This window comes from Bacillus sp. (in: firmicutes) (assembly GCF_031983925.1).
GTDB lineage: Bacteria > Bacillota > Bacilli > Bacillales > Bacillaceae_G > Bacillus_A > Bacillus_A pacificus.
On the sequence record NZ_DALYZR010000009.1, the window covers coordinates 1 to 57,671 of the forward strand.

The 57,671-nt window shown below is 32.3% G+C and carries 52 protein-coding genes and 7 pseudogenes; 42 read left to right on the forward strand and 17 right to left on the reverse strand.

All coding sequences use genetic code 11. The features are described from left to right. Positions 1–160 precede the first annotated feature (160 nt). Complete coding sequence (locus RTP99_RS21010; RefSeq protein ID WP_001125083.1) at positions 161–1,111, reverse strand: nucleoside hydrolase; 951 nt, start codon at positions 1,109–1,111, stop codon at positions 161–163. A gap of 614 nt (positions 1,112–1,725) precedes the next feature. Between RTP99_RS21010 and RTP99_RS21015 the strand changes: the two genes are divergently transcribed. Both RTP99_RS21015 and RTP99_RS21020 read left to right on the forward strand, forming a co-directional pair. After that, positions 1,726–2,709 carry a hypothetical protein gene (locus tag RTP99_RS21015; RefSeq protein ID WP_000796697.1) on the forward strand — a complete coding sequence of 328 codons (984 nt, stop codon included), beginning with the start codon at positions 1,726–1,728 and terminating at the stop codon, positions 2,707–2,709. 9 nt (positions 2,710–2,718) lie between these two features. Continuing rightward, a complete protein-coding gene (locus RTP99_RS21020; RefSeq protein ID WP_046647685.1) occupies positions 2,719–3,645 on the forward strand; it encodes a hypothetical protein in 927 nt (308 codons plus the stop codon). A 66-nt stretch (positions 3,646–3,711) separates the two neighbouring features. On the opposite strand, the gene RTP99_RS21025 is transcribed toward RTP99_RS21020, so the two are convergent. After that, complete coding sequence (locus RTP99_RS21025; RefSeq protein ID WP_046647683.1) at positions 3,712–4,503, reverse strand: hypothetical protein; 792 nt, start codon at positions 4,501–4,503, stop codon at positions 3,712–3,714. Between the two features lie 295 nt (positions 4,504–4,798). Here RTP99_RS21025 and RTP99_RS21030 point away from each other — a divergent pair, with 295 nt between their 5' ends. The 23 genes and pseudogenes from RTP99_RS21030 (at position 4,799) to RTP99_RS21140 (ending at position 21,651) form a co-directional block, all read left to right on the forward strand. Further along, positions 4,799–5,062 carry a hypothetical protein gene (locus tag RTP99_RS21030; RefSeq protein ID WP_001996246.1) on the forward strand — a complete coding sequence of 88 codons (264 nt, stop codon included), beginning with the start codon at positions 4,799–4,801 and terminating at the stop codon, positions 5,060–5,062. A gap of 439 nt (positions 5,063–5,501) precedes the next feature. Continuing rightward, positions 5,502–5,768 carry a hypothetical protein gene (locus RTP99_RS21035; RefSeq protein WP_001996153.1) on the forward strand — a complete coding sequence of 89 codons (267 nt, stop codon included), beginning with the start codon at positions 5,502–5,504 and terminating at the stop codon, positions 5,766–5,768. 23 nt (positions 5,769–5,791) lie between these two features. After that, on the forward strand, positions 5,792–6,016 hold the full coding sequence (locus RTP99_RS21040; RefSeq protein WP_046647679.1) for a hypothetical protein: 225 nt from the start codon (positions 5,792–5,794) through the stop codon (positions 6,014–6,016). A gap of 260 nt (positions 6,017–6,276) precedes the next feature. Continuing rightward, complete coding sequence (locus RTP99_RS21045; protein ID WP_046647677.1) at positions 6,277–6,561, forward strand: hypothetical protein; 285 nt, start codon at positions 6,277–6,279, stop codon at positions 6,559–6,561. Positions 6,562–6,629: 68 nt separating this feature from the next. Then, positions 6,630–6,881 (forward strand): hypothetical protein, encoded by a 252-nt coding sequence (locus tag RTP99_RS21050; protein ID WP_046647675.1) that lies wholly within the window; start codon positions 6,630–6,632, stop codon positions 6,879–6,881. Positions 6,882–7,211: 330 nt separating this feature from the next. Beyond that, positions 7,212–7,589, forward strand: a complete 378-nt coding sequence (locus RTP99_RS21055) for a hypothetical protein (protein ID WP_046647673.1) — start codon at positions 7,212–7,214, stop codon at positions 7,587–7,589. Between the two features lie 40 nt (positions 7,590–7,629). Next, positions 7,630–7,980: pseudogene (locus RTP99_RS21060) on the forward strand (Rad52/Rad22 family DNA repair protein); the annotation flags it as partial. 767 nt (positions 7,981–8,747) lie between these two features. Then, positions 8,748–10,646, forward strand: a complete 1,899-nt coding sequence (gene ltrA, locus RTP99_RS21065) for a group II intron reverse transcriptase/maturase (protein ID WP_002019929.1) — start codon at positions 8,748–8,750, stop codon at positions 10,644–10,646. A 77-nt stretch (positions 10,647–10,723) separates the two neighbouring features. Beyond that, complete coding sequence (locus tag RTP99_RS21070; RefSeq protein ID WP_046647670.1) at positions 10,724–11,251, forward strand: hypothetical protein; 528 nt, start codon at positions 10,724–10,726, stop codon at positions 11,249–11,251. Positions 11,252–11,331: 80 nt separating this feature from the next. Next, on the forward strand, positions 11,332–12,444 hold the full coding sequence (gene dnaN, locus RTP99_RS21075; RefSeq protein WP_046647669.1) for a DNA polymerase III subunit beta: 1,113 nt from the start codon (positions 11,332–11,334) through the stop codon (positions 12,442–12,444). A 12-nt stretch (positions 12,445–12,456) separates the two neighbouring features. Beyond that, positions 12,457–12,786 (forward strand): hypothetical protein, encoded by a 330-nt coding sequence (locus RTP99_RS21080; RefSeq protein ID WP_000062338.1) that lies wholly within the window; start codon positions 12,457–12,459, stop codon positions 12,784–12,786. Next, a complete protein-coding gene (locus RTP99_RS21085) occupies positions 12,770–13,327 on the forward strand; it encodes a hypothetical protein (RefSeq protein ID WP_312367406.1) in 558 nt (185 codons plus the stop codon). The genes RTP99_RS21080 and RTP99_RS21085 overlap by 17 nt, the downstream gene beginning before the upstream one ends. Beyond that, positions 13,324–14,133: a hypothetical protein gene (locus RTP99_RS21090; RefSeq protein WP_046647668.1), complete on the forward strand. Its 810-nt coding sequence runs from the start codon at positions 13,324–13,326 to the stop codon at positions 14,131–14,133. Before RTP99_RS21085 ends, RTP99_RS21090 begins: the two co-directional genes overlap by 4 nt. A gap of 16 nt (positions 14,134–14,149) precedes the next feature. Beyond that, complete coding sequence (locus tag RTP99_RS21095) at positions 14,150–14,971, forward strand: hypothetical protein (RefSeq protein WP_046647667.1); 822 nt, start codon at positions 14,150–14,152, stop codon at positions 14,969–14,971. Next, positions 14,949–15,593: a hypothetical protein gene (locus RTP99_RS21100; RefSeq protein ID WP_046647665.1), complete on the forward strand. Its 645-nt coding sequence runs from the start codon at positions 14,949–14,951 to the stop codon at positions 15,591–15,593. Before RTP99_RS21095 ends, RTP99_RS21100 begins: the two co-directional genes overlap by 23 nt. Before the next feature lie 48 nt (positions 15,594–15,641). Then, complete coding sequence (locus RTP99_RS21105) at positions 15,642–16,604, forward strand: hypothetical protein (RefSeq protein ID WP_046647663.1); 963 nt, start codon at positions 15,642–15,644, stop codon at positions 16,602–16,604. A 49-nt stretch (positions 16,605–16,653) separates the two neighbouring features. After that, positions 16,654–16,964, forward strand: a pseudogene (locus RTP99_RS21110) (hypothetical protein). 2 nt (positions 16,965–16,966) lie between these two features. Continuing rightward, positions 16,967–17,149 carry a ubiquitin-activating E1 family protein gene (locus tag RTP99_RS21115; RefSeq protein WP_000029266.1) on the forward strand — a complete coding sequence of 61 codons (183 nt, stop codon included), beginning with the start codon at positions 16,967–16,969 and terminating at the stop codon, positions 17,147–17,149. A 631-nt stretch (positions 17,150–17,780) separates the two neighbouring features. Next, the gene (locus RTP99_RS21120; protein WP_308125547.1) at positions 17,781–19,658 is read left to right on the forward strand and encodes a reverse transcriptase domain-containing protein; all 1,878 of its coding nucleotides are present in this window, start codon (positions 17,781–17,783) and stop codon (positions 19,656–19,658) included. A 116-nt stretch (positions 19,659–19,774) separates the two neighbouring features. Continuing rightward, a pseudogene (locus RTP99_RS21125) lies at positions 19,775–20,452 on the forward strand (ubiquitin-activating E1 family protein); the annotation flags it as partial. A 19-nt stretch (positions 20,453–20,471) separates the two neighbouring features. After that, positions 20,472–20,843 (forward strand): hypothetical protein, encoded by a 372-nt coding sequence (locus tag RTP99_RS21130; RefSeq protein ID WP_046647660.1) that lies wholly within the window; start codon positions 20,472–20,474, stop codon positions 20,841–20,843. 21 nt (positions 20,844–20,864) lie between these two features. After that, complete coding sequence (locus RTP99_RS21135; protein ID WP_046647657.1) at positions 20,865–21,251, forward strand: nucleotidyltransferase domain-containing protein; 387 nt, start codon at positions 20,865–20,867, stop codon at positions 21,249–21,251. Next, a complete protein-coding gene (locus RTP99_RS21140; RefSeq protein WP_046647655.1) occupies positions 21,238–21,651 on the forward strand; it encodes a HEPN domain-containing protein in 414 nt (137 codons plus the stop codon). The genes RTP99_RS21135 and RTP99_RS21140 overlap by 14 nt, the downstream gene beginning before the upstream one ends. 284 nt (positions 21,652–21,935) lie before the next feature. Here RTP99_RS21140 and RTP99_RS21145 read toward each other — a convergent pair whose 3' ends face one another. From RTP99_RS21145 to RTP99_RS21155, 3 genes are read right to left on the reverse strand one after another with little or no spacing between them, the layout of a single operon-like run. Further along, entirely contained in the window at positions 21,936–22,511 is a 576-nt protein-coding gene (locus RTP99_RS21145) for a hypothetical protein (RefSeq protein ID WP_046647653.1), read from the reverse strand. Positions 22,512–22,537: 26 nt separating this feature from the next. Then, positions 22,538–23,296 carry an SAR2788 family putative toxin gene (locus RTP99_RS21150; RefSeq protein ID WP_046647651.1) on the reverse strand — a complete coding sequence of 253 codons (759 nt, stop codon included), beginning with the start codon at positions 23,294–23,296 and terminating at the stop codon, positions 22,538–22,540. A gap of 16 nt (positions 23,297–23,312) precedes the next feature. Then, positions 23,313–24,248 (reverse strand): S8 family peptidase, encoded by a 936-nt coding sequence (locus tag RTP99_RS21155; RefSeq protein WP_046647649.1) that lies wholly within the window; start codon positions 24,246–24,248, stop codon positions 23,313–23,315. A gap of 618 nt (positions 24,249–24,866) precedes the next feature. Here RTP99_RS21155 and RTP99_RS21160 point away from each other — a divergent pair. Continuing rightward, a complete protein-coding gene (locus RTP99_RS21160) occupies positions 24,867–24,989 on the forward strand; it encodes a hypothetical protein (RefSeq protein WP_256490000.1) in 123 nt (40 codons plus the stop codon). A gap of 411 nt (positions 24,990–25,400) precedes the next feature. On the opposite strand, the gene RTP99_RS21165 is transcribed toward RTP99_RS21160, so the two are convergent. From RTP99_RS21165 to RTP99_RS21175, 3 genes are all read right to left on the reverse strand, one after another. After that, positions 25,401–26,360, reverse strand: coding sequence for a tyrosine-type recombinase/integrase (locus tag RTP99_RS21165; RefSeq protein WP_046647647.1), 960 nt, complete (start codon positions 26,358–26,360; stop codon positions 25,401–25,403). Between the two features lie 131 nt (positions 26,361–26,491). Next, positions 26,492–26,635: a hypothetical protein gene (locus RTP99_RS21170; protein ID WP_162837644.1), complete on the reverse strand. Its 144-nt coding sequence runs from the start codon at positions 26,633–26,635 to the stop codon at positions 26,492–26,494. Positions 26,636–27,578: 943 nt separating this feature from the next. Next, on the reverse strand, positions 27,579–29,288 hold the full coding sequence (locus RTP99_RS21175) for a hypothetical protein (RefSeq protein WP_046647645.1): 1,710 nt from the start codon (positions 29,286–29,288) through the stop codon (positions 27,579–27,581). Between the two features lie 1,178 nt (positions 29,289–30,466). On the opposite strand from RTP99_RS21175, the gene RTP99_RS21180 reads away from it, so the two are divergent. Beyond that, positions 30,467–32,164, forward strand: a complete 1,698-nt coding sequence (locus tag RTP99_RS21180; protein WP_046647643.1) for a helix-turn-helix domain-containing protein — start codon at positions 30,467–30,469, stop codon at positions 32,162–32,164. A gap of 161 nt (positions 32,165–32,325) precedes the next feature. Here RTP99_RS21180 and RTP99_RS21185 read toward each other — a convergent pair whose 3' ends face one another. Continuing rightward, positions 32,326–32,793, reverse strand: coding sequence for an RsfA family transcriptional regulator (locus RTP99_RS21185; RefSeq protein ID WP_046647641.1), 468 nt, complete (start codon positions 32,791–32,793; stop codon positions 32,326–32,328). Positions 32,794–33,148: 355 nt separating this feature from the next. On the opposite strand from RTP99_RS21185, the gene RTP99_RS21190 reads away from it, so the two are divergent. Continuing rightward, positions 33,149–34,798, forward strand: coding sequence for a S8 family peptidase (locus RTP99_RS21190; RefSeq protein ID WP_046647639.1), 1,650 nt, complete (start codon positions 33,149–33,151; stop codon positions 34,796–34,798). A 131-nt stretch (positions 34,799–34,929) separates the two neighbouring features. Here the strand turns inward: RTP99_RS21190 and RTP99_RS21195 are convergent. Next, positions 34,930–35,469 (reverse strand): annotated as a pseudogene (locus tag RTP99_RS21195) (TetR/AcrR family transcriptional regulator). Positions 35,470–35,646: 177 nt separating this feature from the next. Here RTP99_RS21195 and mntA point away from each other — a divergent pair. The 6 genes from mntA to RTP99_RS21225 all read left to right on the forward strand — a co-directional run bounded on the left by mntA (position 35,647) and on the right by RTP99_RS21225 (position 39,750). Continuing rightward, complete coding sequence (gene mntA, locus RTP99_RS21200; protein ID WP_000577223.1) at positions 35,647–36,054, forward strand: type VII toxin-antitoxin system MntA family adenylyltransferase antitoxin; 408 nt, start codon at positions 35,647–35,649, stop codon at positions 36,052–36,054. Next, positions 36,044–36,457 (forward strand): type VII toxin-antitoxin system HepT family RNase toxin, encoded by a 414-nt coding sequence (gene hepT / locus RTP99_RS21205; protein ID WP_046647635.1) that lies wholly within the window; start codon positions 36,044–36,046, stop codon positions 36,455–36,457. The genes mntA and hepT overlap by 11 nt, the downstream gene beginning before the upstream one ends. Before the next feature lie 431 nt (positions 36,458–36,888). After that, entirely contained in the window at positions 36,889–37,299 is a 411-nt protein-coding gene (locus RTP99_RS21210) for a hypothetical protein (protein ID WP_046648596.1), read from the forward strand. Positions 37,300–37,714: 415 nt separating this feature from the next. Then, positions 37,715–38,350 carry a recombinase family protein gene (locus RTP99_RS21215; RefSeq protein WP_000681164.1) on the forward strand — a complete coding sequence of 212 codons (636 nt, stop codon included), beginning with the start codon at positions 37,715–37,717 and terminating at the stop codon, positions 38,348–38,350. 22 nt (positions 38,351–38,372) lie between these two features. Further along, positions 38,373–38,597, forward strand: a complete 225-nt coding sequence (locus RTP99_RS21220; RefSeq protein ID WP_000683046.1) for a DUF2187 family protein — start codon at positions 38,373–38,375, stop codon at positions 38,595–38,597. Between the two features lie 280 nt (positions 38,598–38,877). After that, complete coding sequence (locus RTP99_RS21225; protein ID WP_046648599.1) at positions 38,878–39,750, forward strand: Rpn family recombination-promoting nuclease/putative transposase; 873 nt, start codon at positions 38,878–38,880, stop codon at positions 39,748–39,750. A 216-nt stretch (positions 39,751–39,966) separates the two neighbouring features. Here the strand turns inward: RTP99_RS21225 and RTP99_RS21230 are convergent. From RTP99_RS21230 to RTP99_RS21245, 4 genes and pseudogenes are all read right to left on the reverse strand, one after another. After that, positions 39,967–40,524, reverse strand: a pseudogene (locus RTP99_RS21230) (methyl-accepting chemotaxis protein); the annotation flags it as partial. A 124-nt stretch (positions 40,525–40,648) separates the two neighbouring features. Further along, positions 40,649–40,927, reverse strand: coding sequence for an ArsR/SmtB family transcription factor (locus RTP99_RS21235; protein WP_046648601.1), 279 nt, complete (start codon positions 40,925–40,927; stop codon positions 40,649–40,651). 1,242 nt (positions 40,928–42,169) lie between these two features. Beyond that, complete coding sequence (locus RTP99_RS21240; protein WP_046648603.1) at positions 42,170–43,228, reverse strand: hypothetical protein; 1,059 nt, start codon at positions 43,226–43,228, stop codon at positions 42,170–42,172. Continuing rightward, positions 43,222–44,631, reverse strand: a complete 1,410-nt coding sequence (locus RTP99_RS21245) for a DUF3696 domain-containing protein (RefSeq protein WP_046648605.1) — start codon at positions 44,629–44,631, stop codon at positions 43,222–43,224. Before RTP99_RS21245 ends, RTP99_RS21240 begins: the two co-directional genes overlap by 7 nt. Positions 44,632–45,510: 879 nt before the next feature. Between RTP99_RS21245 and RTP99_RS21250 the strand changes: the two genes are divergently transcribed. The 3 genes from RTP99_RS21250 to RTP99_RS21260 all read left to right on the forward strand — a co-directional run bounded on the left by RTP99_RS21250 (position 45,511) and on the right by RTP99_RS21260 (position 48,821). Beyond that, a complete protein-coding gene (locus RTP99_RS21250) occupies positions 45,511–46,350 on the forward strand; it encodes an abortive infection system antitoxin AbiGi family protein (protein WP_046648607.1) in 840 nt (279 codons plus the stop codon). A 2-nt stretch (positions 46,351–46,352) separates the two neighbouring features. After that, positions 46,353–47,570: an abortive infection system toxin AbiGii family protein gene (locus RTP99_RS21255; RefSeq protein ID WP_046648609.1), complete on the forward strand. Its 1,218-nt coding sequence runs from the start codon at positions 46,353–46,355 to the stop codon at positions 47,568–47,570. Between the two features lie 726 nt (positions 47,571–48,296). Next, a complete protein-coding gene (locus RTP99_RS21260) occupies positions 48,297–48,821 on the forward strand; it encodes a C40 family peptidase (RefSeq protein ID WP_046648611.1) in 525 nt (174 codons plus the stop codon). A gap of 544 nt (positions 48,822–49,365) precedes the next feature. Here RTP99_RS21260 and RTP99_RS21265 read toward each other — a convergent pair. Both RTP99_RS21265 and RTP99_RS21270 read right to left on the reverse strand, forming a co-directional pair. Continuing rightward, entirely contained in the window at positions 49,366–50,001 is a 636-nt protein-coding gene (locus RTP99_RS21265) for a hypothetical protein (RefSeq protein WP_000724525.1), read from the reverse strand. Between the two features lie 26 nt (positions 50,002–50,027). Further along, positions 50,028–50,840, reverse strand: a complete 813-nt coding sequence (locus RTP99_RS21270) for a papain-like cysteine protease family protein (protein ID WP_046648613.1) — start codon at positions 50,838–50,840, stop codon at positions 50,028–50,030. Positions 50,841–51,420: 580 nt separating this feature from the next. Here RTP99_RS21270 and RTP99_RS21275 point away from each other — a divergent pair. The 4 genes and pseudogenes from RTP99_RS21275 to RTP99_RS21285 all read left to right on the forward strand — a co-directional run bounded on the left by RTP99_RS21275 (position 51,421) and on the right by RTP99_RS21285 (position 54,474). Then, a complete protein-coding gene (locus RTP99_RS21275) occupies positions 51,421–53,091 on the forward strand; it encodes a M4 family metallopeptidase (RefSeq protein WP_000754399.1) in 1,671 nt (556 codons plus the stop codon). Positions 53,092–53,315: 224 nt separating this feature from the next. After that, positions 53,316–53,630: pseudogene (locus RTP99_RS27890) on the forward strand (PAS domain-containing protein); the annotation flags it as partial. A gap of 129 nt (positions 53,631–53,759) precedes the next feature. Beyond that, a complete protein-coding gene (locus RTP99_RS27895; protein WP_372684182.1) occupies positions 53,760–54,056 on the forward strand; it encodes a methyl-accepting chemotaxis protein in 297 nt (98 codons plus the stop codon). A 202-nt stretch (positions 54,057–54,258) separates the two neighbouring features. Then, positions 54,259–54,474 carry an alpha/beta-type small acid-soluble spore protein gene (locus RTP99_RS21285; protein ID WP_001167047.1) on the forward strand — a complete coding sequence of 72 codons (216 nt, stop codon included), beginning with the start codon at positions 54,259–54,261 and terminating at the stop codon, positions 54,472–54,474. Between the two features lie 69 nt (positions 54,475–54,543). Here the strand turns inward: RTP99_RS21285 and RTP99_RS21290 are convergent, their stop codons facing one another. Next, on the reverse strand, positions 54,544–54,963 hold the full coding sequence (locus tag RTP99_RS21290) for a hypothetical protein (RefSeq protein ID WP_000755782.1): 420 nt from the start codon (positions 54,961–54,963) through the stop codon (positions 54,544–54,546). Between the two features lie 949 nt (positions 54,964–55,912). Here RTP99_RS21290 and RTP99_RS21295 point away from each other — a divergent pair. Further along, a pseudogene (locus RTP99_RS21295) lies at positions 55,913–57,163 on the forward strand (lytic polysaccharide monooxygenase); the annotation flags it as partial. Positions 57,164–57,671 lie beyond the last annotated feature (508 nt).

Sequence of the window (57,671 nt, forward strand, 5' to 3'; positions counted from 1 at the left end):
AATCTAGTAGCAGAAGCTACCCTGTGGGAATGCGACTTCTTGTCGCACCATAATTCTCGATATAGGAAGTTCTATTTTAGTAAACTCATAGCAACTACAATACATCCAACTATAAATAATTCTTTTTTAAATATGTATTTTTATCTTTACTTAGGATATGCTATAGTCTTTTCCTTAAAAATGTTTCCATAATATCTCTCTTAAATCTTTCATAATTGAACTGAAAAGCGATATTATGTGTTTTATAACCTGGATTTGTCACAAAACGAAAGTCTGCGATACTTTGACCAAATCCTTCTCCTTGATCGGGAATTACTTTGATGGGCACTTTTGACAGACGAACTGCATCTGGATTCAACAAATACCATATTGTTACAAAATCATGCATAGGGCTTCCTCCTATGCCAGGATTCGATTTAGAGTAGAAATTATAGTAGTAGTCTAACATAGGTTTGATGATGAGTCCTGCAAGGTCTTGTGTATTCCGGTGAAATGCATCAATTTGTTGAACCATTTCAGGTGTAACAATCGCGTGTTGGGTGACGTTTAATGGAATAATTGTCAAATTCTTCGCATGCTGCAGAATTAAGTTTGCTGCATAAGGGTCTGCGTAAAAGTTAGCTTCAGCCACAGCAGTCACGTTTCCGGGGTAAAAAAAGGCTCCACCCATGCAAATGTATTCTTTCACATTCCGCATTGCTTCTAAATTCAAAATAAATGACGTAGCCAATGATGAAAGTCTTCCCAAATTGATAATTGTAAGATCGTCTAAATTTGAGTTTATAATTTTGTAAATATCATTTATGGGATAAATTGGATAAGGGATTTCAGGTGGAATGATAGGTCCTAGTCCTACTTTTCCATGTACTTCAGGAAAATATTGAACCAATATACCTGTTAAAGGTACAGAAGCACCGAGAAATACGGGTATCTCTTTTCTTCCCGAAATATACTTCAAATAGTTAATATTTTTTATAGCATTCTCTCTCGATACATTTCCATAATCCGCTACAATCCCCACAAGTTGGATATCCTTACGAAAAAAGGTGTACAGAATAGCAAACACATCATCAATTCCCAAATCTGTAAACAAGAGAACTTTTTTGGGCATATGTTTTCCTCCAAAAGCCATAAAATTTTATTTTTACTAAGGATGTAATGAATAGGCTTGTACTATATTTGATATATATTTGATATATATTTTATATATTCTTCAATAGTACATTTTGTTCATCTATAACTTTAGATATCTTATATGTGTTTGCATCTAAAAAAGTATTTTTGTTTTGTATATTGTATACAAGTACAGTTAACATAACGCATCATTATTGGTAGAGAGGAAAAAAGCGGGCCCTTACTCTCACAGGGAGTCCGCTTTTTTTTGTTCTATGGATCTATTCAATTTTTTATACATTCCTATCTTGGTGCGGTTTTAGGGTTCTCGTTTGTTACTGAATTACTCGAAAAATTGTATAAAATTATGCATACTCTTAGCGTGTTTTTTCCGAAATACTAGCGGTCCCCCTAGTAAGGCTGCATTCTAGATTTTGATTTAACCTATAGCAAACTTATGATTTTAAAATTATTCTTGCATTTGAGTAGAAATACCATTATATTTGTATTAACAACTATATAAATAAACCATAATTTACGTGAAGGACACACCTTACGTACCATCCCAACGGTACAGGTGTGTCCTTTTTTACGTTCTAGGAGGAAAATATAATGGCAGAAGATAAGACAAACACTCAAACTGTAGAAGAACTTGGAATGGCTTTTGAAGCAGAGAACCTACAAGGTGACACAGTGCTAGAAACAAACTTTAATCAATTTGAGCGAGTACGTGATCATGAACTAGAGGAATTAGCCCGTATGAAACGTGAGCGTACTGTAGGAAAAGGCTTGATTACAGTCGTATCTGAAAAGCTATTCCCAACTAAAAACGGAAAGTCTGAGCGTATACAAGTACTTACAATGCAAATTGGTACTCATACAACAGCATATTGCCCCATTACAGAGGCAGGTATAAATGTTCCTAAAAATCCTCAATGGCTAGTTGGTAGAACCAAGCCTTTAATCATTGAACACTTCCAAAAAACGGAGGAAGGCAACTTTGCTGTTGTATCTATCACTGCAGGAGAATTGGCACTTCAAAAAAGATTATATGAAGAAGTGACAGCGCAAGAGGGCAACAAGGTATACACAGGAACCGTTTCAGGACATATCCCATCTGCACAAACAGTCTTAGTTGAAGTACACGGTGTAACAATAGGTGTACGGTACTCACACTGGTCCTATACATTCGTCCGTCCGGAGGATATTGTCATTGGTGATGTTGTAGAACTTATCATCGATAAAGTAGGGGAAAAGAATGGCCGTTATGAATTTAGAGGAAATAAAAAGAAACTAGAAACAGATCCAATTGAAAAATTGTTAGAACTAAAGAAACGCCGTGACCGATTTGTAGGTAAAATTGTAGGGGTAGACGCTATTGCGGGTATTTTCGTAGAGGTTGCACCAGGAATTCAGTTTAAAGGACTCAAGAGCCGTAATCTTGCCAATCCAACTGTAGAAGATGCGAAAAATCAAACGATTGTTACATGTGAGCTGCTTAATATCGACGCCAAAAATAGAAAAGGTACAGTGCGTATCCTAAATTATCCGCAGGGACAAAGTAAAAAAACTAATTCGTCAATTTTCCAATTTTAATGGATGACTATGCGTACAATAGAGAAACAATTGCCTACTTATGTCCCTTCTATTCCTCATTTATCAAGTGAGGATGTACAGGGACTTAAAATATATCGAATACATGAACTGGATAAAACCTATGTATTCCATTCTTTTGACGAATTGGTTAAGTTTAAGCAGCGTTTAACAGAAGAACAGTATACCGTACTTGCTTTCATTGGTGTTCATACATCTGTTCGATTTAATCATTTATTATATTTATTTAAGGATAAATATTCACGTAAGAAAATAAATGATGCACTTCAAGGATTACTTTACTACCGTCTAATTGAAAAATGGCAAGTGGAGAGTTTTGATATGGAGATCTTTGAAGAAACATATACGTTATCCGACAATGGTTACAAATTTTTAAAATACTGGCAGGGAAATATGTTCTTCTTTGCTCCAGAACGAATTGATAATCACGGTAAATATGTTCACCTACGTTATTGGCACGATATAGATTTAATCTGCCATCTACGTTATGCTCCATCGTTTTTAGGGCATATCATGCATCCATCTATTAGTAAAGGGGTTTTTACCCCTCCTTTAAGTTTTGCAGTGCAAGGCGGAGTAAATCATAAATTTAATTTCGTTGTATACTCCTCCCTATTAACAGATAAAAAGGATCGTTTAAAACGAATTATTGCTCGATGGAAAGATTTCGTAGAGTCAGGAAAAGATGTTATTATGCAAGATTTAGGAAACAATCCTACAGTCTTAGTTATATATGTTTCTACTGAAAACCAAGCAAAGAAAATTAATAATGAACTATTACTCGACCTGCTTCCTGGTAAAGTATTGTTATGTATAGGAGAAACCTTGCACATACAAGGATTGCAACATGCATTTTATGAGCCCCTTGCAGAAGGGGAGATTAAACAATTAAATACAAAGTTATTCATAACAAACTAAGCCACCCCTGCACTCTTAAGGGGTGGCTAGTTTTCTTATATAAGCTTTAGAATTTCGTAATGTAGGCTAAACCTTTTTAAGTAGTTTTTCCATAAATTCATTATGTAACTGTATACCCTCGTCATATAGACTATTAAACTTATCTAGTGTATCTTCTTCTTCCATAGTAGGATCAAAATAAAGTATATCTGTAGCTTCCCATAATTTTGCCCCAGCTTTTCTAAATATTTTTTCTTCTTCTTCTAATTCTTTAGGCGGAATTGCAGTTAACACTTTATCAAGATGCTCCTGGGCTTGTCTCATAAGAGCTTGTACAGATTTTTTATCTTTCGCAAATGGTTTATCATCTTTAAAGCAAGCAAGAAATGCTTTTAATTCCTTAGAGACAATCGATATATATTCTTCTTTAGTAATACGTCTATAATCTCTATTTTTTTCATGAAGTTGGTTTCGTGCATTTTCACCTAATTTTTCCTCGAAGGAATTTGAGTAGTTAGACATTTCATCTAAATCTTTTTCGCTAGTGTTATCAAACATATTGGTTGATTTACTAGTTAATTCTGGCATTTTATTAATTTCATTAATTAACATTTTAGAGTATTTTTTATAGTCTTCATGTGCTTCTTTAAATTCAGAAGGAGCATTTATTTTTTGAATTTTATTAATGAGGGAAATAGCTTTTTCAGCATGTTCTTTTCTCTCATTAAATGATAGAGATTTGTCACTCGCCTTCTCCATCTCTTCACCAGATTCATGTCCTACCTTTGCTATTGCTTCAATATATTCTTCTTTAGATACTGAACACGCTGCTAATACTACAAAACACATAATAGCAGTAATAATTTTGTATAATTTCATAAATCCTCCTATATTTACATAAAATATTATTTTAATTCATTATTTTAACATATACAAATATAAAAAAAACAAACTTCATAATTACCATTTCAAATCGGTTGCAAACAATCTTCTCATTAAAAACAACTTAAGAAAATTAATTATCCTGTATCTGCCCCTATACAAATTACGGATTTTACGAAATAATATTCTTTGACACCTTTATGCAGAAAAACAATATATACAAATATAATCATTCGTGTAAAGGAATATATTTGAAAGGGGTAACACATTGCTACGTATACAACGAGGGTACATGTATGATCCAGATGATAATGAGGTCATTGTAAACGAAATTTTCTACAACGCTGCATCCGAACAAAAGTTAGGAAGCAAAATGGGTGTGTTTGCTGCAGAAAAACTCCCTACTTCCATTTTTAAAAAAGTTCAAGAAAACGAAAGTATGTCTTATATGGAAAGTATGGAAGTAGAAGAACAAACCATTCCAGAAATACTTTGTTATTTAGACCAAAATCAAAAACCAGAAAAACTCTATTTTGAAATGCAGTACATGAAGTAACAACAAGAACTGAAATAAGAGGGGATTTATAAACGTTGAAACAGGGGCATTATTATATAGTACATAAAACAACTATATATAAATTCCCTTCTTATTTTTGTTCCCTTAAAACAATTGAATATGATATAAAAATAGATTAATATATAACTATATTTATTGTTTAATTGATTCCGTTTATTCCCACACCTTTTTTGTGTTGTGGTTGAGTTGTAGAAGCAAGTTGCGTCTTGTTTCATTTGTGAAAGGGCTTCTTTGAGCCGATTAGTGTATATATAGCTTATTTTGCTATGCACATTTTTAATCGACTTAAAGAAGCCCTTTTTGTGTTGTCTTTAAGTTAGGAAATACTTGTATTAGACCATTTAGGCTAAACGAATAATAAGAGTGACTAAAGCACAATTTTAAGGTGCTTTTTTCTATTTGGGGAGGGGAACTATTAATGAAATTTTATAAGGTTAGTTACGGGGAAAATCAAGCTATAGCACTTATTGCAGCCAATAGTCCATATGAAGCAGTAGGATTTTATTTAATGGAAGCGCAAAGTGATTATGGTGAAGTAGAGTACGTTAATATAAAACGATTAGATTTGCATGAGCGAGTAAAGGTAGATTATGGACATATAGCAATCTATGACACCGTAGAAGAAATCTATCATCGTCAAAAGATTGTAAATTTCCCATGTGTTATAGCAAATTTACTACCATAAATTTAATAAAGTAGGTGTATATTATGAATGTTGAAAAAGAATTAAGAGAGATTTTATATTGTAAACAACTTATGAGGGATATGTTCTCTTTGTCAATTGAGAGAATCGAATATTTAGGTAAAGGGACAGTCTATATGTATTTTGCAGTAGTTTCAGAGCATGAACCGAATGTTTTCTATCGTATAGATAAAGATCTTGATACATTCAGGTTTGAAAAAGGCTCCTGGGCCTATGCTATTACACTGTAAAAAAGCTAATTTAGAGAATGTCGAATAATAAAAGCGGTAAGAAATTTCAACCAAATCCAAGGGTTTATCATATCCTACTTTTGTTAAGAATTTCTGAACTCTCCGTTTTTAAGAACATTTCATAAAAGAGACATAGTACAGTAGATATAGAATGGAATGCAACTATAGAAAATATGGGATTTATATATAGGTAAGGAACTTGTTGCAATGCTAAAAGCACAAGGAATTAGAAAATGTAAACCTGAGAGGAGCACTACAATATGATTACAGTTAACCGAGGATATATGTATGATCCAGATGATAATAAGGTCCTAATTACCGAAATTTATTATGAAGCTGCTACAGATACTAAATTAGGAAGTAAAATGGATAGCTTATCTTACTCAGCCATTCCTAATGAGATTAAAGAAAAAATAGAAGCAGCCGCTTCATTATCCTATGTGGAAAGCATTGAGATGTCTCAGCAATTAGCTGTCGTATATCAAAATGAAATTAACATGTATGGAAAACCAGAAAAATTATACTTTGAGTTAACTAGTATATAAGAGGGAAAAAAGACATTGGACGTATTTGTTCAGTGTCTTTTTTATTAATTTATAGAGGAGAATATAAAATGAATAGTGTAACTGAAATAGAAACAAGTCTTTGGACAATTTGTGTAGGGGATATTTTTAGCAATGGTCGTATGCCATACCATCTAAAAGTTGTAAAAATTGAAGTAGAAGATATGATGAAACCAGACGATGCGAAGGTATATAGTATACCTGTTCACCCTAAAAATCATAGAAGACGTATGAAAATAATGGATGTTTCAGAACATGTTTCTTATCGAGCTTGGTATTATAATGAGTTTTGGAGCAAATAATATACTATGGATGAAAGAGTGATACGGTTGTTTCACTCTTTTTTACTTGCATTAAAAATAAAGATAGTTTAATATACAGATATATTTATTATTTAATTGATTCCGTTTATTCCCACACCTTTTTTGTGTTGTGGTTGAGTTGTAGAAGCAAGTTGCGTCTTGTTTCATTTATGAAAGGGCTTCTTTGAGCCGATTAGTGTATTTATAGCTTATTTTGCTATGCACATTTTTAATCGACTTGAAGAAGCCCTTTTTGTGTTGTCTTCAAGTTTGGAGTTATTGTATAGCCAGCACTTTAGGCAATTATTTTATTAATTAGGGGGAAACATCATGAATTTAGCCATGGAAAAATCACAAGGGAAATTACAAAATGATGCTCATTTACATGACATTATTAAAGAAATTAAAGAACTAGCTAATCCTTTATGGATCAGTTCTTTATCAATGTTGCAAGCGCACAATCAAAACTTCAATACGAAAGCTACGACATTTAAGGATATTACCATTTCTGATTTAAGAGATTTGAAAGTAAGTTTAAGTCTCATTTATGCAGCAAGGAATATCAGTTGTAAAAGTATAGAGGATTTGAATAAGCGTCTATCCATTCAGTCAGGAAAAGATATTACTTCCTATGAGGATTGGCTGCTTCATGAAAACAGAGGAATTATATGTGAAATGATTGATGAACTTCGAAAGAAAGAGTGGTAACACCCAGATTCGAAATAACAAGTAATACAGGAGGATTATTATGACGAATATAATGGAAAGTTTACAAGCTGAATTTCCGTTCGAACAATTAGGTTGGAAAATTACACATACATTTGAAAGCCAAGGTCGTTTTTTTGCGTATGTAGCTCCATTTGTTGACGCACGCGCCATTCAGGACCGATTTGATGAAGTCTTTGGTATTGATAAATGGCAAGTGTCTTATGAAAAATGGGGTGAGAAGGCAACGAAATGTACCATATCAGTGTTTTTGAATGAACGTTGGATATCAAAAGAGGATGGAAGTGAAGAATCTGACTACAGTTCTGTAAAAGGTGGCTTTTCGAATAGTTTAAAAAGAGCTGCTGTACTTTGGGGCGTGGGAAGATACCTTGTGTGAACTGTTCTCGCACAAAAAGTTGTGGAAACACACTATATAAAAGCGAGGGAACTATAAAATGTTCTAACTGCATGTTTGACTATCAAGACTCGGAAGTAAGTCTTGCAAGAACATCGTAAACTCTTGAAAAGGTCTAATACTACGGATAGCAATAATAGAGAACCCTATCATTGTTATGAGCCCGTTGAAGGCGGTGAAAATCGAACCTAAATTCCTCAGGGAACATGGTAAGAAAAGTAATCGGGACGCCATAAAATAGCTATGGATAGAATGAATCATAGATTCTGGCGAATCACTGAATGTACGTGTCGATACTATCCGTTCCTTAGAAATATGGAGGAGGTAAAACCATACCTTTTCAGTTGTGGAAATGATAATAAGGTATATCAAATCTGCGGATAGGGACTATACCCTATTCATCTAATGAATCAAATTACGATTAGTTCATTAGTAACTGACGGCATAAAGGTGAGTCCTAAGGCTATATGTAAGGCTAAAACATGTGGAACAGTTGAAGTTGGTGAGAACGTCATACGATGGTTAATTATCGGTTCGTGGATATAAGGTATTACACATACAATACTGAAGTTCCTTAACACCAATGGCAGTAGGGTCATAGTACCAAAGAAGGTTATGTAATATAACTAGAGGGAAGGGCCCAAGTCTAATAATCATGCAAAGGCAAAATTATTCTAGGAATGTGTAACAGTAACCGACTAAACCTTAGAGCAAAATCTCAGCAAAAGAGATGATGCAATTTGGTGCGAAAACTAGAAAATACTCTTGAATCAGAAACAGAATTAAAGAGAACATTAGACAAGCTGTACTCAAAAACAAAAGAGCATATGGAAAAAAAGACGAGAATCAAACACACATCTCTCCTTGAAATTGCGATGTCAAAACCTAATATTGTCACTGCGATACACTCGCTAAAAAGCAATAAAGGCTCCATGACTCCAGGGGTAGACGGAAAAACAATCCAAGACTACCTCAGACTATCCGAAGAAAAACTTATCGAGTTAATTCGTGGTAGACTCACAAATTTCAAGGCGCACCTAATAAAACGTGTGTTTATTCCAAAGGCTAATGGCGGACAACGACCTCTCGGTATTCCAACCATAGAAGACCGGATAATTCAACAAATGATGAAGCAAGTCTTAGAGCCTGTACTCGAAGCACAATTCTTCAAATACAGCTTTGGGTTTCGACCAGAAAGAACTACCTATCATGCGTTGGAAAGAGTAAAAGTCCTTGTTCATAACACTGGGTATCACTGGATCGTAGAAGGTGATATTCGTCAATTCTTCGACAAAGTAAACCATAGGATTCTTATAAAAAAACTATGGAGCATGGGAATCAAAGATAGACGAATATTGTGCCTAATAACGGAATTCCTCAAAGCTGGAATCTTCAAAAATATCATTAGAAATGACAATGGTACACCCCAAGGTGGCATATTAAGCCCCCTCTTAGCAAATGTATACTTACATTCCTTCGACAAATGGGTTGCCAAGCAATTTGAAGAATTTACAACCAGACATGAGTATTCGAAACACGATCATAAATTACGAGGTTTAAAATCTTCTAACCTTAAGCCAGGCTATCTAATCAGATATGCTGATGACTGGGTTCTAGTCACTAATAACAAATCCCATGCTTATAGATGGAAGACTGTTATCAAGAATTTTCTTCAGAAAGAACTTAAACTTGAACTATCCGAAGAGAAAACAAGAATAACCAACATCAGGCATAAGCCAATAGAATTTCTTGGCTTCAAATACAAGGTAGTCTTAAAAGGTGTAAAAGGAAAAAAGAAGAAGGATAAAAAGACAAGATATATCAGCCAAATAACTCCTTCTGATAAGAAGATTAAAAGAAAAGTAAAAGAACTCAGAGCCACACTCACTTCTCTCGGCAAAAGATTAAGCCACGATAAACTGAGTAATGCACAGCTAATCTTAGCCTATAACTCAAAGGTTAGAGGATTAATAAATTATTATTCATATGCCACCGAATCTCCCATAATGGATAGAGAAGGTTATAAGTTAAGAAAAAAGACTTTTAATCTTCTATCTAGGCGTGGTGGGGTCTTACATCCTATCAACAAGTGTATTAACCTTGCGGACAAATACCCTAAACGGACACAAAAGACTTTAGCTATTAAAACCGAAGTTGGCTACATTGGCATTATGCATTTAAACCTAACCAAGATGAACGAAAACCTATATAAACAAAAGGTTCAAAATGAAACTCCATACTCTCCTTCGGGACGTAAATTAATCGAGCGAAGAAAGGGAACAAAGGAGTTCAGTGTCAGACTAGATGAAATTACAAGCCTCTCTCTCCTTGAGAAAGTCAGGAAAAAACTTGTGAATTCACCCCGATACAATTTTGAGTACTTTATGAATAGAGGATATGCGTTCAACAGAGATAGAGGAAAATGTAGAATTACAGGAGTCCCACTTGGGAAGCACAACCTGCATGTTCATCACATTAATCCTAATCTCCCGTTAGAAGAAGTCAATAAGCTGCCAAATCTAGCCTGTGTAGATAAGGAAATTCACAAGGCAATACACAATGAAGTTGATATGAGCAGCATCTTGAATAATAAGGAAATTAATAAACTGAAACGATTCAGGAACAAAATTCATGCTATTTGATTATTAGATGGAGCGCCGTATGAGGTGAAAGTCTCACGTACGGTGTGGACCGGGGGAAAAGCCACTCTTAACAGGTAATGCTGAAGAATTGGCTTACCTATCGGTATTATAATGTAAAACCTATAAAAGTAGAACTTTCTACACGTAGCAATGGTCCAAATAGTATCTATGTTTCTTATCAAAAGAAAGGGTACCATTTCACACCACCTACTATGTTACAACAAAAACATAAACAAGGAAGTTCAAAGAAGGAACCATCGAATGGCCAAGTAAGTCTAGGAGTATTAATTCAAAACATACAAGAGCTTGCAAAACCATTAAGTATTACATCCAAGGAGATTCTACTTGCCTATAATCACAATTATAACGCACAAGCAAGAACCTTTGAGGATACGACGATTGGTGGTTTAGAAGGAATGCTAACTAGTTTACAGTTGATTCACGAAGCGAAGAATATTCGTCCTGGAAATGAGAAACAGCTTAACCGGTGGTTATCAGCTCTTATTCCTGGTGATGTTACGTCCTTTAGAGAATGGTTACTTCATGATCATACAGAAGCCATTCATCAACTTATAGAACAGTTAAAAAAACAACAAAGCGCGTAAACCTTTGTTTTATAGCAGGAAAACGAATGAACAGGATATGAGGTCTGTTCTTTTTTTATTACTTTTTGGAGGGATTTATTATGCAATTTACTATTAACCGTACATTATTTATCGAAAAATTAGAGAAAGCTAGTGCTACTGTAGACGTTAAAAACCCAATGCCTGCATTACAAGGTGTTTTATTGGATTGTAATTCAAAGGGAATGATTCTAATGGGGTCAGACGGTACAGAAACAGTAACATTAGTAACTCGCTTTAACGTAAACAGTGGGGATTGTACTGAACCGGGGAAGGTGCTTTTTGCAGCTGCTCCGGTACTTAAAACAATTAAGAAATTCAAAAGTGAATTCATCGGTCTTGAACATAAAAACAATGAGCTAAAAATCGTAGAAAGTAAGAAGAAACAATTTAGCTTTTGTACCATGGATCACGAAGAATATCCTGAAATTAAAATTGAAGCAGGGGAAGACTGGATTTCACTTTCACAAGAACAATTTGTATCAATGGCCAACGGAACATTACATGCTATTCCTGCAATGGATACACGTAAAATCCTAACAGGTGTGAACTTAAAATCAGTTGATGATAAGTTCTTTAGTATAGCAACTGATGCTCACCGTTTAGCCCGTTTACATTTTGATTGTACAAAGATCACTATCGCAAAAGATGGTGGAGTCGTGTTACCGATTAAGTCTCTTAAAACAGCTCTTAAGCTCTTTAATCGTGAAACAAATTTACAATTAAAGCTAATTAGTGATACACAGCTGTTGATCCGTGGCGAAAGTATTATTTATCAGTCTAGATTATTAGCTGGTACATATCCTGATACGGCACGTATGGTACCCGGCGAATTTAAAAGTGAAATACAACTATCACGTGAAGAATTTAAAAACACGTTGGAGCAGCTTTCAGCATTTTCTTCCTTAATCGTACTTACGTCAGAAGGAAAAGAAAGCATCCATCTTAAACCACAAAATTCTCAAGTAGGTACTGCAAGTGTAGAAATTCCATGTAATCAAGTAGAAGCATTTACATTGGCTTGTAATGTGGAATATCTGCTGCAAGCACTACAAACGATAACTTCTGAAACAATCGCGATAAAAATGATTAGTAATCAGAGACCTATCGTTGTAGTGGGAGCAGAGGATACAACTCACTCTAATCTGCAGTTAATTCTACCGGTTCGCGTGTAAGGGGGCATCCAAATGAGTATGAATCACAGTGACTTCTTTGACTTTTTACAGTCAAAAGAAGTCCTTCCTAATAATCAAGAACTTCGTCAATCCTTTGAATCGATTATAAATGGATTTATTGCAAACGAAATGCCTGATTTAGAAAACATACCATTAGAACATATAGATGAATTTGAAAAGCAATTTGAACAGCTACGTCATTATGTCACGTTTTATAGTGGTAATTCATTTCGTATAAATGGTCCAGATTGTGAATTAAAAGAAATGCTACATTTACATCTTTTCACTGAACAACTAGAAGATGTAGAAAAGCAAGGGCTAGAAGATGAGATATTTATTTAATCAAGGAAATGAGATGAAAGTATACATTCGGATACTACGCATACAAAAATTAATTCGTAAATATAACATCCCATTCTTAATCAATATCAATGATTTTCACAGGGACAAGTTGCATATCACAAGTGAACTATTATTCGAGTCGCTTGCGCGTTTTAACGAGCAAACAAGTATATTTTGTCACTTTGCCTTTGGAACTGAAAAAGACTTGTTAGATGGGACGTTATTTAGCTCAGAAGACATGTATTCGAATTTCGCTTCGGATATTAGTTCTATGGCTGCGGAAGGATGTTACTTCGATACAGCTGGTTACTATTTATGTATAGGATCGGAACATATAACACAATCTGATTTTCAATTCGTGTTACATGAATTTTCGTTTAACACCTATCAAAGTGAAGCGTATCCCAGTCATATTTTGATTGAATTTCTAGAGGATGGTTATGAACAGTACTCATTTGATGAATGGGTACTTTCTTATTATGAAATTATAATCCGTCTTGCGGCAATGATTCGAGAAAAGACGAAGGGGAACCAGGTATGAAATTATTATTTACATACAATCAGCAGAAAGTAAGAAGGTATCTACTTTCGTTAAAAATACAAAAGAATGCTCACTTACTACATGAATTACTTGCAGATAAGAAACATGAAGAAGAAATCTACATATTAGATTGTTTAGAGCACTCAAGAGAAATAGACTTCAGCAAGATTTCGGAACGAGCCATTCAACAAGTAATGGCTGCCGTTTCTTATTTAGAAGAGGACTCCAATTTCCCTATTAATTTAGATTCGAAAACTTTACTTGAAATAATCATGATTGCGGAAAAATCTTTAGATACTGATCTTTCCTGCTTCTATACATCGCAATTGTATCTTATGGAGATATTTATGCGTATGTATAGATTAGGAATTCCCGTAAAAGATTATTACCCCAATTATTTAGAACAAGATAATTTCGAAGAATACGATTGTGAGGATTCATTTAAAAGCTGGGGGGATGACTTAATTCAAGATATGAAATTACATCATGAAGAGGTAGATAGCGACGATAAAGATACTCTAATCATATATTCGAATCTATTTCATATACCCATGGATGAATTAAACCGCATTATCGAGAATGCATGGAGTCCAATTGGTGAAATGTTCTCTAATATCAAGATAGAGGATCAAAGTTTCTTTCATTCAATCCAGAATCAGTTTGATATACGTATGCTTTACCAAGCTGAAGAGGAAAAACTTTACCTTTTCTATGATGATGATACATATTTTCCAGCAATTAAACGAATTGAGATGTTACTTCGTATCTTTGAAGAGATACAGTTAACAAAAAATATAGCAAGTTAGTACAGAGGGCCTAAAAATGAAGAAATTATTTAGCTATGCATCTAATGTAGCGATGTCAAACTACTTACTATCACTTAAGTTAAACAAAACTTATAGCATTGTATGTTGGGAACAAATTAAACAAAGATATCAAGAGGAAATATATATATTAGAAAGCCTTTCTAAAGATATAGAGATAGATTTCAACAAAATCTCTCATGGGGCAATTGGTAAAATCCTAACTTGTGTGGATTTTCTAGATGAAAACCAATCACTAAGGTGGGAGGACATAGAAACAACAGATACGATTGTAATCTTCTTACTTTCCATGAACCTATTAAACATAAATCTATCTAAATTTTATTCATGTCAATTTCATTTCTTACATTACTTTAAAAGGCTGCATGCGCTTTCGATTGATGTAACACAGTATTCTCCATCGTATTTAGAGCGAGAGAATATCTATGAATTAGACCATGAAGAAGGATTTAAAGAATTGGGTACGGACATGATCGAAGATATGGGCTTAGAAGCTTTTCCAATTGATGAAGAAGAGCATGAAAAGCTCTCCACATTATTCGACATACCATTAAAGGAAATACAGGAAGCTGCAGAGGACACATGGGGTGCTATAGCTGAAACGATAGATGGCATATCACCAAAGCATAAAGAAAAAATTTCAATATTACTAGATTGTTATCCAGTAAGGTATTCTTACCAAATTAATGAGGAATCTCTTTATCTCTATTATGGCGAGGAACCATTATACGGGCCATATAAATTTGAAATGTTACTAGATTTATTGGAAGCAATCTATACGCAGGGGGAAACAACAAATGAAGACAGTAGCAATATTTGATGCTTTAGAGCCAAAAGGAATTGTAACCATACAGCAATTTAACAACGAATTATCACGTGGAGAAACTGCCGTTACTTTTAAGGACTTTTATTTAGCTTTAAAAGAAGTTATGGAGCAGGGTACACAAGATAATACTCATTACTCTAGTGGCGTACTCCCAAAAGGTTGTATAAAACACGAGGTGTTATCTAAGAGTGGAGATAAACAAGCTGTTTGGATTGAAGTACCAAAGGCTCAGTGGGATATTCATTTTTTTGAACGACCGTTTCAACAAGTAGGCTTTCCACGTCTATTATTTCGTTATACGGTGTACCAAAAACGAGTTACGAATATCTCTGTCTTTGCTGTAAAAGAAGATATGGAGTTAGAAGAAGGAATGAAATTATATCAATTTCCATATTCTAATGTTCATCCTAGTGGATCTGTATGTACGGGTAGAGTTGTGATACCTGAATTCCGGACTTTAAAAGATTTAGAAACATTTCATGTTTTATTCTTTGCAAGTTCATTCAACCATGACCTTACACATACTCACACGGAACCAGTAGGAGAGTTATTTAAACGATTTGAAAACCAAAGTTTTGATGATTCTATTCTAATAGAATCAGAAATTACTTTTTAATAAATAGCGGGATTATATACAAGAAAACATACTAGGAGGATTTTTAATATGACTAACTTATTCGATTTTTTTGATATGGAAAAACAAGTAGAGGAAACAACAGTACCAGTGAAAAAAGCTGCTTCAGAGCAAGCCACTGCTAAAAAGGAAGAAAAAAAGGAAAAAACAAAAGATAAGACAAAGAGTAGTAAGAAAGTTAAGGCTACAAAATCTACAGATTGTCTAGATAAAATCAATACAACAACGGTTGTTCGTCACGTAGTATTTGGAGATATACCGTTAGTAGATTGGTTTACAGAAGAAGAAATTACACATGGAATCGCTGTTCAAAATGGAGATTCAACAGATGTAAGAAAAATAGAAGCAGAGGACATCCGCGTAAAATTAGAGCATCGTTATCCCTCATTTGTTAAAGGCTTAACTGTCATTAAATTTGATGAGGATACAAATGCACTACTTCCGATTTTAACTGTCGGCGCAAAAGGAGCAAGTACTGTAGAGGGACAATCTATTTCAGATTGTCCTTTTTCTTTTGGTGCTTGGCGTAAGCATTTTTTACCTGGGGATTTTATTCCGAGGATCTTATTAATGGACTTTATCATTATTGCACAGGCCATTTCTCGTAAACGTGATTGCGAATTACATGCTGATATCTATTTCAATACAGAGCGTGGTTATTTTATGGACTTTCCACGCCAGCAGGTAGCAACTGAAATTGTAATCCCTGAAACGAATATAGAGATGCAGTCTATCGCTATGAAAATTATGGAGATACATAGTCATCATCGTTTCTCTGCTGAACCAAGTGATTTAGATGATCAAAGTGAACGGGCTCCTATTCTTTATGCAATTGTTGGCAGAATAGAGGATGTTTTCCCTGAACTACTTGTACGCACTTGTGTAAATGGGGAATTTCATTCTATTAACCCTAACTTTATATTTGCAGGAGAATATGCAACGAAAGGGATAAGCCAAAATTACGATTTAAGTAGGATCACACTTTTAAAATAGATACACAAGGGGGCGTAAAAGAGACATATTTTATGTCTCTTTCTTTATTATGACAACATTAAAAACAATTCACGGCTCAATGTTTACAAAGATAAAGCACTACATGTTAGTTCTTACAAAGAATAAACATGCAATAGAGGAATCGCATGATGACTATAAGCTATTTCAATTTATGTGCAAGTTAGAGATGAATCACATATATAAAGCATTAGAAGGACAGAGGAAGGAGTCATTTATGCTGCACCGATACTATTGATGCATTCATTTGACTTGTATACCGTGCATAGGATTACAAATTTATCGATTCCATTTCTACGAAATTTAGAGAATACACAATCAAAAGAAAATAGGGGGCTATAAAAATGAGTATTGTTATTGATATTGCAGAAGGAAAGAAGATTGTACCACATATTGTATTAGTAGGTGCTGGAGGAAACGGAGGATTAATTTTACAACATATTGCTCAAATGATGAGTATTTTTCAATTGGATGGCGAAATTGTAGTTGCAGATCCAGACACGGTTGAAGAAAAAGTGCGCCCATAAGGGCCTTGTAAACTCTGATTTAGTAAATCAGCGGGTGAAGTGAAACAAGATAACAACCCGACACCGGTAGCCTTATCCGTAATCGAAAGTGAACGGGGAGTGTAGCATGGCTGCAACGGGATAAGTCACTCTAATGTCATGAGTGCGACTGAATTTCTAGGTGTACCGTGGTAAACAAGGTTGAATGCTAAACTGCGTGAAGGATAAATCAAGGGGTCTTATCAACGACCATATCGAAATAGACATTGAAACGATATGTCTCTAGTTCATCTCATCTATTTTTTTTGGAGAGAGGTGTGTTTCACACTAGAGAACCGACTAAAGTACATTAGTAAAGATTGAAAGTCCCAACCGATATTACTACAAACTATTTACAAGGTACTAAATGGGGATTACCTAAGTGGAAGCGCCATTTATGGCTATAGAGGATGATTTCAAGGTGAAAACCAAGAAATGTGGCTCTTGAATATTCCATATGGTAACGGAGCCTTCGTAGTAGTCAGAGATAGGGAAAGCCTATCACACTAACGTATTACAAACTGCGTTAGGTCATGGTTGTGAAATCAAGATGGCGAAGGAAGGCAGTCAATTAGTTCATGATGATAATAAACAGGAAGGAAGCGAGATGCTAATGAGAAATCCAGTTTATGTATTGAACACCTTGTCAAAGAATACTATTAAAGAAAACTATAAGTTCAAAAGATTATATAGAAACCTTTATAATCCGGAATTCTACTATAAAGCTTATCAAGAAATATATGCCAATCCAGGTAATATGACTAGAGGAACCATAAATAACACTGTTGATGGTTTCTCAAAAAATAGAGTATCTAAAATCATCAACAATATTAAAAATGGTAACTATAAACCTACCCCTGTTAAGCGAGTTTATACTGATAAAAAAGGGAGTAAGAAAAAACGTCCTCTTGGGGTACCGACATTTGACGATAAACTTGTCCAATTAGTAATAAAGTACATCTTAGAAGCTATTTATGAACCAAACTTCTCTGAGAACTCACATGGATTCAGAAAAAATAGGGGTTGTCATACTGCTCTGAAACAAATTAAAAAGAGTGGTAGTGGAACTAAATGGTTTATTGAAGGTGATATTCAAGGTTTCTTTGACAATATTGATCACCATATCCTAATTAACCTACTAAGAAAACGTATCAATGACGAAACACTTATCGGGTTAATATGGAAGTTCCTTAGAGCTGGGTACATGGAGGATTGGCAATTCCACAAAACATTCAGCGGAACACCACAAGGAGGTATTCTTAGTCCTCTTCTTGCCAACATATATCTAAACGAACTAGATATATACATGGAAAAATATGCTGAAAGATTCGGAAAAGGTCAACCAAAAGACAGAGAAGTTGATAAAAGATATCAATACTTACACCTCAAAATAAAAAGAGGTCGTAAGAAAGCTGACTTACTAAGAGAACAAGGTAAACTCAATGAAGCTCAAGAATTAATCGAGCAAGTCAACGAATGGGTTAAGGAAAGAGGGAAACGTCCCTACTACAATCCAATATCGGATAAATTCAAGTCTCTAAAATATGTTAGATATGCTGACGACTTCATTATAATGATAATCGGCAGTAAAGATGATGCCAAAGCCATTAAATCTGATATAGCTCAATTTATCAATGAAGAATTGAAATTAACTTTATCAGAAGAAAAGACACTTATCACCCACTCTAGCAAGAAAGCAAAATTTCTTGGATACAACGTCAATATCACTAGAAATGAGCTATTTACCAAATACTCAGTGAAAGGTGCTAAAAGAAGACATCACAATCTAAAAGTAAGACTTGAAATACCCCATGAAGCATGGCGAAATAAATTACTTGCCATGAATGTTTTAGAAATGAAGTATGTGAATGGGAAAGAAATTTGGAAACCAAAGCATAGACCAGAAATGGCACACTTAGATGATCTGGAAATACTACATAATTATGTATTACAGATTAGAGGGATGTACAACTACTACAAATATGCAGTTAATTCAACGGTACTCCAAAAATTCAGTTACGTTCTAGAATACAGCATGTATAAAACATTCGCCAATAAATATAAAAGCTCAATTAGCAAAATCAAGGGGAAATATTGCAAAAACGGTGTATTCGTGGTCAAGTACAAAGATAAAAAAGGCAAACAACACTCTCATTCTTTCTACAGGGAAGGGTTTAGAACGGTTGATATAACTAAGATGAAAACACAAGAAAATAACATCGACAACATGGTAGCCTCAAGAGCTCACATGTCAACAACTAGTCTTATGGATAGATTATCAGCCAACAAATGTGAACATTGTGGTAAAACCGATTCTAACTTAGTAATGCACCATGTTCGAAAAATGAAAGATGTTGAGAAAGGCAAAGCCAAATGGCAAAAATTAATGATTGCCCGTAGACGCAAAACATTAGCCGTGTGTGAGGATTGCCATAATGAAATTCACTATGACATGAGAGTAGAACTTATAGCGAAAAACAGAAAAAAGTAACTTTGACAAGCAATTGATGGAGAGCCGTATACTCTGAGAGGAGTACGTACGGTTCGGTGAGGGGTTTTGAGAAACCTATCATAGCAATATGACAAGGCGCTCGCTTCCTACTCTACAACCTTGGAAATCAACTCTTTATTCGACCTGATGTTGGTAAATACAAAGCACAAGTACTGGCTCGTCGATATAAAGCTGGCTATAACGTTCCTATCTCTTCCTTTACGTCACAGTACATAGAAGACATAGAAACAATGCAGCAGTTGTTTGGTAATAAATATGATTTATTAAAAAAACAACATAAAGACGACTACTTGTATCTGCCAATTGTAATTGGGGCAGTAGATAATATGTTTTCTCGTGAGGTCTTTCATCAATTCTTCCATCAATCGGATAATCTTCTTTACATCGATGTAGGGAATACAGCTGTAACCGTTCCTGATAATTGGAGAGAAGTAAATAAAAGACATTGGACACCTCAACAAATAGCTGATTATAAAAACAGTGGTTATAACGGACAAGCAGTATGTGGAGTTAAATTGAATGGCGAGGTCATTCTTTCACCGCTTGGCGATTTATTTCCGGATGCTTTTACGAAAAAAGAAACGGCTCCAAGTCAATTAAGTTGTTCCGAATTAGCTGCTTCAGAACCACAGCGCGTTATTACCAATAAGTTCGCTGCCATGACTGTTGCCCAATTCGTTAACGAACTCTTTGATGAAGGTACCGTATCGAATCACTATATCATTTTCCAAGCTCAAAAGGCTTTTATGAAAGCTGCACCAATTGAGAAGTAATGATATAGGAGGGGACAAGATGAGAGTGTATCAATTAGATTCCACTCAATTACAACACAGTTTAACACCAACAAACATGTGTAATGGTGTTCTACAATACTACCAATATAAACAGTATACCGTTGTATCTGTACTTGATTTATCAAAGCAAGATTCCGAAATGATACCATTGCTTCTGGCTTGTTTAGCAGGGGCTTTGATTCATTTCAATCCGGATTCTTTTTTAGCGAAGGATGAATCTAGCATTTTATATTGGTGTAGAAAGAACTTTAAAGGATTTCATAGTATCTCTGACGATGGATTTTTACAAGATTTCAAGCAGATATACGAATGTTATCAAGCATTGCAGAACGTTGGGAAACAAGAGAAAAATATAAAAATAAATATGTAATAGCAAGGAGAAGAGGAACACATGTATAATATACTTAAACGTCAATATAATTACTTTATCCGAGGAGTGATTCGGATTAACGAAGAAGTACAAAGGGAATTGGACCTATTGGTGCAAAAGATTCGTGAAACTGTATCTTCTGTCCAAAAAATCATCCTTTTTGGCTCTCATGCATATGGCACACCAAATGAAGACAGTGATTTTGATCTCTGTATTGTTGTGGAAGGTGTCGGAGAAAGAAAAAGAGAAGTCATTAATCGTATCAATTGGGGTATTTATGATGTTATGGAAACACCAGTTGATATTTTAGTGTATGGGCCAGAAGAGTTTCAAGAACGTGCTAACCGTACCGTAACTATGGAACATAAGATTGCACTAGAAGGGAAGGTCCTATATGAGAAATACTGAGGATCTAAAAGAATGGGTATTCATTGCAAAATCTGATTTAGATTCTGCTGGTTACTTAACTCACATGAAACCTTTCCCTACTGCAATTATTTGTTATCATAGTCAACAATGTGTGGAAAAACTTCTAAAAGGATTTCTTGCACTAAATGGTAGAATAGTCCCAAAAACTCATAACCTTTTAATGCTGCACAAATCTTGTTGTAGATTAGATGAGGAGTTCTCATTGATTTTAGAACAATGTGTGCAGCTGAATGGTTATGCTACAGACATTCGTTATCCGTATTTTGAAGCACTTACTGTTCAAGATGGATTAATCGCTATACAACATGCTCAAAAAGTAATGAGTTTTTATATGGAAAAGTTAAACAAGTTGAATATACATGAAATCACAGTTGATTAAAAATAGAGGATATACATAAAAGAGAGTGCCTATTAGATAGGGACTCTCTTTTTCTATCTAATAAAAAAGGAGGAATGCTCCATGGCAGTATGAAATGATACTTTGCTATGGGGATAACAATATAACTCTGAATATTTATTAAGAAATTAAAGAGGAATCACCAAGTAATAAAGTGGCAATGCAATGTTTCAAACATGGAATATAAATTTAACTAGAATCAAAAACATGAGTTTAGTACTGTACTAAACCCATGTTCTAGAAGTTATTTACTTTTTATACTTATTCTATTTAATATTCTCGTAATCAGATACCCAAATGACACTGTCCTTAATTAAATATTCATTAGAAGTTTCATCTTCGTAGGAGGTAACCTTTCGGACCTCTAGTAAATTATTTAATAATAATTCTTTTTCTGTTGCAGATAGAGTATTTATTTCATCTTCTAGCCAAATAGAAACTAAATGATATGCCTGCCAGTTGAGAGCAATGTTATTTAAAAATAACGGCTTTTCCAATTGAGTTTGATATTCGACGAATTTATTTTTATACTCTACTATTTGTTCATCTAAAGCTATAATTAGCTGAGAATCTAATAAATCATTTCCATTTATCTGTAATCTTAAATAAAAGTGATCAAACTTAGATTCGGCGGTCGACTTCCAACTTTGAAAAACTTCAACTAATGCACAAATCACTTTCTTTTTATACCAAATTGGTAAATCCTGTGTATCTAGATAATTAAAAGTTTTTACATAATCAAAATGGTTAACCTCTAAAAATTTATTATCAAATTGACTATTCTCTACTTTCCATTCATTCAGCTTTCTTACTCTTCTTTTCCAACCTCTAATTTTTTTCAAGAAATAATACACCTCTGTTCAAACTATTATATTTTTATAGATCTACCTTTAACAGGACCTTTTATCATGTCACCAGTAAGTGGATCCATACTTCCTAGATGCTTACCTTTACTATCATAAACCTCAATGTCGTTATGAGTATGATCCCATTCATAGTATTTCTTTTTTGAACCTTTACCACTAGTTTTTGTTTTTCCTTTATGTGATGATAGACCTTTCCACACTGGACTATTTGATTTTGTTAGTTGCTTAGAAACTTGTCTTAAAGCAGTTTTTCCCCATTTTTTTATAGCAGCTTGGATACCTGCTCTGGCTACTAAAGCTAATACCACTGGAACGGCTGGTATTACAGAAGCTTGAAGTTTTGTTGTATCATACTCATATATTTTACCAGTTTTTTGATCTCTAAAGTTGGCGATGAATACTTCTTCATTTGATTCAATGACTTCAACATCAAAATTTACTTTTATTTCTTCTCCATTTTCATCAATAAAGTTTCCATTAACCTGAATATCACCTGTTTCTTTATCTAAAGAAACATCCGTTGATGCGGTAAAATCTTCAGCATTTACTGCACTTTCTACTATAATTTCTGCACTATTATCTGTAACAACCTCAACGTTCAACCCTTCTGAAACGCTACTATCAACTTGTTGTTCTACATTTTGATCAATTAGGTCTGTTTCTTGTGTTGCAGCATTAGCTTCATGAACAATAATCCCTAAATTAGGAATTAAAGTAATAAATAAAGTCAATATCATTATTTTTATTAATAATTTTTGCATCTTTAGTCACTCCTAGTCATTTTTGTATTAAACCATAGCCAAATTCATTATCATAACCCGTACTTCCTAGATCTATTGAACGCTCAATTAAAATTTTTTTAATTTGGTCCAAGTTAAGCGTATTATCGCCCTCAGCTAATAATGCAGCTATAACACCAGTTGCAAATGCAGTTGCAAACGATGTTCCACTATATGTGGAATACCCTCCATCTTGATTAGTTGACAATATATCAACTCCAGGAGCTGCAAAATCTATTTTTCCTTTGGCAGATGAGCTAGCACGTTTAAATTCTTTATTTACTGATGATATAGATATAACATTTTCATACTTAGCGGGATAGTCTACACCCAATCCATAAGTATTACCGGCAGCAGCTACTACAATAATTCCAGAATCTACTGCTTCATCTATTGCTTTTTTTAATTCAGGACTTTCAGATTGTAACCCAAAGCTAATGTTTAATATATTAACTCGTTGTTCTATACACCAACGTATACCTTTAATAAGATGGTCAACATCGCCTTTACCTTGCTTATCAAGGACTTTGACGTCATAGAGTTGAATGTTTGGCATTACACCTAAAATTCCCAAATTATTATTTTCAGCAGCTATGATTCCAGCAATAGCAGTTCCATGGCCAGTTTCATCAATAATAGGATTATTTAAATTAATAGTATTGAATTCTTTTACAACTTTACCTTTTAAATCTTCATGTTCTTTATATATACCATTATCCAAAATAGCAACCTTGATTTTATTTTGAATACCAGTAAATCTATCTTCTATTACAGCCTTTCTTCCCCAAGTTACAGATTGTTCTTCTTTTTTGTAGGGAATGTTAGATTTTGTTTTTGATAACGTAGACTCACTATAAAAAACAAAATAAAAAAGTGAACTACACAAAACTAGTACTGTTAGTATAATAATTAAAATCTTTTTAACCTTATTCACCTCTTTTCTACATGTTTTCAAGGTATGTATTGTAATTAATACTATTTAATCCAAATATAAAGATATCATTCGCGAAAACGCTTTATAAGTCTGCAAATTATTTCTTTTTTATGTTAATATTTACATATGGTAATTGCGATAATTAACGTGGTTTACTATACATGATATTAATGGTGAAGAAGATTTATTTGTCATAATGTCAATGAACGAAAAGCCCGAAATCTTTTTGTTATAAATAGATGTCACTGTAAAAAATGCATTAAAAAACATCTTGAACCAAATTAATTGAACTCGGCAGTTTTTTAGTACCAAGATATATTCATTTTTAACGAATTCCAACTAGAATTCTCCTTCCTCTAAGCGCAACGTAGGTGGGGATAAATTACAAAATCAGCAAAAACTTGATAAAAAGATATGACATTTCCTGAAGAGGTTCCTTCACTAAGGTAATTCTTAATATAATGAGGTTGGATTTAATACGTATGAAAATTTTCTTTAGGTACAACTACATGAATCCGAGGGAGTTTGGGGTGTTCTAAAATCATTTCTACAAATTGAGATGTTATCTGTCTTTGAATTAGAGTAATACTTAAAAGTAAAAGCGAAGAGGAGATTATAATGGAATTTAAGGAACTTATGAAGTACATAGAAGAAAATAAAGAAGAGTACTTCGAGGAATTAATGAAGACCAATGAAAATCTAATTAAAGAAATAGATCTAAAAATAGAGGAGGAAAAGTAAACTGACAAAAAAACAGCAAAGTAAATCAAATGAGTGATTTAGCAATACGGCTTAAAGACTTAGGAGTTAGCAGATGGAGAGTTCTAAAACTAAACTTTAAGTGCTCATTATTACGAAGGAATTGGTTATATAATACATAGTGATGAGAATCATAAATCTTTACTATTACGATTAATTGGTGCAAGATCTGTTACTGTATCTAAAGTTACAATTTACAAAATGCACAATTAATATACCTGTATACGAAATAATTAAACTCCCTCTATTATGATTTAAAGCAGAGGGAGTTTATTGTTTAATAATAAATTCAATTGAGCCAATTAAGATATGAATTAAGGTGAAATATCACCAATAAATCCCTCAGCACGATTAATTGATATAAATATTTTATATCAAATTTCCTTATATGACTTATAAATTCAAATATTGAAAATATCTTTTTAACGATATTTTAGTCTTAAAACCAATTCTAGCAATTAATTCACTTTCAGAAAGTCCTTGCTTAATAAGGCGAAGAATAAATGTGTTCCTCAGCTGCTGTGCAGAAATACGCCTATCTAATTCTGCTCGTTTCACTTCAAGTCGAATCATCTTTTGTATAGCAACCTCAGACAAAGCCTTTGGTGCATCATTTTCGTAAACCCATCGATAAGTACCTCGATTAAAATCAAATGCCACAAATAGGGGATTATCTGTGTGCTGTCGAGGTCTTACAGGTTCAGGGATAGTCGAATAATATTTGTAAAGCTGTTTTGTATCTTCGACTGTTAAGAAGATGGATCTAGTAACTCCGTTTTCTCCTGGAACAATTATAGTGTTCCTAGCAAACTGTATATGGCTCATATTAAGCGATACAAGCTCTTGCAAAGACAAACCATAGTTTATTATTAAATTAATTATACAAGCATTTCTATTCATGATTAGAGGGCGATATTTAGCTTGTCTCTCTGTTAATCCCTTAGTTGATAGAACAGTTTGTTTTAAAAGTGCTTCTTCCAATACAGTAATAAAATCATTGTCATTTAGTGATTGATCCGGAATTAAAGAGAGATGAATATAATCTAATGGACTAACTATACCTAAAAACATGTGTAACTTCTTTAAAACCACCCATATCCTGTGCCTTGTTTTAAGAGAATATTCTCGTTTGTTTTCTAACACGGAGAAATAAGCTTGATAATCATCTACGGATATTTCATTCCATGATTTGATATGTAAAAGCAACTCATTTTCATTCAACCATCTATAAAAATCTTTAATATCGTATGCATAGCGTTGGATTGTAGAATGTTTTCGGCCTTTTTCACTTAAATATGTAGAGAAAGCTTCTAAAGTTTTCTCTAAGTTAATTGTTTCATTCAATATAATCACCTAATTTCATTGGATATATTATAACAGAAAATAAGTGAAAGACCTGCTACCGCCCTTTGCTACGCACGGTTGCTGGCATATCCCAAAAGCAAACGGACAAACAACCCTTTGTTTTTGGGATATGTTGTTTATTAATTATAAATCCAAATAAATAGGGCTATCATAATACTCCAAAAGGGCACTACAAAAACTAATCCCCAAAGAATACCTTTAAAAAATCCAATCTCATTATAAGTATTCTTTTCTATGTAATTCATATCTTTTAGTACAGCCATGTTTAATCCTCCCAATATAAATTGTTTAGTAAAATGAAAAAAGGACAAACCTAGTCCTGGTAGGGATACGTAGGTTTGTCCTTTTGTATGAGGGTAATGATCTGTTTAATTACCATTATTATAACGTAATTTACAAATATTTTCAATTAAGTCGGACATCTTATTAACAAACATACTAGCTGTATTAAAAATCTATTATAAATATATATCTTATATATTAAAAAGAAATAAAGATAAAACTTTTATAGGTTATTTAAAATAGAGGTTAGACTTACTGCTGCAAGGGGAAAGTTGATATAAAAACATAAAAAATCATAAATTATAGAAAAAGTATCCGTAGATTCAAGGATTATTAGACTTTTAATTCTACAAAAAAGCAGAAAGAAAATACTATATTTCTACATGAAATCGGAAAGAATTTGATACCAATCGCATTATATATATTCAATCTTGTAAATAGAAGTTGTTTTACTTATTTTGGTAATCAAGTTGGTATTAATCTTCTAATTATCCACATTTCATTCAGGTTAGGCAGCTATTTGTTAACATTACTCAGTATTTACACATAACTCACATTATTATTGATGATTTTTATTAGATAAAATGAGCGACAGTAGTATTATCAGGGGTATTGAGGAAATATTATCCACATTGGATCATATTTATCCTCATATCCACTATTATTATTATTTTCCTTTTGATTTTTTGTAGGTATTATGAGATAGGTTTTAATACATTAGAAGAACACACTCTAGTATTATGTGGAGAGTTATGTATTGATAGAACCAAATTTGTATAGAAGTGCATAAAAAAAGACTCCATTTTACATGAAGTTCTTTCGATTTGGTATTTATAAATAGAGTAGTAGGAAGGTATTACTAATTAAAGAAACACGAATAGCCCTCCACTTTTGTTTTTTTCAAAAATAGAGAGCTAGTTGTTATTATTTTATTTCCATTGCAGTTAGTACCTGATCTGGAGCTGTTATTGTTACACCAGCACGTACTAAACGTTCGAAGGTACGCATAAACTCTAGTAAATTAAACTGCTTTGGTAGCTCAATCACACGAAGTTTTTCTTGTGGTAGCTTATCAATGGCTTCGATAAACCATTCACGTACATCACTTGGGATCGTGCGTTCTTTATGACCACGAACTTTTAATTTTTCTCGCATTTCAATTTCTAAAGCGATATATGCATGAAGATTCACACCTTGATCATATGCATATTTTCTAAATAACGTTTCTTCCGGGTATTTTAAATAATTACGGTGATAAGATTCTTCCGTCACAGGTACCGCAAACTTCTGCTTCAGTAGTGCATGCACATTCTTAAACATCTTCTTAATGTTGTGTAGAGAGTACATAGAATAATATAAACCGAAATTAAAGACAGCTTGCTCACGGTCACTATTTCTCTCTTTTGGTATATGTTGCGCAATAAGAGGGTAGATACCTTCTTTCGCTGCAGCATCAAGGATTTGATATTGAGATGTTTGATGTAATAGTTTTTTCAATGTATATACAATTTTCGTTGGATATCCTTCTTTTCGATCAATTATGTCACGAAGTCCGCGAATTACACTGCGGATTTGGCGATGACAAGTATGCTTTAATACATGAATGAATTTATTCATGTCTGCAGACAGTTCACCGATATTCATCTCTTGTAGAACTGCTTCTATAAATTTCGCTTTACGAGCATAGGTAGCTTTTGGTGTAAATGGATCCCTGTGTTGCTCTTCTCCAGATTCTTTTTTACATAAAAAATCCGAATGAATAGATAAATATAAGGTTGTATATCGTTTTGTATGCTTTACACCTTTTTGCATTTTGCAAATTTTGAATAGGGGATTCCCCGTACATGGTAATGCAGTTGTTAATTCTTCGATAACCGCACGGATCTGATGCGGATATTTTTTATGTAAGAAACGATACATCCCACCGAAGTGAGTTTTGTTGCCTCTTTCGTCCTGCTTGTCCAAAGAACGCTTTAATGTTGTTTCTGTATGTTGTTGCATGGCGATATCTAAGAATAGTTTCTTAGCCGCTACAGATAGCTTAAAGAAAGCCTTTGTAAATACAACAGGACTAATATATACGTATGGATTTGCTTTTCCTGTTTCCTCATTCATAAAATGAGTCAGCTTGATAGTATATCGGCCATCTACTCCGTTTTCAATGGAGATAATGTTATGTAAGTTTAATTTCTTTAATGCAATATAGAATTGAGAGTGTTGGATATAAGCAAATTCTTCTTTGTATTGCTTGTAATCTTCCCACATCATATGTATTGTTACATTTGGAATAACACCATTAGTAAAGCATTTCTTATGTAGATATAAGAAAACTTCGAGATCAGCATTCGTAATGCCGTATAATTTATGTTTTCTTCCTGTTTTTCCTGCAAGTGCAGACATTGCGCGACGTGAAAAAGATGGTTTGGCTTTTTCGACAAAGCCTTCTACGTCAGCAATACGTTCTTCGTATGTCATGTGCTGCAGAATATCTTCTAAATATGTATCTTTATAGCTGTAGTACTTCTCCTCAAATGTTTCCACAAATTTTTGCCAAGCTTTTAATGTTACTAACACAGCATTGGTTGTTTCCCCATTTAAGCTACGTTGATTACGTATCACAAATGATTTTCCCATCTTTTTCACCTCCGTTCTACAAATTCAGAAAGATATGCCAAATTACTATAAAATATTCCAATTTTGATTATAGCAAAACGAATTTTGTAAAAATGTGCTCCTTTAAGAAGAAAAATAGCAACTTGCAACAGCTTATGAAGCTAGTCGTATCAAGGGTTAAGAGAATTTCTTAATTTTTTTTTGTGTTAAGGATACCGCAAACGTGTTGCAAGTTGATTATATGTATATGAATAAGCAGAAAAAGTATCTAACCCCTTGATATATAAGGGATTAGAGTGAAAATGATAGGGGAGTTAGGGAAAGGATACCGCAAACGTGTTGCAAGTTGGTTAGCAGGATCATTAATAATGAATTGCAAGGATTACCCTTGATATAAAAGGGTTTTTTGGCACTTATAGATTGAAAATAGGGAAAGGATACCGCAAACAGTGTTGCATCTTGTGTAAAGAATAAGGGCATGAATACCGCAAACGTGTTGCAAGTTGGATGATATGTATATAAGTAAGTGGAAAAGTACCTAAACCCTTGGTATATAAGGGATTAGAGTGAAAATGGTAGGGAAGTTAGGGAAAGGATACCGCAAACATGTTGCATTTTATGTATGTAACTTACTCAAAATATAAGAAAAATAGCTTAAAAATTTTAAAATTACTAGGTTGAAAAATAAATTATACTGTTGCAAGTTGAGAGAAATAGGGAAAGGATACTGCAAACGTGTTGCAAGTTGATGAGTTAAGGAAAGCGAAGCGCAAAAGAAATGCAAGTAAAGAAGAAATAGGGAAGAGAAAAGGCAACCATGTTGCAAATTGAGGACTAAGGGAAAGCAAAGCGCAAAAAAATGTAAGTAAAGAAGAATAGGTAAAAGAAAGAGCAACCATGTTGCAAATTGAGGACTAAGGGAAAGCAAAGCGCAAAAAAATGTAAGTAAAGAAGAATAGGTAAAAGAAAGAGCAACCATGTTGCAAATTGAGGACTAAGGGAAAGCAAAGCGCAAAAGGAATGCAAGTAGAGAAGAAATAGGAAGAGAAAGAGCAACCATGTTGCAAGATGACGAGTTAGGGGAAGAAAGACGCAAAACCTTGTAAATATCTGTTACAATAAATTAAATATAATAGTAGTAAGGAATTTTATGATGAAAACTACTTTGTTATGATCCATGGTTTAGGGAGGGATATAAAGTGGATAATTTATTACAAATGTTTCGAGATGCATTGTTAATCTCTGAGCCAATTTATAAAACAAATGAGCTAGTATGGAATAAGTGGAATGCATACTTTAAAGATGTTGAAAACAATAATAATAAAGTATTAACCTCATCTCATGCATCTCCATCATTTACTGCATTAGTGTCTTGGCTAGAAAAAAAGCAAGAATCCGGTATTACATTAGTACAAATTTATGCGAAAATTGATTCCTATAAGGAAGAAATATATAAAGAAATCGAAGGATTTATAGAAAAAGAATTTCAAGATGTAGCACCTTCAAGTTCCATAGTAGTAGAAAATGATCAAAATATAGATAAGACAAGCATAGTAAACTATGAGGATTATTATGAGGTAAATAACTCTGCTGTTTATTATAAGCTAAGAGATGGGATTGCAAAAAATCAATTTGAAGAAGATGAGTTAAGTAAGGTTTTACAATATCCTATTGAAACTAAATCTTCTAATGGTGTAGCTCAGCTTTCTTCACACAAAGATGAAGATTTAAGACTTACAAATATAGAAGAAGCTGCTCGGTGGAATACCCTTGTCGATGATGTAATGAGTAATATGGATGATTTAACGGCAGATTGTTTAGATGCAATTACAATACAATGGATAAACGAAGCAAAATCTCCAGACGAATTCATTGATTTTTCTTATGAGCAAGTTTTAGAAATGTGTAACATTCCAAAAACAGTAGTCAAAAATAAAGAATACTATAGAGCGGAAGATAAAATTAAAATAGCAAAGAGAATTGCGGCTTTAGCAAGCATTTTTATCTATTTAAATGATGATAATGAGGTAGTAGTATTAAATGACCGTGATGATGATGGAGAACGTTTAGAATTAAAACGTGAAGTAATCAAAAGGTTATTTGTATTAGATTCAGTTGTATTGTGGAGACATAGTGTTACTAATGAATACATGGGCATTGAGTCTTGTCGTATTAAGCCAGGCAGCTTTTTAACCAATTACTTATACGGATCAAATAATACAACAGCGTTATTATCTAAAAAAGCACTTGAATACAATAGTTATAGACACAAATATCATAAAAGGTTAATTCGATACTTAACATGGCAATGGAGAATTAGACAAATGTATTCATCATTGAAAAAGCCATATTCTATAGGTGGGGACAAAGGGCTGCTAGCAGTAATGGATATCCCAAAAGATTGGAAGCCGAATCGCATTAGAGAACAGTTGGAAAATGTTCTAATGGATTTAGAAAATGAAAAAGTAATCTCTCATTGGGAGTATAGTGATCCACTTGATGAACAACAAATTGGGAAACGTAATTGGTTTAAAAACTATTACGCTAATTTAGGAATAACGATTTTACCGCCTGAGGAAATGCTGCAATCAATGGATAGGGTAATCGGAAAGAAATGTATAGAAGAACTTCAAGAACAATTACCTGAAGTAACAGTTGTTAAAGAAGTAAAGAAGACTGTAGAATCAGTCGAACAAATAGAGAAGAAGATCCGTGAACAAATACTGAAAGTACACAATGAAAAAAAAGTAAGTATTCGTGAAATAGCAGATGAAATTAGTATTTCTCCGTCTACATTATCTAGATTTTGCAATTATAAAACAAAACGTTTATCTAAAAAAGCATTAGAAAAGCTAACGAAATGGTGCGAAAGACAAGAAATATTAGAAAAGATGTAACATAGACTAAACATTTCTTTTAATAATAGTCCAATTAAAAATACACATACATTATGTATGTGTATTTTACTTATTATCAATTGCAAGAGGCCAAATTTCTTTTATTAAAAGTAATTTTGGAGGGCGAAGGTCCTACTGGAAAATCAAAATAGTTATGCGGTTTAATCCACTACAATTAAACTTCTTGTCTTATCGATATGGTTCAGTAACATATGATACTCTTCTTCATACATAGTTAAACGTTGTAGAAGGGATTGATTCTCAGCTTCTAAAGCTTCAATTTGATTTTGTAAAATTGTCAATTCATTTACATCTTTATAATTTTGTAGAAAGAGAATAATGTCATCTAATGTAATAGACAAAGAGTTTGTTTCTTTTTCTGATTGGGAGAGAGGAATGTTGTTTCCCGCTTTACGGTGTTGTTTGGCTTGTTGTATTTCGTCTTGGTATTGTTTTCTCACATATGAATTCCAACGAAATCCACAAGCTGCGGGTGTTCTAGCTAGTAGTTTTGCTACTTCTTTGAATGCAGCTAATTGTGTTCCACCGTTACGAATATACTGAAGTACTGTTGATGCGAGAAGTAAATCGTTATCATTAGTCCAAGAATCTTGTCTTGAAATTACCACGTTTTAACCCCCCATATATGTTTTATATTACATATATGCAGTTACTTAAAATGATAGAAGCTCAATCTCTCTTACAATAATTAAGGGTAAGTTTATAGAAGTATCTATGATTTTCAATGCAAAATTACATATAAGGTTGACTATTCACCAAACCTGTAACTATAATAGTTACAGGTTTGTAACTAAATTAATAGATTGGATTGACATGAGTTAGTTCTATGAATGATGTATAAACAAATATTTAAGAATGAATGGAGTTGAAAATATAGACCTACATATAAAATATATTTCTAGAAAGAAATTAGGTAATATACATTTTTTTATAATTATATATTAATAAAAAGAGGTGTGCGTTTTGAAAATTTTTAAGGGAATTCTAGTTTCTTCAATTGCATTAACAGCATTTAATGGAGTAGGTGGTATACTTCCAAGTGAAAAATCAGAAGTTGCCTACGCAGCTACTTACAATTATTCAAATAAGCAATTGAATTCTACTGTACATAAGCAAGCTACTAAACAATTAATTTTAAAATTTAAAAATGAAGCGAATTTACCATATCAGGATGGAATAGAAAAATTCATTAAAGAAGAAAAACAAGATCCTGAATTCATTGGAATTTTAGCTGAATATCCAAATGTAACTATAAATCGACTTTTTAATTCTTTAAATCCTAAAGAAATTAAAAATCTAGGTAAAGAAATAAAAGATTCTGATCATATTTCTTCTAATTTGCTAAACTACTATATTGTAGAAACTCAAGATGGTATTGATGTACAAGCGTTACTTACAAAAATTGAGAAATCATCTCTTGTTGAAACGGCGTATTTACAGGAAGAAGAGGCGTCACCAGAAGAGCGTTTACCAAATTTATCTGTTAACCCATATGATGAGCCTAGACTTACAAGACAAGGTTATCTTGAACCAGCACCATTAGGAATTAATGCACCTTATGCCTGGAGCATAAAAGGTGGGGATGGAAAAGGGACTACATTCGTAGATATGGAGTATGGGTGGTTATTTAGTCATGAGGATTTAGTGAATCAAAAGATTGAATTGATATCTGGACAAAATAAAAGCGAGCACCATGATCATGGTACTTCAGTCTTAGGAATTGTTTCGGCAGAGGATAATAACATAGGCGGAATTGGAATCGCACCCAAAGCTAAGGTAAAGGTTGTATCTCAAATTAGGGATAACGGAAATTATAATACAGCTGATGCTATTTTAAGTGCGGTTAACAATATGCAAGCTGGAGATATTCTTTTACTAGAGGCACAAGCAACTTACGATGGATATGGAGATAAGAACTATCTTCCTGTAGAAGTAAAACCGGATATATTTGATGCAATTCGTCTGGGAGCAAATAAAGGAATTATTATTATTGAAGCAGGTGCAAACGGCGGAAACGATTTAGATCAATTCAGAGACCGTAACGGTAAACAAGTTTTAAATCGTAATAGTCCTGATTTTAAAGATTCAGGGGCAATTATGGTTGGAGCAGCTTCTGCAAGAGTTCCTCATAAGCGTTCATATTTCTCTAATTATGGTAGTAGAGTGGATGTGTATGGATGGGGGAATGCAGTAGATACAACAGATGCTAAACCAAGTGAATTTACAACAAATCTATATACTTCTAGCTTTAGTGGAACATCTAGCGCATCACCTATTATTGCTGGTGCTGCTGCATCAATTCAAGGAATTGCAAAAAATAATCAGGGAAAAGTATATACACCAAGCCAGCTTAGGGATATTTTAAGTGACCCTAGTACTGGGACGAAATCTAACGATCCAATCTCTGATAAAATTGGTGTTTTACCTGACTTAAAAGCCATTTTATCTAAACTTGGTTTTTCACCAAACTTAGGTAATGATTCCTCCATTGTATTTCCTGATGAACCAGAGATAAATAAAGGGAATAAGGGAAATGAAGGATCTACTATTACATTCCCAAAAGAAGATTCCACTAATAGTGAAGGGGACTCTACCTTTATTTTCCCAGAATAATGGTAGAAAGAACTTCTTAGTATAAAGGATTCTTATATAACTAGTTATTTATAATAATAGTGAGAAAGGCTCTTATGCGTAGTAGCATAAGAGTCTTTTTGTTTTAAAATATACAAGTAGTTTAGGAAGAGTTAATTGGCATATGAATTAAGAAGATGTCTTACTTGTTCTATAAAATAATGGTGGTGTATATTATTTTTGTTACTTGACTAGCCATAATAGCCCCTTCTATGAAAGAAGCAAGTGACATAACATCTATATCATCTTTCATTTCTTATTTTTCGACTCCTTCTTTAATAAGAGATTCCATTAGTACTACTGTATTATCATATCCTTTTGCACCTGCAGCATGTAATTCAGGGAAAACATCTGTACTTTCAATTGCAACATTAAGTAAAGGATACCCACCAGCTATTAGCTATTGGGGGATTGTTGACCGTATCTTGGTATACAAGGAAGATAGCGATGATTTTATCTATAACATTTTCTTTATTTTCTATAGCCACATAAAAATGTTTCCATATGATTTCTCCACCTTTATCAAGTGCAGCCAATGCAATTTCTTCTTTGCTTTTAAATCGGCGATAAATAGCGCCTTTAGGCAGAGAAGCAGTGTCCATGATATCTTGAAGGGATGTGCGGAAAATTCCTTGCGTATTGAATAGATACAAAACTACAACATACCTACCCCTGAACTATAATAATTTAGGTCAGAAATAAACTTCTAATTTTGTGAGGAGTTAAGTACTAAAAAGGCTTAATTTTATTTAAGTATTTGTGGTAGTTTAAAGGACTTATCATTGGTTATGATATAATAAAATTCAAGTATACTAAGGGGGATTAATGAGATGATTTTTCAAAGTATGATAACAGCTATTATAGAAAAATTACAAGAGACGGTGAATCCCTATTGGATAATTGTGTTTGGATCAACGGCTGAGAACAGGGAACGAGAAGATAGTGATATTGATATAGCTTATTTAAGTGACACAACTTTAGGGAACTATGAACGTTTTTTATTAGCACAGGAGTTAGCTAACATTGTTCATAGAGATGTTGATTTAGTTGATTTATCCGAAGCTTCTACAGTTTTTCAAGCTCAGATTATACATACAGGAAAGACAATATTTTGTTCAGATGAAAAACGTAAGGTCATTTTTGAAATGAAAACCTTAAAAATGTATTCAAAATTGAACGAAGAAAGACAGATAGTATTTGATGATATAAAGAAAAGAGGTTCTATATATGAAGAATGAGGTTATTTTAAATAAAATTTCTACAATAGAGCGTTGTATAAAAAGAATCCAAGATGTATATGGAAATAACCCTGAAAATTTAGAGGACTTTACAAAACAAGATTCAATAATATTGAACATACAAAGAGCTTGTGAAGCGAGTATTGATTTAGCAATGCATATTGTTGCAGGGAAAAAATTAGGACTACCCCAATCTAGTCGAGAGGCTTTTGATTTATTGGTTACAGCAGGATTACTTAGCGTTGATCTAGCAAATAAGTTAAAAGCAATGGTTGGATTTCGTAATATTGCTGTTCATGATTATCAAAGTGTAAATTTAGATATTGTTCGTCAAATTATTGAAAAACATTTAACTGATTTTAAACTATTTACGAAAGAAGTAATGGGGATATTGGAATTTTAGGCAAAAGAACAGAATAATAGGACTGAGAAAGAAAGTAATTCTATGATTCCCGAACCAGCTATTGAAACAATTACTTAATTTCGTAAGAAGAAACTTTCGTAAGAAGAAACGCAGTCATAAGATGAATTTGTTTATGTTGTAGCGAGGCTTTGCATGAGATGTGTGTAGTTAATAGTAGGAACAATATCCACATACAATTTTATCAACAAATAAGTAAATATTTTTAAAACTAATTTTTATACATATAATGTATACCAAAAACAAAAAAGTTTCCTCACGGAAACTTTTTTGTTTTTGGTAAATTTATAGCGATTAATTAATATACAGTTTTTGAAAAAAATGATGAATCATGTCAAATCATCTTCATTTACACGAACATGAACGTAGTATAAAAATGAAGCATATCCAAAATAATTAAAGGGGCTGGAAAAATGATTAAAAAACTTATTATTGGTTCTATTGCTTTAGGCACAACAATAGGAGTGAGCAAACCTACATTTGCTGCTACAATACATTCTCCATCACAGTTTAAAGAAATTCAAAATGTTCATGTGCAATCCCTACACTCCCCACGGCAGTATTTAGGGCAAACTTCAAGGGAACTTCAAATTAAAAGTAAGGATCCAAAAGTACTAGCTTTTGAACTAGCAAAAGAAGCGCCATTTTATGAAGAAGAATTAGTAGACATATGTTCGGTAATTTTAGATGCAAATGTAGACGTTATATATTGGACAAGTAAGGAATGGGTTAGATTTGAAGAAGGAAATTATGAATTTAAACATGAAATTAAAATTTTTAGAGATAAAGAACGTCAGCAATTAATTACTGCACTAGAATCTTAGAACTTTTACAAAAAAGAAGCTATTTTTAGTATGCTATTCTACCCTCATAGTAGATAGGAAAAAGAAAACACATTAACCTATTTATTGTCGAAAATAAATTGCGATTATAATAGCAATTGTATTCCCAAAAGCAATGTGTCAAATGGATTTTAACATACCTGTAACGGTATTGTTATCAATAAAGTATGCACGGAATTACAAATGGTTGTTTAGAATATTAGAAAAAGTTTAACTGATAAAACCCATTGATCTCAGTATGTCTACATGAGATCAACGGGTTTTTATTATTATGTATTCGAAGATATGGAAAGTATTTTGTGTGTCTATAAAGTTTGGTTTTGAATTTTACGGATGTCTGTATATTACATAAACATTTACAGATGTTTTTGTTATAATTATTTATGAGGTGTATGAAATGAAACACAAAACATTTGGATATGTACGAGTTTCCAGTAAAGATCAAAATGAGGAACGACAAATTCGAAATATGAAAGATTTAGGAATAGAAGATCGAGATATTTTTATCGATAAACAATCTAGTAGAAATATGCAACGCGAAAATTATCAAATGTTAAAACGTCTTGCTCGTACAGGTGATACCATTGTATTTGATTCTTTAACTAGACTAGGAAGAAGCATGAATGATGTCCTCGAGGAATTCAGATACTATGAAAAGCATGAGATTAATTTACAATTTATAAAAGAACCATTCATTAATGTAAATTACACAGGTAAGAGTACAAATGATGTTATTCAAAGTGCTATTCAGAAAGCAACGCTTACCATTTTATCTGCTTTTGCAGAAAAAGAACGGCATGATATTAAACAGCGACAAGCGGAGGGTATTGCTCTAGCTAAAAGGCAAGGTAAACGGTTAGGACGTCCTCCAGTAGAAATTACAGCCGAATTTATTGAAGCCTATAAAGAATGGAAGTCTGGTGGTATTACAGCAGTAGGAGTCATGAAGAAATATGGTATCAAACGTTCTTCGTTTTACAAACTTGCTAAGCAGTATGAAGAAACAAAACATAAAAATCTACTGAATGATTAATGATAATTTAGGAGGTTATTATATGAAACATACAGCAAAAGTAAAAATTGGTGATTGCGTTCAATTTTCTTATCGTAAGAATCCTTCCTTGCAATTAACTGGATATGTGGTAAGAGTTTTAACGAATACCATTGTTGTAGAGGTTTCAGATATGATGGAAGAGGAGTTAATTGATGCTAGACAGGTAGTAAAGCATGGGCGTTATCATAAGATAGCCCGTAAACAAGTAAAAAGTAAAGTTTCATGAAAAACACTCTTAAAGAAATCTAGAAGCAACTTTTCAAATGTCATATACTGTCTTGAATACATTTATGTATTGGCATTTTTGTTCGTATTTTGTATACTAAACGTGAGTTTTCCTTACGTAGGCAATCTTTCAATTTCTATGAAAGCCAACTAATCTGTTAATTATGTATGGTAGCAAATAAGCTCTTATGTCCACAGATATAAGAGCTTATTTGCATATGTATCACTCTTTTATGTACAATGAAAGAAAAACATCATATGAGATGGGGAGAGGAAAACCCATGTCCAACAAACAATTAGTGAATTTACGCATTGATTTTGCTTTTAAACAATTATTTGGCACAAGTGGAAATGAAGATATTCTCATTGCTTTTTTAAATGCGATGTTACAAGAATCTTTAGAATCACCCATTGTTTCGTTACAACTAGAAGATCCACACTTGCACCGAGAACATGAAGAGGATAAATTATCGATTTTAGATATTTCCGCTACATTAGATACAGGAACAAAGGTAAATGTAGAAATACAGCTGAATAACAATCATGACATGATTAAGAGAAGTTTGTATTACTGGGGAAGGCTATATACATCCCAACTACAAAAGGGAATGCCATATAGTTCTCTTCACAAAACCATTACGATTAATTTATTAAACTTTGTAATGTTTCCAGAATATGAAGCATTTCATACAACAGGAATCTTATGGAATCGGCAACAACAAAAGAAGTTAAGTGATGATATTGAAGTTCATATTGTGGAGATTCCAAAACTCATGCAACAGTGGCGGAATGAACAAGTTAATCCCTGGGAAGATTCTTTTGTTCGTTGGTTGTTATTACTTCCAGCGAATGAGGATGAACAATTAACTCAAACATTGGAGGATATTGCGATGAACCAAGACCCTATTTTACAAAAAGCGATGAATAAATGGGAACGTATGAGTCAAGATTCTTCTTTCCGACAAGCGTATGAAGCAAGGGAGAAAGCGTTGATGGATGAAGCCGCAAAGTTTGCTTATGCAGAACAAAAAGGGATTGAAAAAGGGAAAATGCAACTTATTCGTGGTATGCATAAAAACGGAATGCCAATAGAAGATATTGCAAAGTTTACAAATTTACGTATAGAAGAAATACGAAATATTTTACAAGCCTAAATAATTAAAAGTAACAACTACAAATACTTGTAGGTATTATTTTTTAGTGACCGCCACCAGGAAGTATAGTTAATGTTTGAAAAGATTTGAACTACTCCTACTTTCACTTCGTTTTACAAAAAAGAAGGGCCAAGGTTGAAAATAGATAAATCATAATAAAAAACTACAGGTCTGTAATTGATTAAGAACCTGTAGTTTTTTTATGTTTATCCTATTTTATTTTCCATTTTTTTGCGTTTCAATAATAAATTTTGAAACTAATTCTGATAATGCTTCTACTTTTTCTTTTATGTTGTTAGATTGATTTGATACTTCCTCAATTGATGCCGCTTGTGATTGGATTGACTGTACAGTTTGAGTGGTTTCTTTAGCTATTTGTGTTGCAGTTTCAGAAACACTTGATATAGAAGCATTAACTTCTTCTGTACCAGCAGACATTTCTTCTGTTGCTGCAGATACCTCTTGAATTTGGCTAGTGATTTTATTAATAGCCACCATAATAGATGAGAATGCTTGATCTGCTTGATAAGCAGCTTCTTTTCCTTCTGTAGCCTTTTGTTGACCTTTTTGCATGACATTCACCGTATCTTTTGTATCTGTTTGAATCAATTGTATTAAATGATTAATTTCATTTGCGGATTCTTTCGACTTCTCTGCTAAATTCCTTACTTCGGCTGCAACTACTGCAAACCCTTTTCCATTTTCTCCAGCACGCGCAGCTTCAATAGCAGCGTTTAATGCGAGAAGATTGGTTTGTTTGGCAATGTTAGTGATAGGTTCTTCCAGTTAATTTTTCATTAGAGAAGATTTGAATAATTGTACCTACTTTTATTGTATTTCCCACAAATTTCTCCTCCGCACTTAAATATGATAATTACTATTTTGTTGATTATTATAATCATTTGATTTTTTGTCCTAATAGCACCTCTATAAGGGTATTTATTCTTTTATCTTGCACACTATAATAAGTTTCGTATCCCTTTCTATTGCTAGCTAGTATTTTTTGTGATTTCATTACGGCTAGATGTTGAGATGTGGTAGACTGTGGCCTTTCTAAAAAGTCTGCTATTTGATTTACATTGCATGGACCTCTTTTAGTAAGTTCTATTATTATTTTGATTCTTATTGAATGTGATATTGCCTTTAAAAGGGTAGCGTTTTCTTTGTAAATAGACATTTAAATTTTTCTCCCTAACGTGTATTTCTATTGCTGTTTAAATAAAAAATATAAAACTATATATAATGATTAATAACTTTATAAAAATATATTATAGAATGTTAACATTTTTATAAGTGAAATTGTGCTTGCCCTTTATCAAGTAGAGGATGAAAAAGCGTTGGTATTGTAAAGTAAGAGCGAATTTTAATAATTACTTCAAGGTATTTACTGATTCCTTTTCTATAAATAAAGAGAGGTCTTAAACCTTAAAGAACTTTTAATTTAACACCTATAAAATATGGTTATAAAACAAAATCCAACTATAAGGATAATGGATATTGTAATAAATTGATTGTAGTATCTTTGCAATTATTGTATTTATTTGAGGGGAATAGTCTTTTTTGTTTTCTTATGTAAATTACGTGAATCACCAACGGTTTATTTGGTAAACATGGGATGAAATATAGCTGTTTGATTGCAATTTCATCCTGGAATTGAAGTTTCTTAATGGATTAGACGATTGCTTTCAAAGATGAAAAGCCCATGTCAATGAAGGTATTGAAGAAATATATTTCTTATCATCTTGAGGAGAATGTTGCAGAAACATTTTATAAATTTGCTCTCATTGAATTTTAAACATACAGGTAGAAAAACAAATAAAAGGGTTACTTTATAAAGGTGCTCAACAAAAATAAACGTTTATAAAATTATTTATATCACCTTTATAAATTTGATATTTCAATGTTTCATGAATATGGACCCATCGTTTGTAAAGGTATACCTTTACAAACGTAGGGGTGTAATAAAATTTCGTGGGATTTAATTTATAATTTAATTAGAATGAAAGAACAAAAGTATCCTTTATAAAAGAGATGAGCAAATTGATCTATTATAAAAGTTCATTAGTTTTAGATAAATTAAGATTCAATTGTTTGAAAAAGGTTTTGTAAGTAGTTGGTTTATTTGGCAGGATTATTAGATATCAAATCAATTATATATTTTATGACTAAAAATAAATTTTTAACTAATTTTTCAAGTTAATATTTTAATAGGTTTCGTTTTGGAAATATTTCAATGGTATTTTCTTTATATAATGGAATAGGGGACGAGAGGAATACCAAAATAATTTTTACTACTACTGAAAAAGAACTTGTAGCAATTTATACAAGTTCTTTTTGGTGTTCAGATTTAGTATGAATAATCAGTTTACATAACTATATATCAGAAATTTATATAGTGATTGATATATAAAGAGTAAATTTAGGCAAATTGAATAATTTTTTTGGTTAGTTCTTTTAATTCATTCTTATCATCTCTAGATAGTAATTCTGCTGGGCTTTTTACGTAGTGAAAAGCTTTCCAAACCTGCTCGCCAAATCCATCTACAATACTACTTTTACCTGAAACGGTTGCTGCTACCTCTTCAGTTCCTTGTATATTGAGATCACACCAAATTGGTAATTTACAATTTCGAAGCGTTAACCCCTTTTTCATGTCAAAATAATCTTTACATTGATCAGGAAAGGAAAAATAAACATGTTCTAAAATACGATTTTCTTGCTCAAGATATTCCTCTAAAGCTTTATCAGGTAAGTAATTTTCCATTTCTCGCTTATTTAGGATATGTAATATATAACCATGACTTTCACAAATACGTTTAATTTTATTAATGTATCTTTCTTTTGATGGGGTGTTATATGTACTAGGAGGAGAAATAATATCACTATCTATTATACAAATGGTCCTATGTTTTCCATTTATACTTTGGGCAACTTTTGATAAATCACTTCCCCCACCATGTACAAACTCAATCCATAATTTATTCGATCTGCTTTCTCCTAAAAGTTCTAAACATTTCTCTATAAAAAGTCTATCGGATTCTACATTTTCTAAAACTATTTTTAATGGTTGTCCTAGAAAATCCCATACAGTATCTATAGTTATTAACTCATATCTAATCCCATTTAAAATAACAGTATACCTATGACCATTTAAATATTTAAACACTTGTACTCCTGAAATTGTACCAATTTGGCTTTCAATAAGAGTATTTAATTCTTCTACACTTGAATATACCTGAACTATTGTCTTATCTTCATGTTGTTTTGATTTATAAAGAGTATTTTGTACTACCTGTTTTGTTATATAGTCTCTATAGCTTTCTAAAGCAGTTGTTTCGAAAAGTGTTAAATCGTCTTTATCATCAATAAACCATTCATGCTTTCCTGATTCAAAGTAACAAAAAAGGAACTTTATAATTTGTTTTACTCTTTCATCACCTATTTTTGACATTAATTCATTTGGAAGGTTTATCACCATGGTATTTTGCTGCCTCCCTGTTTCTCATGTAAAGAACTCCTAAGTTTTAAGACTTCATTGTAATCTTCTTCAAAAAATCCCTCTGGCCAGTTAGATATATTTCCAAATTCATCGATTTTCAATTTTCTTATTATATTATGATTTTTGCTTTTTAATTTTTCTGTATAATAAATTGCAACTTCTTCAGGATTAATTTTTCCTTCTACTATATATCTTCTCAATCTTATAATCATATGTTCACTGTGTGTCTCAACTAAAAATTTGTTTTTAAAACCATAATTTTCCCTAGTTCCTTCAATAAATAGGTCAATTAGGCAAGCTTGAGCAGAGGGATGTAAATGTAATTCTGGTTGTTCTATTATATGTAATTTTGCTAAACTACGCTTGGCATCATAGGATGTTTTAGACTGGTGTAAAAAAGTTTGTACAACAATAGGAATTAATTGAGATAGGCCGTGTCCAACATCGATTAAATTGTTTTTTTGACCAGTTATTTCATCCGTTACCATCAGCCGAAATAAATCAGTTCTGCCGCCATATTCACTTCCTATTAAATCTTCGACATCTATTCTATGGTTTAAATTTTTACTCAGCCAATTTGATACCTGATTAATTAATTGCTTTCCTTTCCTTATATCCTGTCCAAGGATGGCAGGAGCAAACTCTCCGTCATGTCCAACATAGTTAACAGCATTTTCTCTATATCTATAAGAACGTTCAGGGGTTTTTCTAAATGGACCAATATAAAAAATATTACTTGCATAAAAGTTTAGATATCGTATTAATTCCATAAACAAATAGCGGAAAGCCATAACTTGTTCATCGTCATCATCTTTAACATCTAAAGGTAATATTTTGAAATCTGGAATGAATTTATCAAATACAAACTTTTCTGCTTTGATTTTAAAGCTAGTTTGAATTATTCCTTTCACTTCATAAGACTCTGAATCTCCTATTAAATTTAAAGAGAATACTTCACCATGGTTTATATCTATATCGGAAAGGATAAATTTTTTGATTTTTAATACTCCGTATTCGTCCTGTAAAATACAAACATTAAGTTTAAATTTTTCTAAACCAGAAAAAAACCTTAAAAACCTGTTGCGTACATATGGAGAAAAACGATTAAGTTCTTTACGATCAATAATTAATTCAAACTCTATGGATTCATTTCGGTCATGCTCAAATACCACATCTTCAAAGTTTCCATAATCTATTGTTTTTCCATATAATAACAAAGGTGCCATAGAGTCATCTAGAAATGTTTGTTTTAGTACTAATGGAAACCGCATAATACTACTTTTTCCAGAGCTATTTTGTCCTATTATAAATGTTAAAGGTTTTAGTTCTATTTCCTCACTATCAATAAAACCCTTTATACGTTTTAATCTGAAACGTTCCATTCAAAGTTCCCCCTTATACATTGATTAGAAAAAGACTAGTAGTAAATTCATTCCAATTATATCTTAAACAGACCTTAATTTTATACAATTTTTCAATATGTAATTTATAAAATTAATATATACGAGAATTTAATTCATTTTTGTTTTGAGGAGGAATCAATTTCTTGATTTGATGGTGGTGTAAATGCAACCCTTAATTGAATTTTTAAAATAGCCAAAGCCCCCATTACTCATATACGATAAAGTATCTATGAAAGTAGGTGCTTTTTTCTTTGTTATATAGAAATTATACATTAATTCATATTTGGAATACTTTAAAAAGAAAAGGTGATGACGGAAGTAGAGACGGTTTGATATCCTCATGATTAATAGTTACGTTTAACTATATGTACATTACAAATATAAATATTATTCTTAAATATAGATAAATATCTTTCTGCAAGACTGCAACATTCTTCTTTACTTACCCATGTATACATTTTTACGTATTTATTATGGTATCAAAGTTGATTTAAAACGGTTTATATAAAATCAATAAATGAGATTTTTAGAGGAAGGGCAGATCTTTATTTATTGATTCACATAATTTTCAAACATTAAAACTCTAGACGTTAATATTTGTTATATAATGGAATCAATATGGTTTCCCCGTTATGAATAATGAGATAATTTATGTGTTCCGTGTATTCGTTTTAAAGCAAAAAGAACTTGTAGTGATTTCTACAAGTTCTTTTTGTTTTTCTTATTGTATTAGAAAAAAGCCCTTTAAATATAGCAGAAACAATAATAAAGTATTTATTTCTTGTTTGCTATGTAAAATGATAATAAGTGGGTTTAATATTAAAGATGAAATATTTTATAGAAATGAGATGAAGTCGAATGAGTGAAACAAGTATACATATTGAACTTGAACAAAAACCTGAAACCAAGGAGGAGACTTCTTATATTAGGCCATTACAAAGTGCAAATGTTTTGTTTAAGTTTATGAATAGAATAGAATTTCTTAAAGATATTTTATTGAAAAAGGCTATTTTACCTCGATATTACGAAGAAAAAATAGGTTACTTGGAAATTGAAGAATTGGAAAAAATTGCATTTCCTATGAGCTGTTTTTGCGATATTCATTTAAACAAACTTGTACCACATATGGTGAATTACGGTTCGTATGGGATTGGTTTGAGTAAAGAGTGGGGTATAAGACAGGGAATTCAGCCAATCCATTATATTAATAAACACTCAAATTTACGTAAAGATTTTAGTATTATTCTTAGTAAAGCCATTAATGATTCACCAGAAAAAAGTGATGAAAACAATGATTATAATAATTATTTGTTACATGATTTATTGTATATGAAGCCTCTTGATGGAGAAATGCCAACAAATAATCACCGAGAAATAGCTATAAGGAATTTTCATGATGAAAAAGAATGGAGATATATACCTAATATTGAGCAGGTAGAAACAGAATTACCTTTAATTATTAGTCAAGAGCAGATGAACCCAAAAAGTTATTTTACTTATTCACAAGCTATTGCCCAATGTCCTGATTTATGGTTGAATTTTGAATTTGAGCACATTAAACATATTATTGTTAGCAAAGAGAGCGAGAGAAGTGAACTTATAGAGTTTGTCGTCCAAAACAATATTGGTGAAACTTACGAGCAATACATATTATTCTCTAAAATAATTGTTTTTGATGAATTAAGAGAGGACTGGTAAAAATGTTTGCTAATTTTAACAAAGCTTTATTAAACAATAATCAAAAGGATACAAAAATACCGAAAGAAGTATTGGGTTCATTAAACGAGAAACTTCCTAATGACTTAGTTTATGTTGAAATAGAAGATAGGAAAGGTGTAGTTGCACTAACATCAAATAGTTCATCTATGGAATTTGGTGGACTTAGTTTCGATTTAAACAATGATGTATTTGCAGAGTTCAAACCTTCAAATGTTAAAGAAGTTTTGGAGTTTCTATATAGAACTCAGCGTAAATATACAATTAGTAAAGACGCTAATGAGTATATAACTATAAATGGTAATAAGTTTAAAATAGATGAAGTAATTAAAGATCCTTTCAAAGAAAATGAAATAGGGAAATATGACATAACTATTTATCCGCAACCTTTTCCAGAGCCATTTAAGCTGTCTTTTGAAGGAAAAGGAGTAAAGAAAGATATTACTTTCAAAAGACAACCTTTTGCTGATATGCACAAAGTACTATTTAAAAATATTGATAATGAAACTTTCAGTATTTCTTATGTTTTAGATGAGAGAGAGAAACATCTAAAATTCAATTTTAGTCTAAATCTTGAAAATACAAAAACAGTTGAGGAAACAGTTGAAGCACTAAAATTATATTATGCATTCGTTTCAGGTGATATTAAACTTAATGGGTCTGAACTTAATGAATATGCGATTAAAGAAACAGAGAAAACCTCTGTTTTGGAGACGATAAAGTTTTGGGAAAAAGTTTTGGAGTTACAAAGGAGATTGAGGGTTACTTTTATCCCTAAGTCAAAACTTGAAATAGAAGATATAGTATTGATTGAAAAGTTGTACCGGACTTTAATTGAAGAAAAACCCTATAAAGAATATATAAATATCAGTGAATTAACTTTGACAGGTACTAATGATGTTGAGAAGTTATTAGGGCAGAGTGGTTTATCTATGTCATTTCATCAACATGATAATGTTAAAGTATTTGGGGTTAATTTAGACTTGTATAGCATTATCTGTTACTTTGATTTTAAAGTGACTGATATAAAATCTTCGGAAATAAATAAAGCTGATGTTAGTAAAAGTATTTTGGTGGTTGAACCAGTAGAAGGAAGAAAAACTTATCAATCATCTATTCATTTTTCTACTGAGCAAGAGCTTAAAGATTATGAATTGAATAATACCGAATTACAATATGCTGAAGAAATAATAATCAATTAAATTATAAAAAAATTTTATTAAAAAAAAGCATCATTGGGAGATAAACAATAGTAATTGTAACTTCTTTAACAACCAGGTACGATTATACAATAACACTACAGAAACGACTATATTGTTTTATATTTAAGTATAATGAAGAGTTCACATCAAAAATTAAATGAATTTAGTATAGCCCCGTTTTAAAAATCAGAACGGGGTTATACGTGCTTTAGATTTTTAAGATAATCGGATTCATTTTCCAAGTAACATTTCTGGTACGCTATTAAAAGGTACACCTTTTAGAACGTATTTAATATTTGTAAATTGAAAAATGAGTTTTACAAAACATACAAAATGTTAAACTCATAAGAACCAGCGATATCATATAATTTTCTTTGGTATTAATGGTTTTTTTCGCTATAAAATGAAAAGAATAAGATTATCAGCTTTACAAAATAAGTTTATAGTTAAGGTAAGTTTTATATAAAATAATTCTCTTTATTTCTCAATTGATATTAGAATATTCGCATTATGTATTTTTTGTACTTTTATTGCATAAATCATTAATCTAATCTCATAATGTATTGAAAAAACAAAGACATTAAAATTAAATATTAATAAAAATACAAAACGTAAAAAATATGTAGAATACTGTCTAATTTATTATATTTTCTCCTCTTTATATAACAATTAATCTATTAGGTGATAAGAATAAAATCTTACAATAGATTATAGGGGGAGAAATTTATGAAGAAAATTTTAGTTGGTGCAATAACAATAGGAGTTATACTAGGATCTGGTAGTAGTTTTGCTGCTGCAGATGAACTTGATAGCATTTCTAAAAATGAAAATACAATTCAATCAATATCTGCTTCAACCACAAAATCAATAACTACGAATCAATTTAATAAAATTTATGCAGCCATGAAAAAATATGAAGGCACACCATATAAATATGGTGGGAATAGTCCTAAAACTGGATTTGATTGTTCGGGGTTAATGCAATGGGGATATGGGACACAAGGGATTAAATTGCCACGTACAGCACAAGATCAATATAATAAAACTACACGTATCGCTAGAAGTGCTCTCCAACCAGGAGATTTAGTTTTCTTTAAAGGAACAGTTTCAGGCAAGTCAGGTATCACTCACGTTGGTATGTATATTGGCAACAACAAGTTTTATAATGCTAGTAATTCTGGAGTTGGTGAAGCTAGTTTAAATAGTTCTTATTGGAGTAAATATATTGCAGGATACGGTCGAGTTAAATAAAAATATAAGATTTAATAAAAAGAACTGAAGTTCATTTTGACTTCAGTTCTTTTTGATAATCATTTGCTTTAAACTATCAATCTTCAATAATTTATTAAATTTTTCATCTCAGAGTGGAGAAAAATTATAAGACAAGAGAAGCAATAAAATAAAATTGGTGTATCTGTATGAATAGTTCTTTACAAAGGAAAAAAGTTAAAATCGCTTCAATATGCCATATAAGAAAGTAAAAGCTGCTTCACAAAAAAAGCCCTTTCCATTGCTACAAAGCAATAGAAAGGGGGAAGTATGATGAGTGATCGTATTGGTGAAGGGTATAAATAATGATATGCTTTCAAAAATATTTTAGCATGTTCATAAAAGAAATGAAGGAGGAAATTTAACTTGATGAAAACCTATAGAATACTTTGTAAAATTAGTTTTTTGCAGTCTTCTTTAAGGGTTTCGTTTTTTTTATGTCAGCTACTGTTTTAACTACTTTACTAACAGTATTTTAATAAAGAAATTTCTTCCTAAATGAGACCCTGTTGTCCCTTCATCAATCTTATTGTTGAGATAAGAGAATTCTTTCCTTCATTTTTAAAATGATTTCATCAGAATTAATTTTTTTGGCTGATGGAACTCCTAAAATAGCAGAAGCCCCCTCACTGGCATATACTTCTTCTCCATTTTCGTGAGAAACAATAAATAACCCTTGTCCTTCAAATTCAATATATATAATTTTTTTAATTTGTTTTACATTTGTTTGTATAGACCTATAGATTTCATATAAATCTTTACTACGTTTTTCTCCCCCCATACGTATAGGCTCTTGTTCATTTGTAAAAATTAATCCCTCTGGATTGTTTCTATTTAAAATAAACCATAATTTTTCATCTGTGGGCAATAAATATTCAGATAGCTTTTTGGAGTCATTATTTATAATGTTTTGTTGTTGTATTTCATAAACATGGAAAAAAAATGTGGATATTTCTAAAGTTGAATTAGACGTAAAATTATGATTTTGATAAAGTTGCTTGCCGTCTTTTAATAGAGCACTTTTACTATTTTGATAATCTTTTAGTGCTATCTTTTCAGGTGACTCTTTAGAATTATCTGTTGCTTGAGCAATTTTATTCATACTTATTAATGCAATACTTAAAAATACGCCTAAAATTATAGTTCTCGTTATTTTTTTCATAAACTTATTTTCCTCCTTATTTTCATTTAATATCCTCTACTAATACCTTGAACTGTTTCATTCCACCAAAATCTATCGTTATTTTTAAATGATTCAAAGTTATGTTGATAATGATCTCCATACCAAGGATCCATATAGGTAATATAGTTCATATTATTCATACCTTTAAAATAACCATCTAACACAAGAAAATGACCAATATTCCCTCCGTTTTTCCAATTAATTAGTGTAATCATTGGTTTATTGCTATTAATTTGGCTTCTAAACTCATCATAAGAAAGAGTTCCTCTATTAATTGTTGAAGTTAAACCAAAATAAATAAGGCCATTTTGTATTTCTCTAGAAGTAGCTGGATAATTGTATAAGCCTCCCTTTACATATCCTACAAATTGCTGTTGTGTAGTTGGTTGCCCAAAATAGTTTAAAACAGATACTGAAGTACCTGCCCAACACCAATTAGACTGCTGTTGTTTAATGTTAGGAACATTTAGTTTAATAGTTGTTGTAGAATTAGGTGGATTTCCATTTATAAATGCCGAAGCAACATATGCTTTTTTCCCGTTTTTAAAAAAATAAAACCAGCGATTATCTATACTTCCAGTCCAATAATCTTTTAAACCCTCTCCATATTCCCAACCATTGAAGTAAACGGTTTGATTTCCTTGAAGAACATCTATTATATTTCCAGTCGAATCTTTATTATCGCGCACATTTACCCCGATAGGAGCAGTTACACCTGAAAATTCAACTTCTTCGGCAAACACATCATTGACATTAGTAAAATTCCACAGAGATAAAATAAATACAACTATAATTAAAATTCTTTGTGCAAGCTTCATCTTCTCACATCCTCATATGATATGTTGAAAAAACTATTAAAACGAAAAATTAAGTTACTTAACTTTTTAAAATTTCAAGTACACACTACTTTTTTATAACCCATGATGTAACGCCCCTTTCATTTTATTTCTATACTATTTTAATTTATTCTAATATCCACATAATTCCTCTTGAAATTCTAATATGTAAAAAATATGACACAATTAAAATTTGGTTCTCGAATGCTCCCTAGCTAGCAAATAGGAGCATAAAATGTGAGACAGGTAGTCAAATATGGCTGTTATAAGAAAATAGTAGATAGAAAAGGAATCAATCAATAATAAATCATAAAAATACCCCTAGAGAAATCGCAGGCGTTTTTTATAGATGAAGTCTTCAAAAACATACCTTTAACTCATTTTTTAGAAATCTACCTTCCGTTCATTAGTTCCAATATTCTGAGTTTGTTTTAGAAATAGACACCACTTTATTTATATAAATATGCAATTATTCATATTTATATAAATATTTTAAAAGTAATTGTATATTTAAGTTTGTAATTATACTTTTTATTTGACTTATATTGAAGGGGGAAGATGTATGAAAAAAACTGTTATTACATTACTTGCTGCAGGAACAATGTTAGGTGCGCCTTTTTCAACTGCATTTGCAGAAGAACAAGCATCCCAAAAAGAAGTAATGGATAAAATGGAAGTGCAACAAAAGAATTGGAATGAGGAACAAGGAAGTCCATCATTTCTTTCAGGTGAATTATCTGATAAAAAGGTAGAAACTCAAAAAGCAGTGAAAGAGTTTCTTGAAGAAAATAAAGAACTATTTAAGGTAAATCCACAAACGGATCTGACACTGAAAGAAGTGAAATCGGATGATTTAGGTATGAAACATTATGTTTATACAAGGTCTGTAAATAAGGTGCCTGTTGATGGTGCACAATTCATTGTTCATACAGATAAAGAGGGCAAGGTAAAAACAGTAAATGGAGATGTTCATCCGGCTGCTGCAGAAAGTTTAAAAGGTGATACAGAAGCAAAGATTACAAAAGAAACAGCGCTTTCAAATGCTTGGAAACATATTAAACTTACAAAAAATGATACATTAGTAAAAGTAGATGGAAACACATTAGACCAGGTAAAAGAAAACTTAGATTCTACAAATGAAAAAGCGGACTTAGTTGTATATGAAAAAGACGGAAAGTATTATCTAACGTTTAAAGTGCAACTGCAATTTATTAAACCTTATGGAGCTAACTGGCAAATTTATGTGAATGCAGAAGATGGATCAATCATAGATTCATATAATGCAGTTACAGACGCAGATAGCGCTCAAAAAGGATATGGATATGGAGTATTAGGGGATCGAAAAGAACTGAATACAACATTTGATAGTGTACAGAAAAAATACTATTTAAAAGACACAACAAAGCCTATGAATGGAGGCTATATTGAAACATTTACGGTAAATCATAGTGATGCAGATTATCCAGTTAACTATCGTCTACTGGATAATGATAATGCTTGGATAAATAAAGATCAAGGACCTGCGGTCGATGCTCATTATAATGCTGGAAAAGTCTATGACTACTATAAAAATATTCACAATCGTAACAGTTTTGATGGAAAAGGAAAAACAATTCGCTCTGGTGTAAATTATGGAGTAAATGTAAATAATGCATTTTGGAATGGGCAGCAAATGGTTTATGGAGATGGTGATGGGCGCATATTCTCTCCACTTTCAGGTTCCCTTGATGTTGTTGCGCATGAATTAACTCACGCTGTGACACAGTATTCAGCTGATCTTCGTTATGTAAATCAATCAGGTGCATTAAATGAATCTTTCTCTGATGTATTTGGATATTTTGTTGATCCAACAAATTGGGATTTAGGAGAAGCTGTATATACGCCTGGTATTTCTGGAGATGCACTTCGCAGTTTATCAAATCCTGAAAAATATGGCCAACCTTCTCATATGAGGGATTATCAATACCTTCCTGCAACTGAAGAAGGCGATAACGGTGGGGTACATATTAATAGTGGTATTCCGAATAAGGCTGCATATCTGACAATCAATGCTATTGGTAAAGAGAAAGCAGAAAAGATCTATTATCGCGCGTTAACAACATATTTAACACCAACAAGTGATTTTAAACAAGCTCGTACAGCTTTATTACAATCCGCAGCTGATTATGATGGCTATGGTAGTGCAACCTATAAAGCAGTAGAAAATGCTTGGAATCAAGTGGGCGTAAAGTAAATTAAAATTCGTTTATAATATTTTTATGTTTTTAACATTTAAATCATAAAAGGACCTATGTCTTGTTAATACAAGTAGGTCCTTTTATTGTATTAATTATATTTATTAAATGTTATAATATGTGTAAACGATAAATGGAGGTTATTATGAATCTTTCATCAAGTGTAAGCAATCAGGTACTAGATCAAACAATGATTTTGGTTGGACTGGAATCCAATTTAGCAATGATAGAATTTAATTTAGATACAGAGGTAATTTGGGTAAATGATCATTTTGCACAAGCTTTAGGTTATACAATCAGTGAAATGAAGAACATGGTACATAAACAATTTTGTCCCCATAGTTTTATAAATAGTAGAGAATATAATCAGTTATGGGAGAATTTAAAAAAGGGAATTAAGTTTCAAAAGAAAATTCAAAGAGTTGGTAAAAAAGGCGATTTAACTTGGTTTGAGGCTACCTATATTCCAATTAAAAATGAACAAGGGGTAGTAGATGCTGTACTAAAAATTGCAACGGATATTACAAATCGTGAAAATCAAACAAGAGAAGTTGTTTCACATTTAAAGAATTTATCTATAGATTTAGGAAGTAAAGTCGACATTAATTCTAAGGAAAATATGAAAGCTCTACAATCTTTAAAAGAACAGATTAACTTAGTAAGTGAAATTGCTCAAATGATTAAGGAAATTTCTTCCCAAACTAATATTTTATCTTTAAATGCAGCAATTGAAGCGGCAAGAGTAGGAGAACATGGACGTGGATTTGCAGTAGTAGCAGAAGAGGTAAGAAGATTGGCAAGTAATGTTGATGGTGCAATAAAAAAAATAAATTTAAATGTAGAGAGTATCACAAATGGTGTAACCATTGTTAGGAATGTGACTGAAAAATTACAAAGAGAAGTGATTAATAATCAAATTGAAATTAGTAATACTATGGAAAAGTTCGAAAATATTGTGGGGTGAATATAAGCATAAAGAACTATCTTTTGAAGTTAAGCTATAAATTATACATAAAAAAGAAAGGCATGTCTTACATGCCTTTCAAGTGATTACTATTTTCTAAAGAGGGATGAAAGCTTAGGTATATAATGGCTAAATAATTTTTTTGCATATTTTGTTGGTAATAGAGCATGATATTACCAAATTCAACGGAGGTGTTTAAAAAATGCAAATTCGCGAAAATAATAATTCAAACGAAATTTTAATAGCAGCTGCAGCAAGTGCAATTGAACAAATGAAATATGAAATTGCTCAGGAGTTTGGTGTTACACTTGGACCGGATTCAACAGCAAGAGCAAATGGTTCAGTAGGTGGAGAAATTACAAAACGTTTAGTTCGTATGGCGCAAGAGCAGTTATCTGGTCAATATAAAATTCACTAAAGTTAAAGGTATATCCCATTCAAGGGATATACCTTTTTAATTTGCTTTTAAAGAGGGCTGTTCAATTTTTTATTGTTGGTTTAGTTTAGATACTGCAAATTTAGCTGTGAAATTCATTTTCTTCATGTAAGAAGAATTTACTCCTGCTTGAAATTGAACGGAAATATTACCATCTTTTTGTGCTTTGAAGACGCGACCGTATGGTGAATTAGCATTGTATGTGCCAATTACTTGATTATCTGCATCAAAGACTGTATAAGAAATTGGGAACCCTGAATTTTGTACAAAGACTGTAAGCTCTTCCCCTTTATTAAGATTAAATGATTCTTTTTGAGAAACTTCATAGGAACTCATAGAGTAATATTTTGTAACTTCTTGAATATCTAAATTTGTAGTTGCCGCACTCGCTTTAGGTGCCTCTGCTCCTGGTAAGTTCATACCTGATAGTACTGCAATTCCTAATGCCCCTGCTAAAATAACTTTTTTCATAATGCTAGTTCCTCCTTTAATATACTGTGAGATTTGAAACCGGAGTGAAAATATCACTCCTTGAAACCATTATAGTTACAACGAGAATGATTTTCAATGAGATTTGATATGTAATTCTGCATACATAAGGTGTCGATATAGGGTAATCTATCCGAAGTTTAAAGTATTCTTAAAGAAGGAGAGGACAATTTTTCAAAACTATGAATGAGATGGTGGCTGGTTTTTATATACGTTGGTTCTATAAGTAAATATTTTGTTGTTTTCTATCGTGCATTGTATATAATGTAAATAAACACTCAAATGTTGATAAAGTTGTATAATATGGAATTATTAAACAAAATTAAATGATTATATGCTATAATAAAGCTGCAATAAGGTTCAACATCCTAATCTTATTGTGTATATTTAACCTATGTATGTCGTTTGTATAAAAAATAAGAAGTCTCTCAAAAAGAGGCTTCTTATTTTTTTGATAGAGGGGGAATACGGATGATGGATTATTATCAAATTTTTTTATTTACGATGGCATGTATTGCCTTGTTTTTTTATATACTACATGCTGGGAAACCAACAAAAAGAAATAAATGGAAATTTATTGGTGTAATATTTTTATTTTTCCTTTTAAATTATTTATTTCTTAAATTCCTATAGGTAAATGTAAGAGGAAATATGTTTGTTGCTCTAAAATTACAGTAAGAAGAACTTTTAAGACAAAAGAGAGCTACAGGAAAAAGTCCAATAACTGTCATAATTTTTGTGCGAGTTTAATAAATTGATATGCGATAATTTAACTATAGGGTTATTTGAATGTGATAAAGGTAAATGAATAATTGAGTATGAAATTATAAGGTTTTGTATTCAATTGTTAATTTTAGTTATACGTGTTTAGCCTTCACTTACATTCATGCTCTTAATATAGTAAGAAATTCAATAGGAGGGGACTAGTAGTATGAATAAAAAAATTTTAGGGCAGTTTAGAAAAATGGCTACAAATAAAAAAGGATTAAGTGCTGCTGCAGTAGCAGTGGGAATTATGAGTACAACTCTTATTCCTCAAAATGCCTATGCACATGGGTTTGTTGAAAAGCCAGGTAGCCGTGCAGCTTTATGCAGTCAAAATTATGGGGCGCTAAATTCAAATTGTGGAAATATAATGTATGAACCACAAAGTTTAGAAGCTCCTAAAGGATTCCCACAGGGTGGACCAGCAGACGGGAAAATTGCTTCAGCAGGAGGCCTGTTTGGTGGGATTCTTGATCAACAAACAGCTGATCGATGGTTTAAGAATACGATTAAAGGCGGAGAAAACACCTTTACTTGGAAATACACAGCTCCTCATTCAACAAGTCAATGGCACTATTACATCACGAAAAAGGGATGGAATCCAAATAAACCTTTAACAAGAGCAGATTTTGAGCCAATTGGTACTGTAAAACACGATGGTTCTAAAGCATCTAATAATTTATCACATAAAATCAATGTACCAACTGATCGCAGTGGGTACCATGTTATTTTAGCTGTTTGGGATGTAGCTGATACTGTAAACGCTTTCTATAATGTAATCGATGTGAATCTAATAAATGATGAAAAACCAGATACAGAAGCACCAGCTCAGCCATCTGGACTACAAGTAGTAAAAACTACCTCAAATAGTGTAGAACTTAATTGGAAACCCGCAACAGACAATGTAGGAGTGAAAGAATATCAAGTGCTACGTAATGGAGAACTAATTAATACTGTAGTCGGTACAAGTGTAATTGATAAAAAATTAAACCCAAACACAGAATATACGTATACAGTAAGAGCAGTAGATGCTGCAGGAAATATATCTGAGAAAAGTGAAGCATTAGTTATTAAAACAACAGAGGAAAAACCAGATACAGAAGCACCAACTCAACCTAAAGGATTACACAGTATGGGAACTACTACGAGTAGTATTGATTTAATGTGGAGTCCATCGGAGGATAATGTAGATGTGAGCCATTATATTGTATACAGAGAAGTTGGAGGGGCCATGAAAGAAATAGGTACTGCTAATACAACTTCATTTATGGACAAAGATTTGCAAGCGAATACAGTATATAAGTATGTAGTATCTGCTGTCGATACATCTGGTAATGAATCAATGAAAAGTGATGCCATCACAGTTACAACAAAAGGACAAGAAAACTCTTATGAACAATGGAATGCGCGTAAAGCGATAGGTGCGTGGATTGAAATGTGACGGATATAGAGACAGGTGAAAAAACAAAAAGTCGCACCTTATATAGGTGTGTGTGGATTGAAATCTTAAAGAATACTATGAAATTGAAAGAAGTACTGTCGCACCTTATATAGGTGCGTGAATTGAGATCGCTAGTGCTAAACGTCTAAAGGAATTGTATGGGAGTCACACCTTTAGTAGGTGTTTGGATTGAAATTGATAAGACACTTGATAGTATTTTATTAAGCCTTAACGCATTACCCATATACTATTTGACTAACGTCCTTCATAATCTTGAGGGAAAAGGATTCTTTTGGTAATGCGTTAACTTTAATTAAAACCTTCTTGAAATGTATAACAATATTATATAATATATAGGTATATTGTTAGTTTATTTGATTCCGTTTATTCCCACACCTTATGTGTTGTGGTTGAGTTGTAGAAGCAAGTTGCGTCTTGTTTCAATTGTGAAAGGGCTTCTTTGAGCCGATTAGTGTATATATAG

What these genes read in the sequence shown, in the direction of transcription:
- RTP99_RS21010 (WP_001125083.1), bottom strand. Translation starts at nt 1,111, where the DNA reads ATGCCCAAAAAAGTTCTCTTGTTTACAGATTTGGGAATTGATGATGTG.
- RTP99_RS21015 (WP_000796697.1), top strand. Translation starts at nt 1,726, where the DNA reads ATGGCAGAAGATAAGACAAACACTCAAACTGTAGAAGAACTTGGAATG.
- RTP99_RS21020 (WP_046647685.1), top strand. Translation starts at nt 2,719, where the DNA reads ATGCGTACAATAGAGAAACAATTGCCTACTTATGTCCCTTCTATTCCT.
- RTP99_RS21025 (WP_046647683.1), bottom strand. Translation starts at nt 4,503, where the DNA reads ATGAAATTATACAAAATTATTACTGCTATTATGTGTTTTGTAGTATTA.
- RTP99_RS21030 (WP_001996246.1), top strand. Translation starts at nt 4,799, where the DNA reads ATGTATGATCCAGATGATAATGAGGTCATTGTAAACGAAATTTTCTAC.
- RTP99_RS21035 (WP_001996153.1), top strand. Translation starts at nt 5,502, where the DNA reads ATGAAATTTTATAAGGTTAGTTACGGGGAAAATCAAGCTATAGCACTT.
- RTP99_RS21040 (WP_046647679.1), top strand. Translation starts at nt 5,792, where the DNA reads ATGAATGTTGAAAAAGAATTAAGAGAGATTTTATATTGTAAACAACTT.
- RTP99_RS21045 (WP_046647677.1), top strand. Translation starts at nt 6,277, where the DNA reads ATGATTACAGTTAACCGAGGATATATGTATGATCCAGATGATAATAAG.
- RTP99_RS21050 (WP_046647675.1), top strand. Translation starts at nt 6,630, where the DNA reads ATGAATAGTGTAACTGAAATAGAAACAAGTCTTTGGACAATTTGTGTA.
- RTP99_RS21055 (WP_046647673.1), top strand. Translation starts at nt 7,212, where the DNA reads ATGAATTTAGCCATGGAAAAATCACAAGGGAAATTACAAAATGATGCT.
- RTP99_RS21070 (WP_046647670.1), top strand. Translation starts at nt 10,724, where the DNA reads ATGCTGAAGAATTGGCTTACCTATCGGTATTATAATGTAAAACCTATA.
- dnaN (WP_046647669.1), top strand. Translation starts at nt 11,332, where the DNA reads ATGCAATTTACTATTAACCGTACATTATTTATCGAAAAATTAGAGAAA.
- RTP99_RS21080 (WP_000062338.1), top strand. Translation starts at nt 12,457, where the DNA reads ATGAGTATGAATCACAGTGACTTCTTTGACTTTTTACAGTCAAAAGAA.
- RTP99_RS21085 (WP_312367406.1), top strand. Translation starts at nt 12,770, where the DNA reads ATGAGATATTTATTTAATCAAGGAAATGAGATGAAAGTATACATTCGG.
- RTP99_RS21090 (WP_046647668.1), top strand. Translation starts at nt 13,324, where the DNA reads ATGAAATTATTATTTACATACAATCAGCAGAAAGTAAGAAGGTATCTA.
- RTP99_RS21095 (WP_046647667.1), top strand. Translation starts at nt 14,150, where the DNA reads ATGAAGAAATTATTTAGCTATGCATCTAATGTAGCGATGTCAAACTAC.
- RTP99_RS21100 (WP_046647665.1), top strand. Translation starts at nt 14,949, where the DNA reads ATGAAGACAGTAGCAATATTTGATGCTTTAGAGCCAAAAGGAATTGTA.
- RTP99_RS21105 (WP_046647663.1), top strand. Translation starts at nt 15,642, where the DNA reads ATGACTAACTTATTCGATTTTTTTGATATGGAAAAACAAGTAGAGGAA.
- RTP99_RS21115 (WP_000029266.1), top strand. Translation starts at nt 16,967, where the DNA reads ATGAGTATTGTTATTGATATTGCAGAAGGAAAGAAGATTGTACCACAT.
- RTP99_RS21120 (WP_308125547.1), top strand. Translation starts at nt 17,781, where the DNA reads ATGAGAAATCCAGTTTATGTATTGAACACCTTGTCAAAGAATACTATT.
- RTP99_RS21130 (WP_046647660.1), top strand. Translation starts at nt 20,472, where the DNA reads ATGAGAGTGTATCAATTAGATTCCACTCAATTACAACACAGTTTAACA.
- RTP99_RS21135 (WP_046647657.1), top strand. Translation starts at nt 20,865, where the DNA reads ATGTATAATATACTTAAACGTCAATATAATTACTTTATCCGAGGAGTG.
- RTP99_RS21140 (WP_046647655.1), top strand. Translation starts at nt 21,238, where the DNA reads ATGAGAAATACTGAGGATCTAAAAGAATGGGTATTCATTGCAAAATCT.
- RTP99_RS21150 (WP_046647651.1), bottom strand. Translation starts at nt 23,296, where the DNA reads ATGCAAAAATTATTAATAAAAATAATGATATTGACTTTATTTATTACT.
- RTP99_RS21160 (WP_256490000.1), top strand. Translation starts at nt 24,867, where the DNA reads ATGGAATTTAAGGAACTTATGAAGTACATAGAAGAAAATAAAGAAGAG.
- RTP99_RS21170 (WP_162837644.1), bottom strand. Translation starts at nt 26,635, where the DNA reads ATGGCTGTACTAAAAGATATGAATTACATAGAAAAGAATACTTATAAT.
- RTP99_RS21175 (WP_046647645.1), bottom strand. Translation starts at nt 29,288, where the DNA reads ATGGGAAAATCATTTGTGATACGTAATCAACGTAGCTTAAATGGGGAA.
- mntA (WP_000577223.1), top strand. Translation starts at nt 35,647, where the DNA reads ATGATTTTTCAAAGTATGATAACAGCTATTATAGAAAAATTACAAGAG.
- hepT (WP_046647635.1), top strand. Translation starts at nt 36,044, where the DNA reads ATGAAGAATGAGGTTATTTTAAATAAAATTTCTACAATAGAGCGTTGT.
- RTP99_RS21210 (WP_046648596.1), top strand. Translation starts at nt 36,889, where the DNA reads ATGATTAAAAAACTTATTATTGGTTCTATTGCTTTAGGCACAACAATA.
- RTP99_RS21215 (WP_000681164.1), top strand. Translation starts at nt 37,715, where the DNA reads ATGAAACACAAAACATTTGGATATGTACGAGTTTCCAGTAAAGATCAA.
- RTP99_RS21220 (WP_000683046.1), top strand. Translation starts at nt 38,373, where the DNA reads ATGAAACATACAGCAAAAGTAAAAATTGGTGATTGCGTTCAATTTTCT.
- RTP99_RS21225 (WP_046648599.1), top strand. Translation starts at nt 38,878, where the DNA reads ATGTCCAACAAACAATTAGTGAATTTACGCATTGATTTTGCTTTTAAA.
- RTP99_RS21235 (WP_046648601.1), bottom strand. Translation starts at nt 40,927, where the DNA reads ATGTCTATTTACAAAGAAAACGCTACCCTTTTAAAGGCAATATCACAT.
- RTP99_RS21240 (WP_046648603.1), bottom strand. Translation starts at nt 43,228, where the DNA reads ATGGTGATAAACCTTCCAAATGAATTAATGTCAAAAATAGGTGATGAA.
- RTP99_RS21245 (WP_046648605.1), bottom strand. Translation starts at nt 44,631, where the DNA reads ATGGAACGTTTCAGATTAAAACGTATAAAGGGTTTTATTGATAGTGAG.
- RTP99_RS21250 (WP_046648607.1), top strand. Translation starts at nt 45,511, where the DNA reads ATGAGTGAAACAAGTATACATATTGAACTTGAACAAAAACCTGAAACC.
- RTP99_RS21255 (WP_046648609.1), top strand. Translation starts at nt 46,353, where the DNA reads ATGTTTGCTAATTTTAACAAAGCTTTATTAAACAATAATCAAAAGGAT.
- RTP99_RS21260 (WP_046648611.1), top strand. Translation starts at nt 48,297, where the DNA reads ATGAAGAAAATTTTAGTTGGTGCAATAACAATAGGAGTTATACTAGGA.
- RTP99_RS21265 (WP_000724525.1), bottom strand. Translation starts at nt 50,001, where the DNA reads ATGAAAAAAATAACGAGAACTATAATTTTAGGCGTATTTTTAAGTATT.
- RTP99_RS21270 (WP_046648613.1), bottom strand. Translation starts at nt 50,840, where the DNA reads ATGAAGCTTGCACAAAGAATTTTAATTATAGTTGTATTTATTTTATCT.
- RTP99_RS21275 (WP_000754399.1), top strand. Translation starts at nt 51,421, where the DNA reads ATGAAAAAAACTGTTATTACATTACTTGCTGCAGGAACAATGTTAGGT.
- RTP99_RS21285 (WP_001167047.1), top strand. Translation starts at nt 54,259, where the DNA reads ATGCAAATTCGCGAAAATAATAATTCAAACGAAATTTTAATAGCAGCT.
- RTP99_RS21290 (WP_000755782.1), bottom strand. Translation starts at nt 54,963, where the DNA reads ATGAAAAAAGTTATTTTAGCAGGGGCATTAGGAATTGCAGTACTATCA.